Raw genomic sequence first — 56,111 nt, forward strand, 5'->3', positions numbered from 1 at the left:
TGCTGAATAACGGAAAGCGCCAGCTCGTCGTTTTCAATCAGGCAGCTTTCAGTCAGCTCGACATCAATAGGGCAATACTCAAATTTAAGTTCCTGGAGTACCTGTTTCAGGTCAGTGAAAATAGTTTGATCAGCGAGTTGGCGTGCTGAGACATTGACTGCCACCCGAAGATTGATGCCTTTATCTCGCCATTTTGCCACCTGGCGAACGACGTCAAGAATAACCCAACGACCCAGAGGCACAATCAGACCGGACTCTTCCGCATAGGAAATAAAGTCCAGTGGGGGAATTAGTCCGCGTTCGGGCGACTGCCAGCGCACCAGAGCTTCCAGACTGCGCACTTCACCGCGCCAGGTGATTTTCGGTTGATAGTGAATAACTAACTGATCGTTTTCCAGTGCTTTACGCAGGTTGGTATCCAACCACAGATATTCAAATACCCGTTGATTCATTTCCGGTGAAAAAACGCAAAATTGCCCTCGACCGCCTTCTTTGGCACTGTACATTGCCGTATCGGCGTGGCGAATAATTGCCGCACTGTCTGGGCCATGTTGCGGTGAAAGTGAAATACCGATCGAACAGCCAGTATAAACTTCGATTAAACCAATGCGAAAAGGCTGACGCAGGCGGGTCAAAATCCGCGATGCCATTGCTTCCAGGGCACTTTGTGAGGTGTTTGGTGCGAGTACCAGAAATTCATCGCCGCCAGAGCGCGCCAGTACCTGATCCGGCTCAAGACAGCTTAAAATGGCCAGTGAAACCTCGCGTAACAACTGGTCGCCAAACAAATGCCCGTAGGCATCGTTCACTTTTTTAAAATTGTCTAAATCGAGATAAACCACGCCGACTTTACTTTCATCCACCTGATTAATGGCGTGATCGATTAATTCCTGCATAGCGTTACGATTCGGCAGCCCTGTAATGCTGTCGGTGTTAGCCAGAATTCGCAAGCGCTCCTGGGCGTGGCGTTCTTCGGTGATATCGGTGCCGGAGCAGATTAAATAGATCTCATTTTTGCCGCTGCCGCTATGCACGAATTTGTTGCGAAACAGAAACAGCCGCTGGCCTTTACGCGTGGGTATCCAGATTTCTACCTCATATGCATTGCCGTTTCGAAAAAATCCACGGTTATTGCGCATGGATGCCGCAGCTTCACGACGACTCATAAACAGTTTAAACACACTTTGCCCGATGACATCGTGTTCTTTCAGCCCCGTGTACTCTTCACATAACCGGTTAAAACGCTGGATATTTCCCCGACTGTCCAGAATCACTATTGCAGAGTGGGCTTCAGAAACCACTTGTTCTGCAAAGGACAGTCCGTGTGATAAATCACGAGCTACCGCCGGTGTGTCATGCCATGCTGACGCGTTTCCACCCCATTCACGCTTATTGATTTTTCGTCCCACCAGATGAACAGAAAGATCACTCTCATCGACTGTCAGGCTCATCATCAGGCTGGAGGTGATAACCGTCATTTCCCGGATACGAGCAGCCTGTTCGGCAGATAACTGCAGAGTACGTTCAGGTTCCGTTGTTTCGGTGGCGGAAAAACGCAAAACATCACTGTTTTCCGACAACCGCCAGTATGGGTTGTGCGATCCGAGAAAGTTGTACAACGTTGTGGACTCCCTAATGGTTTTCATGATGCATACCCTCCGGTTAACAGCGGAGTCCCGCAGTTAAATGAACGGTTCATATGGCTTACATGAAATTAATGGCGGTTAAACGTATTGTTTTTTTTATATATTTATTTGTAATCCAGTTTTGGGAAAACGCCAGTTTTCAAACGGATGTCATTAAAAAAAATCTGCTGAGATAAACGAATGTGGGGGAAGGGAAAGGCAAACGGCCCATCCGTAATGAATGGGCCGTAAAAAGAGATTACGCGACAGGGCGCGCAATAATGCTGCGGGTTTCCATGCGTACTTCGGCAATGGTGACGTCGATAACGTCGGTTACTTTGTAAACTGTTTCACCTTTAATTTGTACGGTGCCGTTTTCCTGACTGCAAACCAGCTCATCGCGCACGGCGTGTAAGAACGGTGCAGGGATAAAGGCGATAGCGCCGTTATCGACCAGACGCACACGCATACCGCCCCGGCTGATATCGACGATTTCTGCCGCAAAACGGGTGTCAGTGCCCGCTTTGTCTTTCAGGAAACGCGCGTACAACCAGTCCCCGACATCACGTTCTGCCATCCGGTTGAGACGACGACGCTCTGCCATTTGGGTGGTGATCTCATCCTGCGGACGCGTCGCCGTTTCGCCTTTGATGATCGCTTTCAGCAAACGATGGTTGATCATGTCGCCATACTTGCGAATTGGTGAAGTCCAGGTGGCATACGCTTCCAGACCGAGGCCAAAGTGAGGACCCGGTTCGGTGCTGATTTCCGCAAAAGACTGAAAACGGCGAATGCGGCTGTCGAGGAAGCCAGTCGGTTGCGCATCCAGCTCACGACGCAGTTTGCAGAAACCGTCCAGTGTGAGCACTTCTTCGGCATCAACATGCAGGCCATGCGTTTTCAGCAATGCTGCCAGCGCCTCGGCATTTGCCGGATCAAAGCCCATATGCACGTTATAGATACCGAAACCGAGCTTATCGCGCAGCACGCGGGCCGCACAAATGTTAGCGGCGATCATCGCTTCTTCGACAATACGGTTAGCAATACGGCGTGGTTCAGCGACGATATCCAATACTTCACCTTTTTCACCGAGAATAAAACGGTAATCCGGGCGATCTTTAAACACCAACGCATGGTTATTACGCCATTCGCCGCGACGCTGGCAAATTTGCGCTAACAGGCGGATTTGTCCGGCAATCGCATCACTTTCTGGCTGCCAGTCGCCGGTGTTTTCCAGCCAGTCGGAAACCTGGTCATAAACCAGTTTGGCTTTGGATTCGATGGTAGCGGCAAAAAATTCGATGTTGTCTTCAATGGTGCCATCAGCAGACAACGTCATCCGACATGCCAGTACCGGGCGCACTTCATTGGCACGCAGTGAGCAGAGATCGTCAGAAAGCTCGCGCGGCAGCATCGGGATGTTGAAGCCCGGCAGATAGTTGGTGAATGCGCGAATTTTCGCTGCTTTGTCCAGCTTGCTGCCTTCGGCAATCCACGCGGTTGGATCGGCAATTGCGACAATTAACTGCAGTTTGTCATCCGGTAACGCCTTCGCGAAGAGGGCATCATCCATATCTTCCGTGCTGGCACTGTCGATGGTGACAAAGTCCAGCGCGGTGAGATCTTCACGAACCAAACCCTCATCGAGCATTTCGGTGGCGACGCCATCTGGTGCTTCTTTTTCCAGGTTATGGCGCGCCAGGGTTACCCACCAGGGCACGAAGTGGTCATCACCAAAAGTGATGTATTGAGTCAGGTCAGCATAGAAAGAACGATCGCCTTTCAGCGGATGGCGGCGCATTTCGGCAACCGCCCAGTCGCCTTCTTTAAACTCATGATTCAGCCCGCGGGCAGCGCGGCAAGGAATAGCGTCTTTTAAGAGTGGATGATCAGGCACGATGGCCAGACGGTCATTCTTGCCCTGAACTTTACCCACGAAACGAGTCAGAAACGGTTCAACCAGTTCTTCTGGCTCTGCGGATTCACGATCTTTTTCACTGTGGATTACCGCGATAATTCGGTCGCCATGCATGACTTTTTTCATCTGCGGCGGCGGAATGAAATAACTTTTCTGTGCGTCGACTTCCAGGAAGCCAAAGCCTTTTTCAGTGGCTTTTACCACCCCTTCAGCGCGGGGCGTCTGGGAGTGCAGTTGCTGTTTAAGCTGCGCTAGCAGCGGGTTGTCCTGAAACATAATTGTCTATTTTGGTGGCCATTAGAGCGGCTGACAGTTTTACGCGATTCTGCCTGACGCAGCAAGGTTAATGTGTCTCACCCAACGCGATTTTTAAGCGATTTATCCAACCACAAAACCCGCTCCATACCAGCAGATTGATAACCTGCGCTGATGATGTTTCATGTTCGAGTAACGGGCTAAACTGGGCGGCGCTAAAGCGATCGGGTGCTCGTGTCAGCCATTGTATCGCCTGAACCGTAGCACGCTCAACAAAATGGCAGTCAGCCCACTGGTTTATTTCGTTTTCGCCCTGACGCAGAATGGATATTGCTTCTTTATATTCAAATGTTGAATGTATGAGAGAGGTGAAACAGGCAGCACTGCCGTTAATTCGTGCGCTGAGTAAAGCAGCAAGTTGATGGCTGGATTTTGTTGTTACCAACGGGCTGGATAACAACGCCACAAAGAGTGAAAACGAGGCAGGATGCAGATTCAGGATTGCTGCCAGTTGGCGAAGTTCAGAGCCTGGCAACAGGAGAGCATTCGTCTCTTGCTCTCCAGAGAATTTTTCCCCTTCGTAGCAGGCACGCCAGCCGGTTGATACTTCAGCAAAAAGTGAGCTGTCAGCGTAGCTTTGCACGTCCAGACCGGGTAACCAGCGTACAGGTTGTCCAAGATAAGCCTGAAAAGTCGCAATTGCTCGCGCCTGAAAACCAACAAAACCAATAATTTGATTGATAATCACACAGTCCCGGGCGGTAAGCCCGACATCGTGAAGATGCTGGCGCGATCGGTTGTCGATAATCGATGGAGAGCCGGCCAGTTGACGGGCATATTGCGTGATTTGTGCCAGACGATGATTACTTTCCCTGGAGGAGTCTGGTCCGGGAAGCGGTGTCAGACGCGCGGAATAGTAGTTGCATAAACGCTGGACGCCGCAGACCTGAGCAACGGTCAGAGCGGTCGACAGGCGTTCATAGGCGGTGAATGTCTGTAAACGGGTCACCGCAAGCTGATTGGGAAATAGCTCTACAGCAAGAGTACGCGCCGGGATCAGCCACGAATGAAAGGGATCAAGTGTTTCTTCGTCAAGGATCACGTCGAGCAGAAAAGGATCGGTAACCTGTGCAGCTTCCGGAACCAGAGGCAGAACGTCATGTTCTGCAGTGCTGGATTGCGTTTCGTGATACCAGTGGCTTTTGCCTGAACTGTGGCGTTGTTCCATGGGCGTTCCTTGGTCATAACGGAAATCGTTATCCTGACGCAAGGCAGAGAGGGGAGAAAGACGGATCGGTGATAACAAATATCAGAAAGGTATAACAGAGAAATGGGCGGCGCAACGCCGCCCATCATTACCCACAGAACGATTATTTCAGTTCCAGCTCGTTCATTGCAGCGATGCTGAAACCGCCGTCAACGTGAACCACTTCACCGGAGATACCGGCAGAGAGATCGGAACACAGGAACGCTGCGGAGTTACCCACATCCTCAATGGTAACCGTACGACGAATCGGAGTAACCGCTTCGCAGTGTGCCAGCATTTTACGGAAGTCTTTGATGCCAGAAGCGGCCAGAGTGCGGATCGGGCCAGCAGAGATGGCGTTAACACGCACACCTTCCGGACCCATCGCGTTAGCCATATAGCGCACGTTCGCTTCCAGAGACGCTTTCGCCAGACCCATAACGTTGTAGTTCGGGATAGCGCGCTCAGCGCCCAGATAGGAAAGAGTCAGCAGGGCAGAACCCGGATTCAGCATAGAACGGCAAGCTTTTGCCATTGCAACGAAGCTGTAAGAGCTGATGTCGTGGGCAATTTTGAAGCCTTCACGAGTCACGGCGTTAACATAGTCGCCATCCAGCTGATCGCCAGGTGCAAAACCAATAGAGTGTACGAAACCGTCAAATTTCGGCCAGACTTTACCCAGTTCTGCGAACATGGTGTCGATGCTGGCATCTTCGGCAACATCGCACTGCAGAACGATGCTGGAACCTAATTGAGCGGCAAATTCTTCTACGCGGCCTTTCAGTTTATCGTTCTGGTAGGTGAATGCCAGTTCAGCTCCTTCGCGGTGCATCGCCTGAGCGATACCGTAGGCGATGGACAGTTTACTGGCAACACCGGTTACCAGAATGCGCTTACCGGAAAGAAAACCCATAGCTTTAATCCTTATTGTTGATGCTTGTTGTGCCTGAAAATCAGGCGATTCGTCGTTTTAGTAAACAGTACGAACAGATAAACGGTTATTATAATCAACCTGGCTGTGGGTGGCTATAGTTGCGCTTTCTGTACGGGGGAGAAGCTACAGTACAGAACATTTTGTTCTATCTGATCCTGACATCTTCAGGGGCAGGTTATGGGAATATCTCATAGAATCTGGCGACAACACGTCGCTGCCTTTCTCTGATGAACTGACATCAACGTAATATTTCAACCATCTTCACAGAATCTCCACAATCTCTTCATTATCAGAATATGCATCATGAATAAGATAAAAATACTTTCCATTACTTTGGAGAAACGTATAATTAGCCAAAATGAGAATGATCATTCTCACTAAGTGGAAGGCCAGGAGACAGAAATGACGAGCAAGCTGGAGATACGTCACAAACAGCGCCAGGATGAAATCATCAACGCCGCCCGTCGGTGTTTTCATCGCTGCGGTTTTCATGCCGCCAGTATGTCGCAAATTGCCAGCGAAGCTCAGCTTAGCGTCGGGCAGATCTACCGTTACTTCGCCAATAAAGACGCCATTATTGAAGAGATGGTTCGCCGTATCATCGACTTTCGTATTGCTCAGATGGACATTGACGCGCGTACCGATCGCTTCCCGGAAGTCCTTGCCTTGCGGAAATCCTTAAATGAAGACGACGACGCGTTGATGCTGGAAGTGGCCGCAGAAGCAACACGCAACCCGCGGGTGATGGCAATGCTCGAGGAAGCTGACGCCAGAATGTTCGCTAACGGTTGTGCGCATATGAAAAGAATGCATCCCCATCTTAGCGATGAGCACATTCGTTGTTGCGTTGAGGTGCTCGCCACTATGATGGAAGGTACGGTTTATCGTCGTTTAACACCGCAAAAAAGCGATCCACAACGTCTGCAGGAAATATATCAGGATATTATTAGTATGTTGATAAATAAATAAGAACAGAATTAACCGATAGCGGGGGATATTAATCCCCCTTATTTCATTGCGAAATTTATTTCGCGATGCGGGTTCGTTATATCTGAATATCCCTGACATATCCTCATTAATTTTAATGAGGAGGGTATTGTTCACCCTGGAGAAAATAATGAAGTATATAGCAACGTCTGTAGTGGCAATGCTGCTCTTATCTGGTTGTGATAATACGCAAAATAACAATTCATCCCCGTCGGAAACAGAAGTGGGCGTTGTTACGCTCAAATCTCAACCGGTTTCTGTAGTCAGTGAATTAACCGGGCGCACCAGTGCGGCACTCAGTGCTGAAGTACGTCCGCAGGTTGGGGGAATTATCCAGAAACGCTTGTTTAAGGAAGGTGATCTGGTTAAGGCCGGACAGCTGCTCTACCAGATTGATTCGGCCAGTTATCGGGCGGCATGGAATGAAGCCCGTGCTGCGTTGCAACAGGCGCAGGCACTGGTAAAAGCCGATTGCCAGAAAGCGCAGCGTTATGCCCGACTGGTGAAAGATAGCGGCGTGTCACAACAGGATGCTGATGATGCTCAGTCTACCTGTGCACAAGATAAAGCCAGTGTAGAAGCGAAAAAAGCTGCGCTGGAAACCGCGCGAATTAATCTTGACTGGACCACGGTCACCGCGCCGATTTCCGGGCGCATAGGCATTTCGTCGGTGACGCCTGGCGCACTGGTAACCGCGTCGCAGGATACGGCGTTAACGACTATTCGTGGTCTGGAAACGATGTACGTTGATCTCACTCGCTCCAGTGTCGATTTACTGCGTCTGCGCAAACAGTCGCTGGCAACCAACAGCGATACCATGAGCGTCTCACTTATCCTGGAAGATGGTACAACGTATAGCGAAAAAGGTCGGCTGGAACTCACCGAAGTGGCCGTTGATGAATCTACCGGTTCGGTGACATTACGGGCGATTTTCCCTAATCCACAGCAGCAGTTGTTACCGGGTATGTTTGTTCGCGCTCGTGTCGATGAAGGCGTGATGGAAAACGCTATTCTCGCGCCGCAACAAGGTGTTACGCGTGATGCTAAAGGTAATGCTACCGCGCTGGTGGTGAATAAAGACAATAAAGTAGAGCAGCGCACGCTCGAAACGGGAGAAACCTACGGTGATAAATGGCTGGTGTTGAACGGCCTGCACAACGGTGACCGACTGATTGTCGAAGGTTCCGCCAAAGTAACTTCAGGGCAGACCGTCAAGGCCGTTGAGGTTCAGGCTAATGGAGGCAATGCCTGATGTTTTCGCGTTTTTTTGTTCGCAGACCCGTCTTTGCCTGGGTTATCGCCATTTTGATTATGTTGGCGGGGATTCTGGCCATTCGCACATTACCCGTCGCGCAATATCCTGATGTTGCGCCGCCGACCATCAGAATTTCAGCTACTTATACCGGTGCTTCTGCCGAAACGCTGGAAAACAGCGTAACTCAGGTTATCGAACAACAACTTACCGGGCTGGATAATTTGCTCTACTTCAGCTCCACCAGTAGTTCGGATGGCTCAGTCAGTATTAACGTGACGTTTGAACAAGGCACTGACCCTGATACCGCGCAGGTGCAGGTACAAAATAAAATACAGCAGGCGGAGTCACGTTTACCGAGCGAAGTACAGCAAACCGGTGTCACGGTGGAGAAATCACAAAGCAACTTTTTGCTGATTGCTGCCGTATATGACACTACCGACAAAGCGACCAGTTCCGATATTGCTGACTGGCTGGTGAGTAATCTTCAGGACCCGCTGGCGCGTGTTGAAGGCGTAGGGAGTCTGCAAGTTTTTGGGGCTGAATATGCGATGCGCATCTGGCTTGATCCAGCCAAACTGGCCTCATACTCGCTGATGCCATCCGATGTACAAAGTGCAATTGAAGCGCAAAACGTGCAAGTTACTGCCGGGAAAATCGGTGCTTTACCGTCATCGAACACGCAACAATTGACGGCAACAGTTCGTGCTCAGTCACGCTTGCAAACCGTTGAGCAATTTAAAAATATCATTGTTAAAAGCCAGTCAGACGGCGCGGTTGTTCGCATCAAGGATGTGGCTCGCGTTGAGATGGGTAGCGAAGATTATAACGCCATCAGTAAGTTGAACGGTCATCCGGCCGCAGGGGTAGCCGTGATGCTCTCACCGGGAGCGAATGCGTTAAATACGGCGACGCTGGTAAAGGATAAAATCGCAGAATTTCAGCGCAACATGCCACAGGGATACGACATCGCTTACCCAAAAGACAGCACTGAATTTATTAAAATCTCCGTAGAGGACGTAATTCAGACGCTGTTTGAAGCCATCGTACTGGTGGTTTGTGTGATGTATTTATTCCTGCAAAACCTGCGCGCTACGCTGATCCCGGCGTTAGCCGTGCCGGTCGTTTTGCTGGGGACGTTTGGCGTTCTTGCGTTGTTTGGCTATTCGATTAATACCCTGACGTTATTTGCAATGGTACTGGCGATCGGCCTGTTGGTGGACGATGCCATTGTGGTGGTGGAGAACGTCGAACGTATTATGCGTGACGAAGGACTGCCTGCGCGTGAAGCAACGGAAAAATCAATGGGCGAAATTTCTGGCGCTCTGGTTGCTATTGCTCTGGTACTGTCTGCCGTATTTCTGCCAATGGCGTTCTTTGGGGGATCTACGGGGGTAATTTATCGTCAGTTTTCGATAACCATTATTTCCGCCATGCTGCTTTCCGTGGTGGTCGCATTAACGCTGACTCCTGCGCTTTGTGGTTCTGTCCTCCATCATGTTCCACCGCATAAAAAAGGTTTTTTCGGCGCATTCAACCGCTTTTACCGTCGTACTGAAGAAAAGTACCAGCATGGCGTCCTTTATGTTTTGCGTCGTGCGGTGCGGGCTATGGGTGTCTATGTCGTGCTGGGCGGTGGAATGGCTCTGATGATGTGGAAACTGCCGGGCAGTTTCTTACCCACTGAAGACCAGGGCGAAATCATGGTGCAGTACACGCTGCCAGCCGGAGCGACCGCAGCTCGTACAGCAGAAGTAAACCGCCAGATTGTTGACTGGTTCCTGGTAAACGAAAAAGCAAACACTGATGTCATTTTTACCGTTGATGGTTTTAGTTTTAGTGGTAGCGGGCAGAACACCGGGATGGCGTTTGTCTCGTTGAAAAACTGGTCACAACGTAAGGGTGCAGAAAATACCGCCCAGGCCATTGCTTTACGGGCAACCAAAGAGTTGGGGGCAATTCGTGATGCTACGGTATTTGCCATGACTCCACCTGCGGTTGATGGTCTGGGGCATAGCAATGGCTTTACGTTTGAATTAATGGCAAGTGGTGCTACTGACCGTGAAACCTTACTTCAAATGCGTAACAAGTTGATTGAACAGGCTAATCAAAGCCCTGAGCTGATTTCTGTACGTGCCAATGACCTGCCGCAAATGCCGCAATTGCAGGTAGATATTGATAACAATAAAGCTGTATCGCTGGGTTTGAGTTTAAGTGATGTCACCGATACGCTGGCCAGCGCGTGGGGCGGTACTTATGTGAATGACTTTATTGACCGTGGCCGTGTGAAAAAAGTCTACATTCAGGGCGACAGTGAGTTTCGTTCTGCGCCGTCAGACTTAGGGAAATGGTTTGTGCGCGGTAGCGATAACGCCATGACGCCATTCTCTGCTTTTGCTACTACGCGCTGGATCTATGGCCCGGAAAAACTGGTGCGTTACAACGGCTCCGCGGCTTATGAAATTCAGGGGGAAAACGCGAGTGGTTTTAGTTCTGGCGACGCGATGGCAAAAATGGAAGCTCTGGCAAACAACCTTCCGGCAGGGACAACCTGGGCCTGGAGTGGCTTGTCATTGCAGGAGAAACTGGCCAGCGGTCAGGCACTGAGTCTGTATGCGGTCTCTATTCTGGTGGTTTTCCTCTGCCTTGCAGCACTATACGAAAGTTGGTCAGTTCCGTTCTCGGTCATTCTGGTGATCCCGCTGGGGCTGCTCGGTGCGGCGCTGGCGGCCTGGATGCGTGATTTAAACAACGACGTTTACTTCCAGGTGGCGCTATTAACCACTATCGGTTTGTCGTCGAAAAACGCCATTCTGATTGTGGAATTTGCCGAAGCGGCGGTTGCTGAGGGCTATTCCCTGAGTCGTGCGGCATTACGCGCGGCGCAGACCCGTTTACGTCCAATCATCATGACCTCGCTGGCGTTTATTGCGGGGGTTATGCCGCTGGCGATGGCGACCGGTGCAGGTGCGAACAGCCGCATCGCCATTGGTACGGGCATTATTGGCGGTACGCTGGCCGCTACATTACTGGCCATCTTCTTCGTTCCTCTGTTTTTTGTGCTGGTTAAACGTCTGTTTGCCGGTAAACCGCGCCGTCAGGAGTAAGTTATGTTGCGTCGTTCTCTAATTTTTCTGGTGCTGTTGAGTGCGGGATGTGTCTCGCTCGATCCCCACTACAGCACGCCCGAATCCCCAATCCCGGCGAGCTTGCCGGGAGCACAGGGGCAGGGGAAGGCAATCAGCCATGACTGGCAACAGGTGATCCACGATCCCCGATTGCAGCAAGTGGTGACCATTGCACTGAACAGTAACCGCGATGTGCAAAAAGCGATTGCTGATATTGACTCAGCGCGGGCGCTCTATGGGCAAACTAATGCGTCGTTATTCCCGACGGTGAATGCAACCTTAAGTTCGACCCGCAGTCGTTCGCTGGCGAATGGCACGGGGACCACTGCTGAGGCTGACGGTACGGTGTCCAGTTTTACGTTAGATCTGTTTGGTCGTAATCAGAGTTTGTCACGGGCAGCGCGAGAAACCTGGCTTGCCAGTGAATTTACAGCCCAGAACACCCGTTTAACGCTGATTGCCGAAATCAGCACCGCCTGGCTGACCCTGGCGGCCGATAACAGCAACCTGGCTCTGGCAAAAGAAACGATGGCCAGCGCAGAGAACTCATTGAAAATTATCCAGCGCCAGCAGCAGGTTGGCACGGCGGCAGCGACAGATGTCAGCGAGGCGATGAGTATCTATCAGCAGGCGCGCGCCAGCGTTGCCAGCTATCAGACGCAAGTGATGCAGGATAAAAATGCCCTGAACTTACTGGCGGGTACAACACTTACGGAAAATCTGCTACCGGGAACACTGGAAAGCCTGCCGGAGCAGATGATAAGCCTGGTTCCTGCGGGAGTGTCATCTGACGTTTTGCTGCGTCGCCCGGATATCCAGGAAGCGGAACATAATCTGAAGAGCGCCAATGCTGATATTGGTGCCGCGCGGGCTAACTTTTTCCCGACGATTTCGCTGACTGCAAGTGCTGGCGTCGGCAGCGACGCATTATCGTCGCTGTTCAGCCACGGAATGCAGGTCTGGTCATTTGCGCCCTCGGTAACATTACCGCTGTTCACCGGCGGTAGTAATCTGGCGCAGCTTCGTTACGCAGAAGCACAAAAGCGCGGGCTTATTGCCACCTATGAGAAAACCGTTCAGAGCGCTTTCAAAGATGTTGCTGACGCGCTGGCTCGTAGAGCAACAGTTGAAGAACAACTGGATGCACAGCGTCAGTATGTTAAAGCTGAACAACAAACGGTCGATATTGGCCTGCGCCGCTATCAGGCCGGTGTCGGTGATTACCTGACCGTGTTGACGGCACAACGCACTTTGTGGAGCGCACAGCAGGCGTTACTGGCATTGCAACTAGCTGATTTCACAAACCGGGTAACACTCTGGCAGTCGCTGGGCGGCGGCATGTCATCACTTAAGTAAGGAATAGTATGGCTAGAGTCTCTCTTTCATGGGCATTGATTCTTGGTCTTTTAGCCGGTATCGGCCCGATGTGTACTGACCTTTATTTGCCCGCATTACCTGAGATGTCGGAGCAACTGGCGACAACCACGACCATAACGCAATTGACGTTGACCGCGTCACTAATCGGTCTTGGCGTAGGGCAACTGTTATTTGGCCCTCTGAGCGACAAAATAGGACGTAAACGCCCGTTAATCTTGTCGTTACTATTGTTTATTGTCTCCTCCATTTTGTGCGCGACAACTAACAATATTTACTGGCTGGTGGTCTGGCGTTTTATTCAGGGGATCGCGGGGGCAGGTGGTTCGGTGCTCTCTCGTTCTATTGCTCGTGACAAATATCAGGGGGTAACGCTGACCCAGTTCTTTGCACTGTTAATGACGGTGAACGGCCTGGCTCCGGTATTGTCGCCAGTGCTGGGAGGTTACATTGTCAGCACCTTTGACTGGCGCACTTTATTCTGGGTAATGGCTGAAATTAGCACCGTACTGTTGCTGGGCTGTCTGTTATTTATCCATGAGACATTGCCAGAAAATAAAAGGGGCTCATCATTACTATTAACCGGACGAAGTGTGGTGCAGAACCGCCGTTTCATGCGTTTTTGCCTGATTCAAAGTTTTATGCTGGCTGGCTTGTTTGCGTACATCGGTTCTTCGTCTTTCGTATTACAGAAAGAATTTGGCTTTAGCCCAATGCAATTCAGCCTGGTGTTTGGCCTTAACGGCATCGGGCTTATCATCGCTTCATGGATCTTCTCACGACTGGCCCGACGACTTAACCCGATGAAATTGTTGAGAGTCGGCCTGGTAGCGGCGATTCTGTGTGCATTGCTCACTGTCTTATGTGCATGGTTGCAGTTACCCATTCCGGCACTGGTGGCATTATTTTTCACCATCGCATTTTGTAGCGGCATAGGCACTGTTGGTGGGGCTGAGGCAATGAGTGCTGTAGGGACGCAAGAATCAGGAACGGCATCTGCGCTGATGGGGATGAGTATGTTTGTCTTTGGCGGTATAGCTGCGCCGTTATCGGGAGTAGGTGGGGAAACTCTGTTAAAAATGAGCCTGGCGATTACGGTGTGTTACACGCTGGCATTGCTGGTTGCTCTCACCAGAATCGACAGTCAGAAGTAATGGATTAATGAATGCCTCATTCTGACGGGGATTTCCCCCTGTCAGAATGAGGCGCCGAAGATTAACGATCTTTGCGCCACGCATCTGCCGTCAACGCTTCGCCAAAGTGCCCGGAAATGAGCCGCTTGGTGAGTTCATGTAGCGGCGATGCCAGCACGTCAGCCGTACTGCCGCGCTCGACCACTTCGCCCTGATGCATGACCAGAACCTGGTCGCTGATATGCTTCATCATCCCGATGTGTTGGGTAACATAAATATAAGAAATGCCCTGTTTCTCTTGTAACTCCAGCATCAGGTTAATCAACTGCGAACGCATCGACATATCCAGCGAGGCGAGAGCTTCATCCGCGATAATGACTTTAGGGCGCAATATTAGTGCGCGAGCCAGACCCAGACGCTGTTTTTGCCCTGGTGCCAACATATGCGGATAGTAACTGACGTGATCCGGCAGCAGTCCGACCATACGCATCGTTTCAATAATCTGTTTGCGCCGCTGCTCAGGCTCGAGGTCAGTGTTCAGGCGCAGCGGAAAATCCAGGATCTGCGAGATACGCTGACGTGGATTCAACGAGGTCGACGGGTCCTGAAAGATCATGCGAATCCGCTGGCTGCGGAAAGAGTAATCGCCAAAATGCAGCGGATGATCGTCAATCAATAACTCACCGCTGGTTGGCTCAATCATTCCCGCCAGCATTTTCGCCAGCGTCGATTTTCCGGAACCGTTCTCGCCAATAATCGCCAGCGTCTGGCGTTCACGCAGCGTAAAGCTCAAGGGTTTTACGGCTTCTACGGTCTGACGACGAAACCAGCCGGTTCGGTAGCGGAACGTTTTGCTTAAATTACGCACTTCGAGCAGGGTTTCTATCATCTCACTCTTTCTCCATGTTCAGCGGGAAATGACAGGCATAGAGATGATTTTTCGCCCCCGTCAAACGCGGCGTCACAATACATTCTCGTTGTGCATACGGGCAACGTGGTCCCAGACGACAGCCAATCGGTAATTGTTCCAGCAGAGGGATGGCACCGGGCAGCGTATTGAGGCGACTTTTATGCGGCATCGCGCTGCCGAAGTCCGGTATCGCGCGGATCAACGCCTGGGTATAAGGATGATGCGGCATCGTCACCAGCTCCTTACTTGGCGCGGATTCCACCGTTTGGCCACAGTAAAGCACGTTAATTTTATCCGCCCATTGGCTAAGCATTTGTAAGTCATGGCTGATAAGCAAAATGGTGGTGTTACTGTTCTGATTCAGACGCGTCAGCAGGCGAAAAATTTGCGCCTGGGTGGTTGGCTCCATCGAGTTTGTCGGTTCGTCAGCTATCAGCAGACGTGGTTGATTTGCCAGCGCGATGGCAATCATCACTTTCTGGCATTCACCTTCGGTTAACTCATACGGAAAGCTGCGCATCGCATCTTTGTGATCTTTAATCCCCACACGGTGCAGCAGCTCAATGGCACGGCGTTTGCGCCAGCCAAAACGCTGCCACCAACGCCCTTTGTAGGTCCAGGCCGGGATGTTTTGCATCAACTGACGACCCACACGTTCAGAAGGGTCGAGACACGATTGCGGTTCCTGAAAGATCATCGATACATTGTGCCCAACCAGCTTGCGCCGTTCGCGCGCGGAGAGACGCAACAGATCGATATCATCAAAACGCATACGGTCAGCGGTAACACGCCAGTTATCTTTATTAACGCCACAAATCGCTTTCGCAATCAAACTTTTGCCGGAGCCAGACTCGCCAACAAGGCCACGGATTTCACCTTCGGTTAAGGTCATACTCACGCGGTCAACGGCTTTAACCCACTCATCACCGGTTTTAAATTCAATGGTCAGGTTACGAATATCCAGTAACGGCATTATTCCACCCCCGCAATAATCGCACGACGTACACCATCGCCAAGGAGGTTAACCAACAACACGCTGATCATAATTGCCGCTCCCGGCAGCATCACGGTCCACGGGGCGACATAAATCAGCTCCAGTGCATCGCCAAGCATCGCTCCCCATTCAGGCGAGGGGAGTTGCGCGCCGAGATCGAGAAAGCCCAGCGCGGCGATATCAAGAATTGCCATCGACAGTGCGCGGGTGATCTCTGTGACCAGTCCGGCGGTAATGTTCGGCAACACGGCAAACCAGAGAATATTCAGCGTCGTTGCGCCATCCAGACGGGCAGCAATAACGTACTCTTTTTCCAGCTCATCATGCACCATGCTGTAGACCGAACGCACCATACGCGGCAGTAACGCCAGCCAGACGGCAAACATTGCGTGCGACAAACTCGGCCCGGCAAACGCGACGACGATAATCGCCAGCAGCAGGGACGGGATCGCCAGTAAAGTATCCAGAATATGGTTAAGCACCGCTGACCGTAAACCATGCGTAGCACCGGCGAAGGTGCCGAGCACAAGACCACAGATTGTCGCGGCAAGTGTCACCACAAATGCGCCGCCGACGGTAGGCGCAGCACCGCTCAGTAAACGGCTTAAAACATCGCGACCAAGGTCATCGGTGCCGAGGAAAAAAGAGACTTCTCCGTAGCGCGACCATGACGGCGGCAACAATTGATAACCGAGAAATTGCTGGTCGATGTCGTAAGGCGCAAACCAGCCGCCAAAAATACACAACACAGCCAGCCCCGCGCAGCCGTACAGGCCGACCATTGCAGCGGCATCACCATAGAATTTGCGCCAGGCGGTACGCAGCGTGCCGGGCGGGCGCTTCTCGCTGTATACGCTATCGTAAGGCATACCATTCCTTATGTTTCAGAGGGTTAGCCATGGCACCCAAAATATCAGAAATCACGTTAACAATAATGACCAGTGAACCGCAGACCATCACTCCGGCGGAAATGGCTGCGTAATCCTGCTGGCGGATGGCGTTAATTAACCAGCGGCCAAGTCCAGGCCAGCTAAAGACCATTTCGGTGATCATCGCCAGTGTCAGCATGGTGGAGAACTGTAATCCCAGGCGAGGGATGACAGGAGGTAACGCGTTATGTAACACGTGGCGACGCAAAATAGTAAAGCGCGACAAACCGCGGGTTGCCGCTGCTTTCACATAGTTCTGGTCATACACTTCGATGGTGCTGATACGCATCAGACGGATCACTTCGGTAGTCGGTGCAACCGACAGGGTGATGACTGGCAATACCATATGACGCATTGCGCTCATGATCATTTCATCCCGCCACGGTGAGTCCGAAAGCCAGGCATCAATCAACGCAAAACCGGTAATCGGTTTCACTTCGTAGAGCAGATCGAAACGCCCTGAAACGGGCAGCCAGCCTAATGTAAGCGAACAAAACAGCGTCAACAGAAGTGCCAGCCAGAAAACAGGGATTGAAAAGCCCAATAACGCGATGGCGTTGATCAAATTATCCTGCCACTTATGGCGTGTAATTCCGGCAATCATCCCCACGGGGATCCCAACAATCAGCGCAAAACCGAAGGCGAGAATGCACAGCTCCATCGTCGCCGGGAAGACCTCTTTTAACTGCTCGGCAATCGGCTGACCGTTAATGCTGGAAACGCCAAAATCCCAGTGGATCAGGCCGTTAAACCAGAACACCCATGCATTCCACAGCGACGCGCCTTGTAACGGCGCATGTGGCGTGAAATAGCTCAAACTGAAGCCAACAAAGGTCAGCAGGAACAAGGTCACGATCAATAACAAAATGCGGCGTAAGGTGAAGATAATCATGGTTTTTTCACCTCATTTTGCTTTTCGCGGTACACCCCTGCGAAGGAGGCGTTACCAAACGGGCTAAGAACCAGCCCTTTGATATCGTAACGGTAGGCCTGCAAGCGCAGTGACGAGGCCAGCGGCAGAATGGGCAACTCCTGCGCCAGAATACTTTGCGCTTCGTCATAGGCTTCAATACGCGCAGCCAGTTGCTGCGAGGAGAGCGCCTTACGCAATACGCTGTCAAATTTCGGATCGCACCAGTGGGCAAGGTTGGTCTGGGAGTGAATGGCCGCACAGCTCAGTAACGGACGGAAGAAACTGTCCGGATCATTACTGTCCGTCGCCCAACCGGATAACGTCAGATCATGGCTCATATCCATCAATCGCGCCTCCTGAAAACGACCTTCTACCGGTACAATCACCACTTTCACGCCGACCTGCGCCATATCCGCCTGAATGAGTTCGGCGGTCTTCAGCGGGCTGGGGTTCCACGCCTGTGAGCGCGTCGGCACCCACAGTTTCAGCGTTAAGTTTTCCAGCCCCAACGCCTTCAACTGTTCGCGTGATTTCGCTGGATTGTATTCGGTAATTTTAGCCTCGTTGTCATAAGCCCACGAGGCGCGCGGTAAAATTGAGGCCGCAGTTTCAGCCGTACCGTAATAGATAGATTGCATCAGGCGCTGGTTATTGATCGACAACGCCAGCGCGTGGCGGACTGCTGGATTATTTAGCGGCGGTTTGGCGGTGTTAAACGCCAGATAGGCAACGTTCATCCCCGGACGCAGCGTTAAACGCAAACGCGGGTCATCGCGCAAAATAGATAGCTGACTGGCAGCGGGCCAGGCCAGAACGTCACATTCACCGGTCAAGAGTTTCGACAGCCGTCCGGTGCCGCCAGAGCCTAAATCCACCACCACCTGCGGCATCAACGGCTTGCCTCGCCAGAATTCATCATGACGTTGTAAGCGAATATATTGCCCCGTGCGATTTTCCGACAGTTTATACGGTCCGGTGCCGACGGGCTGGCGGTCGAGTTGCTCCTGGCGATCTTCTTGCTCTAACTTCTGGGCGTATTCGGCAGACATTACCGACGCATAGTGGGTTGCCAGGTGCCATAAAAAGGAGGCGTCAGGCTGGGACAGACGGAACTCAACGGTGTGATTATCCAGCTTGCGGACGCTTTTAACGTTGTCGGCAAATTGCAGACTGTCGAAATAGGGGAAGTTGCTACCGTTGACGTTATGCCACGGGTTGCTGCGGTCAAAAATTCGCTGGAAGGTAAACACCACATCATCGGCATTCATTTTGCGTGTGGGAGTAAACCAGGCCGTTTTTTGAAACGGGACATCGCGGCGCAGGTGGAAGCGATAGGTCGCGCCGTTGTCGAGCACTTCCCAGCTTTCGGCAAGTTCCGGCATCAGACGATAGGTATAAGGATCGACATCCAGCAGTCGATCATAAAACTGGGCGGCAAGGGTATCGACAATTAACCCACTGCTCGCTTTGGATGGGTTAAAGGTGTTGACTTGTCCGCTGACGCAATAGACAAAACCGCTGTCGCGGATATCAGCGTGCGGGGCGGGTTCAGGCGCGGCTATTGCCTGACCACTCACAAGTCCAGCAATCACCAAAAGAGACGATAATACCTGGCGCATAATATTAAGGGATTTTATGTAAAGAGGCTATCTTACTAATATTTAATGACATTTGCCATTACCGTTTGTGTTCAGGGGTCGTAATGAGGGCCGTGTGGTTGGTCGTTGAACAGGTGGCGTCGCCATCTGTTCAACATTCGTACCCGTGATTTCTTTATAACTATAACTCACAGAACAACTTAGCGAGGTGCAGACAGGCGCGATCGTGAGACTGACTGCAGATTGCTGACAAGGTGTGTCTCATTTTTAGCCGGATGCGGTACGGCCTACAATCCTGGCCGGGCGTCCACTATTAAATGATTACTCATTACCCCATTGATTCAAGAACTCTGCGATCTCATCAATGTGCGCGGGATTAATCCCTGCTTCAGCGGCCATTTCATGCTGGGCTTCTTCGCTGATCTCTTCATTGTTCATCAAACGGGTGAGCAGTAACTGGAAGTAGTGGGCCAGCGCCGTGCGCTCAGATTCTGCGACAGATTTTGCGCATTCGCTCGCGTATTCATCGGCAATATCGAAATATTTCAGTGGGATATCGTGGTTCATGGTTTACCCTGGGGTTAATGCGTTAAGCATAGGGGCGGATGATAGCACTCGTGATCCGGGTCATACATCTTTTTATAGATAACGGCGCTGCGCACCGCCAGTGCGCCAGGCTGCGTCTGGCGAAACCCGTATCATGCACTAGCTGACAGTATATTGAATTTAAACGGTTTTGTTGGTCGAACAGGACGTTTACGCCGCATCCGGCAAGTGACATTGCCTAACCCCGCTAAATCTGGTGCTTTTTCAACAATGCGCGGAACTGATGATAGGTTAATCCCAGTAATTCAGCCGCGCGTTTCTGGTTATATTTCCCCTGTTGCAAACTGAGCTGAAGTAACTCTTTTTCCTGCAGCATCTGAAATTCGCGCAAATCCACCGGCAACGCCGGAAGTGATGTCGTTTCTGAAACGGCGATAGCTTCTTCCGGTGGACGCTGTTTAAAGGGATCAATAATGATGTCATCAAGCGGATAATCGCTGGTGCCGTGGCGATACACCGAACGTTCCACCACGTTTTTCAATTCACGAATATTTCCCGGCCAGCGATAATTTAGCAGCGTTTCTCTGGCGCGTTCCGTAAAACCCGGGAATAGAGGCAGTTTGATTTCCCGACACATTTGGATGGCAAAGTGTTCCGCCATCAGCATAATATCGCCTTCACGCTCACGCAGCGGCGGCAGTTGCACCACGTCGAAAGCCAGACGGTCGAGCAGGTCGGCGCGAAAAGTGCCTTCATTGACCATCGCCGGAAGGTCGGCGTTCGTGGCACATACCAGCCGCACATTGACCTGTAATGGCTGACTACCGCCGACGCGTTCCAGTTCACCATACTCGATCACGCGCAACAATTTTTCCTGCACCATCATCGGTGCCGTAGCGAGTTCATCAAGAAACAACGTGCCGCCGTCTGCGCGTTCAAATCGTCCCGGATGACGTTTTTGCGCGCCGGTAAACGCGCCAGCTTCATGGCCAAACAGTTCGGAATCCAGCAGATTTTCATTTAACGCCGCGCAGTTAAGAGAAATAAACGGCCCTTGCCAACGCGAAGAAAGGTAGTGCAGGCGGCTGGCGATCAACTCTTTACCGGTGCCGCGCTCGCCAATAATCAACACTGGTTTGTCCAGCGGCGCGAGATGCGAAACCTGTTCCAGCACTTCGAGAAAGCTGTTCGCTTCACCGAGTAAGTTATCTTTGTATTCAGCCATGATGAAATTCGCCACTTGTTAGTGTAATTCGCTAATTCATCCTGGCATGTTGCTGTTGAATCTTCAATCAGATCTTTATAAATCAAAAAGATAAAAATTGGCACGCAAATTGTATTAACAGTTCAGCAGGACAATCCTGAACAAAGAAATCAAGAGGACAACATTATGGGTATTTTTTCTCGCTTTGCCGACATCGTGAATGCCAACATCAACGCCCTTTTAGAGAAGGCGGAAGACCCGCAGAAACTGGTGCGTCTGATGATCCAGGAGATGGAAGACACTTTGGTTGAAGTGCGTTCTACTTCGGCGCGTGCGCTGGCGGAAAAGAAACAACTGACTCGCCGGATTGAACAAGCGTCGGCTCGTGAAGTTGAGTGGCAGGAAAAAGCCGAACTGGCACTGCTGAAAGAGAGAGAAGATCTGGCGCGTGCAGCGTTAATTGAAAAACAGAAACTGACCGATCTGATTAAGTCCCTGGAACATGAAGTGACGTTGGTGGACGATACGCTGGCGCGCATGAAGAAAGAGATAGGCGAACTGGAAAACAAGTTGAGCGAAACCCGCGCTCGCCAGCAGGCATTAATGCTGCGTCATCAGGCGGCGAATTCGTCGCGCGATGTGCGCCGTCAGTTGGATAGCGGAAAACTTGATGAAGCGATGGCGCGTTTCGAATCTTTCGAACGTCGTATCGACCAGATGGAAGCAGAAGCAGAAAGCCACAGCTTTGGTAAACAACGATCGCTGGATGAGCAATTTGCTGAACTGAAAGCCGATGACGCAATCAGCGAGCAACTGGCGCAATTAAAAGCCAAAATGAAGCAAGATAATCAATAATAACACCCCAGGCGGCGTCTGAACGCGCCGCCGCTCATCGTCTAAGGAGTACTTATGAGCGCGCTATTTCTGGCTATTCCGTTAACCATTTTTGTGCTGTTTGTTTTGCCTATCTGGTTATGGCTGCATTACAGCAACCGCTCCAGCCGCGGTGAATTGTCGCAAAGTGAACAGCAGCGATTAGCGCAACTGGCAGATGAGGCAAAACGGATGCGTGAGCGTATTCAGGCGCTGGAGTCCATTCTTGATGCTGAACATCCGAACTGGAGGGATCGCTAATGGCGGGTATTAATCTCAATAAAAAATTATGGCGCATCCCACAACAGGGCATGGTGCGTGGTGTCTGCGCAGGGATTGCCAATTATTTTGATGTGCCCGTAAAACTGGTGCGTATTCTCGTGGTGCTGTCGATATTCTTCGGCCTGGCGCTGTTTACCCTGGTCGCTTACATCATCTTGTCATTTGCCCTTGACCCGATGCCGGACAATCTGGCGTTTGGTGAACAGCAACCTTCCAGTAGCGAACTGCTGGATGAAGTCGACCGTGAACTGGCGGCCAGCGAAACGCGTTTACGCGAGATGGAACGTTATGTCACTTCCGACACTTTCTCGCTACGTAGTCGTTTCCGTCAACTGTGAGGAAAGTTATGAATATTCGCTGGCAACAGGCCGGGCAAAAGGTGAAGCCAGGTTTCAAATTAGCAGGCAAGCTGGTACTTCTTACCGCACTGCGCTATGGCCCGGCGGGCGTTGCTGGCTGGGCGATAAAATCTGTTGCTCGTCGGCCGCTGAAAATGTTGCTGGCTGTGGCGCTGGAACCGCTGTTAAGTCGGGCCGCTAATAAACTGGCACAGCGCTATAAAAGGTGAGGGGAGTTTCGCAAAAATTGTTAAATCTCAGGCGTATAATGGATAGCAATTTTCATCCATAGAAGGACGCTTACATGTTTAAAAAAGGGTTACTAGCGCTGACGCTGGCGTTTTCACTGCCTGTTTTTGCCGCTGAACACTGGATTGATGTTCGCATTCCAGAACAGTATCAGCAAGAGCACGTTCAGGGAGCCATCAATATTCCCCTGAAGGAAGTGAAAGAGCGTATTGCCACCGCCGTTCCGGATAAAAACGACACCGTTAAAGTGTATTGCAACGCAGGGCGTCAGTCCGGACAGGCAAAAGAAATCCTCAGCGAAATGGGGTACACCCACGTTGAAAACGCCGGTGGTCTTAAAGATATTGAGATGCCGAAGGTCAAAGGTTAAAAGAATTACTCATTGAGCGGTGTAAATAACACCGCTTATTTATTTGATAAATCAAAATTAACCCACATTATTACCTCCAGCATCTCATCCTTTCTACAGCTTTCTGGCACAGGACAGCAATGAAGCGACTCAAAAATGAACTTAATGCGCTGGTGAATCGGGGTGTCGACAGACATCTGCGCCTCGCTGTAACCGGACTTAGCCGCAGTGGGAAAACAGCGTTTATCACCGCGATGGTTAATCAGTTGCTCAATATTCATGCCGGAGCACGTTTGCCGCTATTAAGTGCGGTGCGTGAAGATCGTCTGCTGGGCGTAAAACGCATTCCTCAGCGTGACTTTGGCATTCCGCGCTTCACCTATGATGAAGGTCTGGCGCAATTATATGGCGATCCTCCGGCCTGGCCGACGCCAACGCGCGGCGTCAGCGAAATCCGCCTGGCATTGCGTTATAAATCGAATGATTCGCTGCTGCGTCATTTCAAGGACACCTCCACGTTGTATCTGGAGATTGTTGATTATCCCGGCGAGTGGCTACTCGATTTGCCAATGCTGGCACAGGATTATTTAAGCTGGTCGCGGCAGATGACGGGCTTGCTTAATGGTCAGCGTGGCGAGTGGTCGGCAAAATGGCGGATGATGTGCGAAGGGCTGGACCCGTTAGCTCCTGCCGACGAAAATCGTCTTGCGGACATTGCCGCCGCGTGGACCGATTATCTCCACCATTGCAAGCAGCAGGGGCTGCACTTTATCCAGCCTGGTCGCTTTGTCTTGCCTGGCGATATGGCGGGAGCGCCTGCGTTGCAGTTCTTCCCGTGGCCGGATGTTGACGCCTGGGGTGAGTCCAAACTGGCACAGGCTGATAAACACACCAACGCCGGGATGCTGCGTGAGCGGTATAACTATTACTGCGAGAAAGTGGTGAAAGGTTTCTATAAGAATCACTTTCTGCGCTTCGACCGCCAGATTGTACTGGTGGATTGCCTGCAACCGCTCAACAGTGGTCCGCAGGCTTTTAACGATATGCGCCTGGCGCTGACGCAACTGATGCAGAGTTTTCATTATGGGCAGCGCACGCTGTTCCGGCGCTTGTTCTCGCCGGTTATCGACAAATTACTGTTTGCTGCGACGAAAGCGGACCATGTGACCATCGATCAGCACGCCAATATGGTTTCATTACTGCAACAACTGATTCAGGACGCCTGGCAAAATGCGGCGTTTGAAGGGATCAGCATGGATTGTCTGGGGCTGGCCTCAGTTCAGGCGACTACCAGCGGCATTATCGACGTTAACGGTGAGAAAATTCCGGCGCTGCGCGGCAATCGATTGAGCGATGGCGCACCGCTCACTGTTTATCCTGGCGAAGTTCCCGCACGTTTGCCCGGTCAGGCGTTCTGGGATAAGCAAGGTTTCCAGTTTGAGGCGTTTCGTCCGCAGGTAATGGATGTCGACAAACCGCTGCCGCATATTCGTCTTGATGCCGCGCTGGAATTTTTAATAGGAGATAAATTGCGATGACCGAACCGTTAAAACCACGTATTGATTTCGACGGTCCGCTGGAGGTCGATCAGAACCCTAAATTCAGGGCGCAGCAGACCTTTGACGAAAGTCAGGCGCAAAATTTTGCACCGGCGACGCTCGACGCAGCACAGGAAGAAGAAGGGCAAGTTGAAGCGGTGATGGATGCCGCATTACGCCCGAAACGCAGTCTGTGGCGCAAAATGGTGATGGGCGGGCTGACGCTGTTTGGCGTGAGCGTTGTTGGTCAGGGGGTGCAGTGGACGATGAATGCCTGGCAAACCCAGGACTGGGTGGCGCTGGGCGGTTGTGCCGCTGGGGCATTGATCATCGGCGCTGGCGTTGGCTCTGTGGTGACGGAGTGGCGGCGGTTATGGCGCTTGCGCCAGCGTGCTCATGAGCGTGATGAAGCGCGAGATTTGCTGCATAGCCACGGTACTGGAAAAGGGCGAGTTTTTTGTGAAAAGCTGGCGCAGCAGGCGGGGATCGATCAGTCGCATCCGGCGCTGCAACGCTGGTATGCCTCGATCCATGAAACGCAGAACGATCGCGAAGTCGTCAGTTTGTATGCCCATCTGGTTCAGCCGGTGCTGGATGCGCAGGCGCGCCGCGAAATCAGCCGTTCAGCGGCAGAATCTACGCTGATGATTGCCGTCAGTCCGCTGGCGCTGGTGGATATGGCGTTTATTGCCTGGCGCAATCTGCGGTTGATTAATCGCATCGCCACGCTGTATGGCATTGAACTGGGTTATTACAGCCGTTTGCGTCTGTTTAAACTGGTGCTGCTGAATATCGCTTTCGCCGGGGCCAGTGAACTGGTGCGCGAAGTGGGGATGGACTGGATGTCGCAGGATCTCGCCGCACGCTTGTCGACGCGCGCTGCCCAGGGGATTGGTGCCGGGCTACTGACTGCGCGTCTGGGAATTAAAGCTATGGAACTTTGCCGTCCGTTGCCGTGGATTGACGATGACAAACCCCGTCTGGGTGATTTCCGTCGTCAGCTTATCGGTCAGGTAAAAGAGACGCTGCAAAAGGGCAAAACGCCCAGCGAAAAATAACGCAATATCGGGTACTGATCGGATATCTTTACGCCGAAGTGCCCGTTTATTCGTCTTTGTGTCAATGTTTGTTGACAGAAACCTTCCTGCCACTCGAATAGTGTCATATCATCATATTAATTGTTCTTTTTTCAGGTGAAGGTTCCCATGCGTCTGGAAGTCTTTTGTGAAGACCGACTCGGTCTGACCCGCGAATTACTCGATCTACTAGTACTAAGAGGCATCGATTTACGCGGTATTGAGATTGACCCAATCGGGCGGATTTACCTTAATTTTGCCGAGCTGGATTTTGACAGTTTCAGCAGCCTGATGGCGGAAATTCGCCGTATAGCAGGTGTTACCGATGTACGCACGGTGTCGTGGATGCCTTCCGAGCGTGAACATCTGGCGCTGAGCGCATTGCTTGAGGCATTGCCTGAACCCGTGCTTTCTGTCGATATGAAAAGCAAAGTGGACATGGCGAATCCGGCGAGTTGTCAGCTATTTGGTCAGAAACTTGAGCGTTTACGCAATCATACCGCTGCGCAATTGATTAACGGATTTAATTTTTTACGTTGGCTGGAGAGTGACCCGCAGGATTCGCATAACGAACATGTGGTGATCAACGGGCAGAATTTCTTGATGGAGATAACGCCGGTCTATCTTCAGGATGAAAATGACCAGCACGTTTTGACTGGTGCGGTGGTGATGCTGCGTTCGACGATTCGTATGGGGCGTCAGTTGCAAAATGTGGCTGCGCAGGACGTCAGCGCCTTTAGCCAGATTGTCGCCGTTAGCTCGAAAATGAAACACGTTGTCGAGCAGGCGCAAAAACTGGCGATGTTAAGCGCGCCGCTACTGATCACGGGTGACACGGGTACAGGTAAAGATCTCTTTGCTTATGCCTGTCATCAAGCCAGCCCTCGTGCCGGTAAACCTTATCTGGCGCTGAACTGTGCATCTATTCCGGAAGATGCCGTTGAGAGCGAACTGTTTGGGCATGCCCCGGAAGGGAAGAAAGGGTTCTTTGAGCAAGCGAACGGCGGTTCGGTGCTGCTGGATGAGATTGGTGAGATGTCGCCACGGATGCAGGCTAAACTGCTGCGTTTCCTCAATGATGGCACCTTCCGTCGGGTTGGCGAAGATCATGAAGTGCATGTTGATGTGCGGGTGATTTGCGCGACGCAGAAGAATTTGGTTGAGCTGGTGCAAAAAGGCGTATTTCGGGAAGATCTCTATTATCGCCTGAACGTGTTGACGCTGAATCTGCCGCCGTTGCGTGACTGCCCGCAGGATATCATGCCGTTAACCGAATTGTTCGTCGCGCGCTTTGCCGACGAGCAGGGAGTGCCGCGTCCGAAATTGGCTGCCGATCTGAATACCGTGCTGACACGTTATGGTTGGCCGGGTAACGTGAGGCAATTGAAAAATGCGATTTACCGTGCACTAACGCAACTGGATGGCTACGAACTGCGCCCACAAGATATTTTGCTGCCAGATTATGACGCTGCTACCGTCCCTGTGGGGGAAGATGCGATGGAAGGTTCGCTGGATGAGATCACCAGCCGATTTGAACGATCGGTATTAACCCAGCTTTATCGCAATTACCCCAGCACGCGCAAACTGGCAAAACGTCTGGGTGTTTCCCATACCGCGATTGCCAACAAATTGCGTGAATACGGCCTGAGTCAGAAGAAGAGCGAAGAGTAAACACGTAAAATGCCTGATGGCGCAATACCATCAGGCATAATAACTTACGCTTTCAGTACAGCCAGAGCTGCGTCGTAATCCGGCTCGGTGGTGATTTCATTCACCAGTTGGCTGAAAATCACATTGTCATTTTCATCAATTACGACAACTGCGCGCGCTGCCAGGCCTTTCAAGGGGCCTTCAGCGATCTCAACACCGTAAGCTTGCAGGAATTCGCTATTACGGAAAGTGGAAAGGGTGATTACATTGTTCAGACCTTCCGCACCGCAGAAACGAGACTGGGCGAATGGCAGATCGGCAGAAATACACAGTACAACGGTGTTATCGATTTCTGTCGCCAGTTGGTTAAACTTACGTACTGATGCGGCGCAAACACCGGTATCAATACTCGGGAAAATGTTCAGCACTTTGCGTTTACCCACAAACTGACCGAGGGTGACGTCAGACAGATCTTTTGCCACGAGAGTAAAAGTCTGCGCTTTGCTACCCACTTGCGGGATGGAATTGGCGACTGTAACCGGGTTGCCCTGGAAATGAACGATTTGTGACATGATTATCTTTCCTGTTTACATATAGTTAACGTCACATCTAGTTTATGCTAACTGTCAATAACACAGCAAACGCTATTTGCGCTTAATCCGCAAACCACCGCGGCAACAAGGAGTAAAGATGAGAACCGTAAAGGTATTTGAGGAAGCCTGGCCGTTACATTCCCCGTTTGTGATTGCGCGAGGTAGCCGTAGTGAAGCGCGTGTGGTGGTGGTTGAACTGGAAGAGGATGGTGTTAAAGGCGTAGGGGAATGTACTCCCTATCCGCGCTACGGTGAAAGCGATGCTTCGGTAATGGCGCAAATTATGAGTGTTGTGCCGCAACTGGAAAAAGGACTGACACGAGAAGAGTTGCAAAAAATTTTGCCCGCTGGTGCGGCACGCAATGCGCTGGATTGTGCGTTGTGGGATCTCTGTGCGCGTAAACAGCAGCAGACGTTAGCTGAATTTATCGGCATAACGCTTCCCGACACTATTACCACGGCGCAGACAGTGGTTATTGGTACGCCGGATCAGATGGCCAGCAGTGCATCAGCACTCTGGCAGGCGGGGGCGAAATTGCTGAAAGTGAAGCTGGATAACCATCTTATTAGCGAGCGGATGGTGGCGATCCGCGCAGCGGTTCCGGATGCGACGTTGATTGTTGATGCTAATGAATCCTGGCGCGCGGAAGGGTTGGCGGCGCGATGTCAGTTGTTGGCTGATTTAGGCGTCGCTATGCTGGAACAGCCGCTCCCGGCACAGGACGATGCGGCGCTGGAGAATTTTATTCATCCGTTACCCATTTGTGCTGATGAAAGCTGCCATACCCGCAGTAACCTGAAGGCGCTGCAAGGGCGCTATGAGATGGTTAACATCAAACTCGATAAAACCGGCGGGCTAACAGAAGCGCTGGCGTTGGCGACCGAAGCGCGTGCACAAGGTTTTAGCCTGATGTTGGGCTGCATGCTATGTACTTCACGCGCCATTAGCGCCGTTTTACCGCTGGTGCCGCAGGTCAGTTTTGCTGATCTTGATGGCCCGACCTGGTTGGCGGTGGATGTGGAGCCGCCGCTACAGTTTACGACCGGCGAATTGCATCTTTAGGATGCCAACGCAGTAAATTCGCCATTGCAAAGAGATACTTTTCGCTGGCTTCATCTGAGGAGACAGGCGGAAACTCGGCGGTAATACAGTGCAAGTTCAGATCAGCACACCAACTGCCGAAGGAGCCGGGCGTTTCATAGCCGACGCTGGTCACCAGCGGTAATTCAAACGCCTGAGCCAGCCATTCACCTAATTCACTGTGCCTGGGATCTTCAATACAAGCCAGCGGATCGTGAAAAGAGACTATCCAGGCGGGTTGGATACGATGAATGAGCTGGCACAACGCCTGGGTTTCAGGTTCTGAGCCTGGTTTATCTCCGGTCAGCAAGACCACGTCGCGCTTTTCGGCGGCGCTGTTCCAGCGGTACACCGTTTCACCTTCTTTCCAGTTTGCTGCAGGAAAGTTTCTGTTCAAATCCACACCATTAGCATTGGCTCGTAAACCAAGCTGGCAACCGTCAGGATTCACACAGAGCACGACATGATGGCGGCGCAGAGAAGGGGTTAATGTGCGTAATGCGCAGGAGAGGGTGACGACGGAAGAATTTTCGTCGCCGTGGGTGCCAGCCAGAATCAACCCACTTTCGCTGCTGGCTGCAGACGCCGGAAACCAGATCAATGGCGCACCTAATAATGAACGTCCGTAATGTTCGGTTCCTGGCGGAAAAGCGCCCCGTTCGGCGCGCGGGCGGGTCACGGTCATAATCGTCTCGAATATAAGAAGTATTACAGGCAGTGTTGTGCAAATTTTGCGGATTATCAAATCCTTTTCGACAACGATATGTTATCGATCCTTTATCACTTTTTTACCGGAAGTTATTTGCATTTCTTCAAGGAGAAACAAATAATTACGCATCAATCTTAACATCGTTTTGAGGGTATCTTATGAAGCACTCTGTTTCAGTCACTTGTTGTGCGCTGTTAGTCAGCAGCATTTCCCTGTCGTATGCTGCAGATGTTCCGGGCGGCACAGTACTGGCAGAGAAACAGGAGTTGGTGCGCCACATTAAAGATGAGCCTGCATCATTAGATCCCGCGAAAGCCGTGGGTTTGCCAGAGATTCAGGTCATTCGCGATTTGTTTGAAGGGTTGGTGAATCAGAACGAGAAAGGCGAGATTGTGCCTGGCGTTGCTACCCAGTGGAAAAGTAATGACAACCGCATCTGGACTTTTACCCTGCGCGATAACGCCAAATGGGCCGATGGTACACCGGTAACGGCACAGGATTTTGTCTATAGCTGGCAGCGTCTGGTGGATCCGAAAACGTTGTCTCCGTTTGCCTGGTTTGCCGCACTGGCTGGAATCAACAACGCCCAGGCAATTATTGATGGTAAGGCTACGCCAGCTCAACTTGGCGTCACCGCTGTTGATGCCCATACTCTGAAAATTCAGCTTGATAAACCGTTGCCCTGGTTTGTGAATTTAACCGCTAACTTTGCTTTTTTCCCGGTGCAAAAAGCCAACGTTGAAAGTGGTAAAGAGTGGACGAAGCCCGGGAATCTGATCGGCAATGGTGCTTATGTACTTAAAGAGCGCGTAGTAAATGAAAAGCTGGTCGTGGTGCCGAATACCCATTATTGGGATAACGCTAAAACGGTGCTGCAGAAAGTGACTTTCCTGCCAATTAACCAGGAGTCCGCCGCGACCAAGCGCTATCTTGCAGGTGATATTGATATCACTGAATCCTTCCCAAAAAATATGTATCAGAAACTACTGAAGGATATTCCAGGGCAGGTTTATACGCCGCCGCAGTTGGGGACGTATTATTATGCATTTAACACGCAAAAAGGGCCAACGGCAGATCAACGTGTCCGTCTGGCATTAAGCATGACGATTGATCGTCGTCTGATGGCAGAAAAAGTATTAGGTACAGGTGAAAAGCCGGCATGGCATTTTACGCCAGATGTTACCGCCGGATTTACGCCAGAACCTTCGCCGTTTGAGCAAATGAGTCAGGAAGAACTGAATGCCCAGGCGAAAACATTGTTGAGCGCTGCCGGATATGGTCCACAGAAACCGTTGAAACTTACACTGCTGTATAACACTTCGGAAAATCACCAGAAAATTGCTATTGCCGTCGCGTCGATGTGGAAAAAGAATCTTGGTGTAGATGTCAAATTACAAAATCAGGAATGGAAAACCTATATCGATAGTCGTAACACCGGTAACTTTGATGTTATTCGCGCCTCGTGGGTCGGGGATTATAATGAACCATCGACTTTCTTGACGCTGTTAACATCAACGCACTCAGGGAATATTTCACGTTTTAACAATCCGGCATACGACAAGGTACTGGCTCAGGCATCGACTGAAAATACCGTTAAAGCGCGCAACGCCGATTACAACGCGGCAGAGAAAATCCTGATAGAACAAGCACCGATTGCGCCGATTTATCAATATACTAATGGTCGGTTAATCAAACCGTGGTTGAAAGGTTATCCAATTAATAACCCGGAAGATGTGGCGTATAGTCGGACTATGTATATAGTGAAGCATTAATATGATGTCATCTGGCGCGGTTAAGCGCGCCAGATTTAACAATCCCGATAAAATCCCTTCTTTTTTTAAATCCTCCCTATAAAAAATCATTCCAACGATGGAATTTTGAAATTTTCTGGCAATATCGAACATAAATAATAATCAAATGTTTTATTTGTCAGGTGTATTACATACGCTGAATATAAGCTGTGCTTTACTTTTCTTTACAACGTAAAGTGAATTGCATTCCTGGTGAAATATCTTCATTAGAAAACAGACATACAGCTAAAAAATGGGGTGGTAAAATGAAAAAACTTTCAGCTATTCCGTTAGTTATCTCGTTATTATTCATTAATTATTCCTCTTTAACGCTGGCCGCAGAATCACTGCCCGATGCCTCATCGCTGGGACTGGAAAACTTAACGAATGATCTCTCCCGGCAAGAATTGTTTGTGAAAATTCTGGAATCGGATCCTTCGCGTGATAAAGAGTTTGATTCCTTTGCTGTAAAAAAATATTTTAAATTTCCGGCTGATGTTGCTTACGATTCAGTATTGAATCAACCACGACCCAGTTCTTTATTTGGTGTGGATATCAGCCATCATAACGGCAGGAACTTCCCGATCGAACTGTTGGCAAAAAATAAGTCTGTGTTCTTGTATATGAAGTCCAGTCAAGGAACACGTTATGTTGATCCTGAATTCGCCGGCTTTTGGCAGCGGGCCGGCGATACTGAACGAGGGATAAAACTTCACCGTGGAGCCTACCACTTTCTTTCCAGCGGTACACCGGCAGACGACGCAGAATTGTGGGGACGCAAGCAGGCAATGACGTTTGTCAAAGTTATCAAAGCTAACGGTGGGCTAAGGGCGACAGACATGCCACCGGCAGTGGATGTTGAGTGGGATGTGGATTCATTAACGGGTAAGGACCGCTGGCAGAAGCGCAAACCTGCGGAAATTATAACAATGATCAAGGCTTTTACCGCGCAGGTAGAAGCCGATTTAGGGCGTAAACCGGTTATCTACACTGCACGTGCGTGGTGGAAAGATGCCGTTGGTGGGGAAAATAGTTTCGCCCAGGTCGCAGAACATAAACTGTGGCTGGCTGATTACTCTAATCAGGCACAGGCCAGTGAAACCCCGCGTTCAATTAACCAGACAAAATGGGCAATCTGGCAGTTTACCGATGCTGCACAGCTTAATTTGGGATCGAGTAAGAAATTCGATGCCAGTATTTATAAAGGACCGACTGCTGAGTTTTATTCCACTCTTGGTGTTCAGGAGTTTTAAATTATGAACAAACGATGGCTAATTTTATGTAAATCGGCCCTTGGGCTGTTCATTGCAGGAATATCACTGGGAATGACTGACGTCCTGGCAGATGATATTTGCAAAAATGGCGCAATGGTCCCTGATGAATATTGTCATTTTTTTATCCATTATGGCTCTGAGAACCCTGGGAGACTGGATATCCGAATCAGTGACGCATTAAAAATACCTGATCAGGATGCAGCAAAAACTCGCTCCATCGGGTTGATTATTGCAATTTCAAAATATCCACTTTTGCATGAGGATATTCCTGCCGCAGCGGTAGATGGCCAAAGAATGGCTGATTTCCTTATCAACGGACAGAAGTTTGATGAGGTTATTTTATTAAAAGATCAGGATGCATCGCTGGATAATATTAATTATTTTTTGAAAGAATATCTACCTGCCAGAGGGACGATGTTTGATAAGAAAGCCCGTTTGTTAATTGCTTATTCAGGACATGGGCGTTTTGGTACTCAAAATGGTAATTCTGATAAAGCACCGGCATTTGTTTTGAGTAATGCTACAGATATCGATGGTTCAAAAGGGATGTATGAAATGCCAGCGCTGAATGCACAGCTTAATATTCTGGCAAAGCGTTATTTCCATGTTCTGACTTTAGTCAATGCTTGCTTTGGTTCTGGCTTGTATGGCATGACCATCGGAGCGGGTAACTCTAACTCGTACAGTAATCCGGGTGCGTATGCAATAGCTGCCGGTGACGATAAAACAGAGGTTTACTCGCTGGATGCAAAGCGCGGAAGTGTCTTTTTTGATACAATTATCAAAGGGGTAACGAATGGTGTTGCCGACGAACGTTTTGGTAAGTCATATATGGTAAAGGTAGATGGTAAGAAAGAATACTATGCCGGAATAACCAGAACGTTGAGTTTATTTATCTATGTTAACGATCAATATTCAGATATTAATGAAAAGCTGGATGAACAAGGGAAGGGATTACATTTAAGTGATGCCTGGATTGGTGCAACAGAAATGCCCGCAGGCCCTGGGGGATTCTTCTTCATCAATGAGCCTGCGGCAAGTCGCCTGGATAATAAGACTCAACTGGCTGCGGGAAAAGCAGGAGAGTTTACTAATATCGATGTGGCATCATTCTCTATTGATAAGCCAGATTCTTCCCCCGCAGATAATCAAGAAAAAGATAATAAATCAATTGAGATTCCTTATGGTCCCGTAAGTGCAATTCCCAATCGTCCTGATATTCGTATTTTTAAAACGCCGGAGATTTATCCGATCCATGGACATGATATTTCATCTAATGATGGTGAGATCGACTGGAAATTGTTTCATGAAAAATCGTCTGCGCGTTTTGTATATACGAGAGTAGTTGGCTGGAGAGGTCCAGATTCATCATTTAAGTCTCACTGGAAACAATTAGCTGATTCCAAATTTGACCGTGGAGGTTATTTCAAATTTGATTTTTGTCGCACTCCTGAAGCACAACTGGAAACGGCAAAAAGCCTCCTGCCTGCTGATCCAAATATGTTACCGCCCGGTATTTTATTGGTAAACCCTGAAGGTGAAGATACAACTCAACTAGCCTGTTTTAAAAAATCGGGAATGGCGAAAGCACGTAATGATATTTTGCACTTTGCTGGTCTGGTCTATCAAAATTATCATAAGACCCCCATATTTTATGGCAATCATAATAATCTGTCCCACTTCATGGATAGTCGATTCGAGCAGTATATGGTGTGGATGGGGTATTGGGGACAAGCTGGCGTGAAGCTTGAGGGGCGCAATCCCTGGACGCTTTGGCAATATTCAGGGAATGAAACTGTACCGGGGATCGGCCACAGCACTGAGTCGGAAGTTTTCTTTGGTACTGAAGAACAGTATGTTCAGTTTAAAGCGGGTGAGAATAATGTAGCACTGGCTGCTGTTAATTGAAAAAATAAATAAGACTGGATGGCAAATATGTATATCGCCATCCAGTTTCTGCGGGTTGTTACTTCATCTGATCCGGCGGTGTAATATTATCCATATACAACGTCTGGCTTGGGAAGGCAAAATCTGCGCCATGCGACTGTACAATATCGATAATCTTCAAATAAACATCCTGTTGGACTGCCAGCCATTCGGCCCATACCGTGGTTTTGGTAAAGCAATAAACCATGATATTTAATGACGAGTCAGCAAACTGGTTGAAATAGACCAGTAAGGTTTGTCGCTGATCGATGTCGGGGTGATTTTTCAGCATTTCGCGTACTGCTTCGACAACGGCACCCACTTTTGCCGCATCTTCATAACGTAAACCGATGGTCGTAGTAATACGACGGTTGGTCATGCGTCCCGGGTTTTCTACGCTGATAGACGAAAACAGCGAGTTTGGCACGTACAGAGGACGGTGATCAAAGGTGTTTATTTTAGTGATACGCCAGCCAATTTCTGCCACCGTACCTTCGATATTTCTGTCCGGTGAACGGATCCAGTCGCCAATGCTAAAGGGGCGATCGAAATAGAGCATAATCCCGGAAAAGAAGTTACTCAAAATATCTTTACCGGCCATACCGACAGCAAGACCACCAATACCACCGAAGGTCAGCAACCCGGAAAGGCTCATACCAAAATGTTCACCGTAAAGCAGAACAATCACCACAATTATGCAGATTTTGATGATACGTGACATAATCCGCGCACTGGTGATATCACGGCCTTTTTTTATCTGTTGTTTTTCAAACTGGTTAATCAGAAGGAATAACTTAACCGTCAGAATAAGCGCAATCAGTGACGTACAAATAAAATCGACGGCGTCTGGTGTGATAAATTTGAGTTTGTAATTTTCAATGACATAATTAATGATGCTGCCAACAGCACTAATAATTATGGTGTAGATCAAAAATTGAACCGCATGGAATAAGAATCCTTTCTTGTTACGATTCCCACGACGAAACAAAAAGCTCATCAGAATCAATGCTGCGCAGCTACCGAAAATAATGACCAGATTAAGCGCATTATTTGTAAACAGTTCAGCGATCATTGTTTTATCAGGCTCCTCCAGATTGGTTGAAGTCATGCCGGAAACCCCTGGCGGGGCTATTTTACCGCGACAAATGATTCATATCATCAATAGTAAGGGAAGGAAGTAGCAACATCAGCGAATTGATCAATAGATTGATGATATAAACGTCAACAATCTGACGCCTTCAGAGCAGACAACGACAAAATGTCATGGTATTGTTACGCATAAGTAACAGAGAGTTTGTTTGCACAAGGATTACATTATGATCATGATGAAATTAAAGTCAGCGAGGGGAAGAAAGTTTCTCTTAGGCTTGTTGGCGGTTTTTATTATTGCGGCGTCGGTGGTGACTCGCGCAACCATTGGTGGTGTTATTGAACAATATAATATTCCGCTGTCTGACTGGACGACATCAATGTATGTGATTCAATCTTCGATGATTTTCGTGTACAGCCTGGTTTTTACCGTGTTGCTGGCAATCCCGCTGGGAATTTATTTCCTCGGCGGCGATGAGAAATAAGCAAGAAGAAAAGGCCCGAAGTATCGGGCCTCGTGAGTAATTAAAGAACGATTAATCGTCGTCGTCTTCTTCTTCGTCATCCAGTTCAACTGGCGTCTGGTATTGATCGGGTTTGATTACCAGCAGGTCGCAACGGAGATGATCAATCACCTGTTCCGCCGTATTGCCAAGGAATGCCGCGGAAATTCCGGTTCGTCCTACGGTGCCAAGAACGACAATTCCTGCCTGCAAATGTTCCGCCAGATCAGGAATCACTTCTTCCGGCAGACCTTTTTCGACGTGCGTCATGTTTTCATTAATACCGAATTTCTGCCGCAGGGCTTTCATCGCCAGCAAATGTTGTCCGCGGATAGCGTCGTTATAAACGCTTGGATCAAATTCCGGCAGCTCAATAGCAATATTAATAGGAGTAACGGGATACGCGCCAACCAGATGGACTTCGGTGTGATTCACCTGTGCAGCCAGTTCAATCGTCTCTTTCACCAGTTTTTCATTGAGCGCATTATGATACGGCTCTTCGCTGGCGAGATTTACTGCCACCAACGCCTTACCGCCTTCCGGCCACGGTTGATCTTTCACCATCCACACCGGACTTGGGCATTTACGCAACAGATGCCAGTCGGTAGGGGTAAAGATAACCGCTTCCAGACGATCATGTTGGTGTGCCATTTTCAGGACTAAATCGTGCCCACCGCTGACCACTTCCTGAATGATGGCTTCGAAAGGACGGTTATGCCAGACCACTTTGATTTCAATGGGGACGCCAGCGTTAAGATAATATTTCGCCTGCTCGTGTATCCACGCAGTTCGCTGACTGATAACACCCTGACGCATGGCGGTGCGCTCGTCCGGGGAGAGCAGGGTAGTCATTTCGTATGAGAAATCATAAATCGGCAAAAAAGCTTTAATTTTGCCACCAATCCGTTGATGTAAATAAACAGCTCGCCGTAATGCTGGTTGATCGTCCTGGTTAGGATCGATAACAACGAGCATGTTCTGATACATAGCCATACAGGGTCTCCTTACAACAACTGTCAATGCAGTTTGTAATTAAAAGATTAACCCATATCTGGTGAATGAAACAGTGATGAACCTTCTGCCAGATCAATAAATCAGAAAAATTTAATGATATGACAGAAGGATAGTCGATTATGCGGAAAAATCAGGCGACGTTGCGCGTATGACCAGCAAGCAGGGCCAGCGCATCGTTATTTTCGATGGTGATGTATTTACCTTTGACTGCCAGCATGCCGCTTTTTTGGAAGCGTCCCAGCAGACGGCTGATGGTTTCTACCGTCAGGCCCAGGTAGTTGCCGATATCGCCACGAGTCATCGTCAGGCGGAATTCACGAGGGGAGAAGCCGCGTTGGGCAAAACGACGGGACAGGTTGTAGATAAAAGCAGCCAGACGTTCTTCTGCATTTTTCTTCGACAGCAGCAGAATCATGTCCTGATCGCCTTTAATTTCACCGCTCATCAGACGCATCATCTGCTGACGCAGATTCGGCATTTTACCAGACAGATCGTCCAGTGTTTCGAACGGGATTTCACATACCATTGACGTTTCCAGCGCCTGGGCGAAGCTAGGGTGATGACCGCTGCCAATAGCGTCAAAACCTACCAGATCGCCTGCTAAATGGAAGCCAGTGATTTGCTCGTCGCCTTGCTCTGTGATGGTATAACTTTTAATCGTACCGGAGCGGATGGCATAAAGCGATTTAAGTTCATCACCAGCCTTAAACAGCGTCTGGCCTTTCTGAATAGGCTTCTTTCGCTCAATGATATTATCAAGCTGATCAAGCTCATGTTCGTTTAGTGTGAACGGGATGCAAAGCTGACTGATGCTGCAATCCTGGCAATGGATAGCACAACCGCCAGACTGAATGCGCCGTATAATTCGCTTTTCCGGGATCATAGGTCTGCTCAAGCCGTAATTGATATTTGTCAATTTTAACATCTTTTTAGGGAGCAAGTAAGTCTAAGCAAACCTTAACAGCGGAGAATTCCGATAATAGATGTAAATATATATCTATCTACTTGAAAATTCTTAAATTATTAAGGATGGCTTTACATAAAACTGTGAGCAAACCGGCACAAATTGTTTAAGGTCTACAGCAGCAGATAGCCTTCATGGCGCAATAACCACTCTTTTCGCTGCACTCCGCCTGCATATCCGGTCATCGTGCCGTTTCGTCCAATAACCCGGTGGCAAGGTACGACAATACTGATCGGATTTGAACCGTTCGCCGCGCCAACGGCGCGCGCTGCGCCCGGACGACCCAGATGTTCTGCCAGTTGACCGTAATGCATTACCTGGCCACAAGGAATAGTGCGCAATGTTTTCCACACTTCCCGCTGAAATGGAGTACCACCAGTAGCGGTAGGAAGGGTATCAATAATGCTAAGATTACCGGCAAAATAGTCGCGAAGTTTGTCGCTAAGACCGCCGGGATTGGTTGCGGAAATTCGCTCATAACCTTCTTTGCGATAATGGATGTCCAGCAATTGCACCATGCGATCACTGTACTCTTCCCATTCAACCGCCCGCAGACGGAATTGTTCATCGCAAATCACCCATAGTGGACCCAATGGGGTGGCAATTTTTTCTTCAAGTAATCTCAGCATCCGTTCTCTCTCAAGACAAACGTGGGTAAAACCCGGACTAATCAGTAGACCGACAAGATACCATGCCAGCAATATCAGCAGCCATACCACCAAGAATATAAGAGGAGACAGTAAGGCTAACAAATTGTAGGTATCCAGTTTGGCGACTGGCTTATATCGTTGCAGGAGTCAGAGAAACAGAGATATTAGTGCTGATGGTTATATAGAGGTGCAAACAATGCAAAAAAGGGGGCAGGCAGCCACTGCTGATCGCGTTTTTAGTCTGCGAATGTGATTATCTTCTGCGCACGCATAAAAAAATAGAGCCTGTCGACATCCGCCAGACTCTACAGTACACACAGCAGTGCATCCGCGTCTTTATTCCGGCCTGGGTTCCTGTCTGCCGGTGACAGTGTTATAACGGTTTTACCACTCTGTTGCCAATTTTCTTCAGTGACCGGTTTCACGAAAATATAAGTTAAATCAGCCGCTATACAACTGAGTCATCATGCATTAATGCTTCGCCGTAATATATGTTGTTCCTAATCTGCATACGGGAAATTGCGCCAGACCGTTGTCGGCCTGATGGGGCACAGTTATTATATCGCGCTCTGTATTGCGTGAGGATGCTACATGAACCCTGACGACAAATCGCTGTTTCTTGACGCCATGGAAGATGTCCAGCCACTGAAATGCGCTACTGATGTCTACTGGCATCCAACGCGTAACCAACGTGCGCCGCAGCGTATAGATACGCTGCAACTTGATAATTTTCTCACCACCGGATTTCTTGACATTATTCCACTAAACCAGCCGCTGGAATTTCGTCGGGAAGGGTTGCAACATGGGGTGATTGATAAGCTACGCAGCGGCAAATATCCGCAGCAGGCCAGCCTGAATTTACTGCGCCAGCCGGTGGAGGAGTGCCGTAAAATGGTATTCAGTTTTATTCATCAGGCGCTGGCGGACGGCTTGCGAAATGTGCTTATTATTCATGGCAAAGGGCGGGAAGATAAATCACACGCGAATATTATTCGTAGCTATGTGGCGCGTTGGCTGACGGAGTTCGAAGACGTACAGGCCTATTGCACCGCACTACCGCATCATGGCGGTAGCGGGGCATGTTACGTCGCGCTGCGTAAAACGGTGCAGGCGAAGCTGGAAAACTGGGAACGCCACGCTAAACGTAGTCGATAATTAAATGACGCTTCCGCGTTTTTGAATATATCAGGCGGCTAACACGCGGTTGCGTCCGTCATTTTTTGCCCGATACAAGGCATCATCAACACGCTTAAACAGTTCATCGATGTTTTCATTTCCTTCGTGATGCGCCACGCCAATACTGACTGTGAAGCGCGGTAAGCCCGAAATACTCACTTTTGCCACGCTCAAGCGGATAGTTTCAGCCAACGAAAGTGCAGTATCCAACGGGGTTCTCGGCAACAATAAGACGAACTCTTCCCCCCCCCAACGAAACACCAAATCGCCTTTGCGGGCGCAACTTTCAAGAGTATGGGCAAGCGAGCATAACACTTCATCTCCTTTCTGATGACCGTATAAGTCATTGATATGCTTAAAACGATCGGTGTCGATGAGCAACAAACTATAATCCTGAGCTATTGCCAGGTGCTGCATCTGTCCGGGGTCGGTTATGTGATAAAACTGCCGACGGTTGAGTAATCCCGTTAGTGCATCATGGTGGGCTGCATGTTCCAGTTGTTCCTCCAGCCGTTTTTGCTCTGTAATATCATGTACGATGCATAACATTAACCTGTCGCCGTAAATCTCAATTGGCCCGGCATAAGTTTGCACATGCCGAATGGAGCCATCTGCCAGTTTATGGACAAAATTGAGAGGCTTATGGCCGCCGGGCAACCGTGAAATTTCATGCATGACTGGCATGATGCGACGCCCAAGCATATTTATTTCCCAGGTGTGCTTCTGACACATTGTTTCATGGTTGTAGCCGTAGAAATTGAGCGCGGCCAGATTAGCATCGACGATTTGGCCATCACGTGAGGGATCAATTAACAGCATCGGTGCAGAGTTGGTCAGAAAAAAACGAGCATAAAACCCTTGTTTTTTACGCTGATAATTCGCTGAACGACTGGCTTTTAACCCCAGTGTTGCTGGAGTTTCCATTCCTTCGAAGATAATTACTTTTCCCGTCTCACTCATCTCTTTGAGGGTCAATCGGCAGCTTAATGCCGCCTCTTCACCATTACGCTGGACAGTGAGAATTTCTACAATATCGAGCTGGTTATGCAAGTCTGTGAGGTATTTAGGAAGCTCGTTTTGCGAGGAGATGGAATAGAGGCCGGTACGTAGCTGACTAAAGGTGAGTTCTTGCATCAAAAGTCGCGCTGCACTATTGGCATAAATTAATTGTTCTTCAAAGGGGGAAACGATCCAGACAGGACTGGTTAATAAGTCCAGAGTATTGAAGTTGTGCGTAGTCATTGAAATCCCGTTATTTTTATCAATCTTTTGTTACTACCTGATCGCAAAAATGCCACGACAAATGATCAGATAATTCTGATAATGATAGACGCTATTTAACGCTTTACACGTTTTCAAATCAGGAAAAGTATTTTGCTTTCTGTATTTAATTTTGACAGGATTTTATTAATCATTTCAGGGTAATGGGGTGATGAGATGTTGCGTAAGATGACCAGAAGACTAGACTACAAAATAATGCGTTGACAATGGAGGCACTGTGGAAGTGATTAAGGGAGCGGACGTAAATGTCCCGGATGCAGTATTTGCCTGGATGTTGGATGGTAAAGGCGGAGTTAAACCGCTGGAAAATACAGATGATATAGATGAAGCGCATCCTTGCTGGCTCCACCTCAATTATGTGCACCATGACAGTGCCCAATGGCTGGCGACAACACCCTTGTTGCCAAATAACGTGCGCGATGCGCTGGCGGGGGAAAGCACGCGGCCCAGGGTCAGCCGTCTTGGGGAAGGGACGTTGATTACTTTACGCTGCATTAATGGCAGCACTGATGAACGTCCCGATCAACTGGTCGCCATGCGTGTTTATATGGATGGACGGTTAATTGTCTCGACCCGACAACGTAAAGTGTTGGCGCTGGATGATGTGGTTAGCGATCTGGAAGAGGGAACCGGCCCGACCGATTGCGGTGGCTGGCTGGTGGATGTGTGTGATGCGTTAACCGATCATTCCAGTGAGTTTATAGAACAACTGCACGATAAAATTATCGACCTGGAAGATAATCTGCTCGATCAACAAATACCGCCGCGCGGTTTCCTGGCGTTGCTGCGTAAACAATTAATTGTGATGCGTCGCTATATGGCACCGCAGCGTGATGTTTATGCTCGCCTTGCCAGTGAGCGTCTGCCGTGGATGAATGACGACCAACGCCGCCGAATGCAGGACATTGCCGATCGTCTCGGACGCGGTCTGGATGAGATTGACGCCTGTATTGCCCGAACCGGCGTGATGGCAGATGAAATCGCTCAGGTCATGCAGGAAAATTTAGCGCGTCGTACTTATACGATGTCGTTGATGGCAATGGTCTTTTTACCCAGTACGTTTTTAACTGGGTTATTTGGTGTCAACCTCGGTGGTATTCCTGGCGGGGGATGGCAATTCGGCTTTTCGCTTTTTTGTATTCTGTTAGTTGTTCTTATTGGTGGTGTTGCTTTATGGTTGCATCGTAGTAAATGGTTGTAACAAAAGAAAATTTGTCTACTTCCTGTATATAAAAACGCCGTAAAGTTTGAGCGAAGTCAATAAACTCTCTACCCATTCAGGGCAATATCTCCCTCGCAGGTGAATGCAACGTCAAGCGATGGGCGTTGCGCTCCATATTGTCTTACTTCCTTTTTTGAATTACTGCATAGCACAATTGATTCGTACGACGCCGACTTAGATGAGTCGGCTTTTTTTTGCCTGTAATTTTTCAGCGTCTACCCTTTAAGAGTCCACCCCATGACCGGAGGGAAATATGACGACACTCATTTATTTGCAAATTCCTGTCCCTGAACCCATTCCTGGCGATCCCGTACCAGTGCCAGATCCCATCCCTCGTCCGCAACCCATGCCAGACCCGCCGCCAGATGAAGAACCGATTAAATTGTCGCATCGTGAGCGTAGATCTGCGAGGATACGCGCCTGCTAATTTTGCGTCGATGACCACGAGAATAGATTGTGACCGCTTTTTCTACCCTGAACGTTTTGCCTCCCGCCCAGCTCACTAACCTTAATGAGTTGGGCTATTTAACCATGACGCCGGTGCAGGCCGCCGCGCTTCCGGCGATCCTTGCCGGAAAAGATGTTCGCGTGCAGGCGAAAACTGGCAGCGGCAAAACGGCGGCATTTGGCCTTGGCTTGTTACAGCAAATTGATGCGTCGCTGTTTCAGACCCAGGCTTTAGTGCTGTGCCCGACCCGTGAACTGGCGGATCAGGTTGCCGGAGAGTTGCGCCGGCTGGCGCGTTTTCTGCCGAATACCAAAATCTTGACCTTATGCGGCGGCCAGCCGTTCAGCATTCAGCGCGATTCGCTGCAACATGCGCCGCATATCATCGTGGCAACGCCGGGTCGTTTGCTCGATCACCTGCAAAAAGGCACTGTATCGCTGGATACCCTGAATACGCTGGTAATGGATGAAGCCGACCGTATGTTGGATATGGGATTTAGCGACGCAATTGATGACGTCATCCGTTTTGCGCCTGCTTCTCGCCAGACGCTTCTGTTTTCTGCAACCTGGCCGGACGCAATTGCCGCGATTAGCGGTCGTGTACAACGCGATCCTTTAGCGATTGAGATTGATACGTCAGATGCTTTACCGCCTATTGAACAACAATTTTATGAGACATCCAACAAAGGCAAAATTTCGTTGTTGCAGCGGTTATTAAGCTTGCATCAGCCATCATCTTGTGTGGTGTTCTGTAATACAAAAAAAGATTGCCAGGCTGTGTGTGATGCTCTGAATGAAGTAGGGCAAAGTGCATTGTCGTTACATGGCGATCTGGAACAACGCGACCGCGATCAGACGTTGGTTCGTTTTGCCAATGGTAGCGCACGTGTGCTGGTGGCGACCGATGTCGCTGCACGTGGTCTGGATATCAAATCTCTTGCGCTGGTGGTGAACTTTGAGCTGGCGTGGGACCCTGAAGTTCATGTACATCGCATCGGGCGTACTGCGCGAGCGGGGAATAGCGGTCTGGCGATCAGTTTCTGTGCTCCGGAAGAGGCGCAGCGGGCGAATATCATTTCTGACATGTTGCAGATAAAACTTAACTGGCAAACGCCGCCAGCCAGCAGCGCCATTGTGCCGCTGGAAGCAGAAATGGTGACGTTATGCATTGATGGTGGGAAAAAAGCGAAAATGCGTCCAGGCGATGTGCTGGGGGCGCTGACGGGGGATATTGGTCTGGATAGCACAGATATTGGCAAAATTGCCGTTCATCCAGCACATGTCTACGTCGCAGTGCGTCAGTCTGTTGCCCATAAGGCATGGAAACAGTTACAGGGCGGAAAGATTAAAGGGAAAACGTGCCGGGTGCGGTTATTAAAATAACGAAATGTTGAATTGCCGGATGCGACGCTGGTTGCGTCTTATCCGGCCAGCACAAGAATAGCCCGATAAGCTTGCGTATCGGGCGCTATCCTGGTTATTTCACTTCAACCACATTCAGGCGTAACTCATCCAACTGATTTTCATCTTCTTCAGGCTGCCAGCCCGCGGGTTGTAGTGGTAGCTCTTCGCGATCAAACGCCAGATCACCGCCGTTAACCACTTCAGAACCGTGGGTAATGCCTTTGAAATCGAACAGATTGGTATCGCACAGATGTGACGGCACCACATTCTGCATCGCGCTGAACATTGTCTCAATACGCCCTGGATAACGCTTATCCCAATCACGCAACATATCGGCAATCACCTGACGTTGCAGGTTAGGCTGTGAACCGCACAGGTTGCACGGAATAATCGGGAACGCTTTCGCATCGGCAAAACGCTGAATGTCCTTTTCACGGCAATAAGCCAGCGGACGAATTACGATATGTTTGCCGTCATCGCTCATCAGTTTTGGTGGCATACCTTTCATCTTGCCGCCGTAGAACATGTTTAAGAACAGCGTTTGCAGGATATCGTCACGATGGTGACCCAGTGCGATTTTCGTCGCGCCCAGTTCTGTTGCCGTGCGGTAAAGAATACCGCGACGCAGACGAGAGCAGAGTGAGCAGGTGGTTTTGCCTTCCGGGATCTTTTCTTTCACGATCCCATAAGTATTCTCTTCAACAATTTTGTACTCAACGCCCAGCTTTTCAAGATACTCCGGCAGGACGTGCTCCGGGAAACCGGGCTGCTTCTGGTCGAGGTTAACGGCAACCAGCGAAAAACTGATTGGCGCGCTTTGCTGCAAATTCCGCAGGATCTCCAGCATGGTATAGCTGTCTTTCCCCCCGGAAAGGCAAACCATAATGCGGTCGCCATCTTCAATCATATTGAAGTCAGCAATGGCTTCGCCCACATTGCGGCGCAGGCGTTTTTGTAATTTGTTCAGGTTGTATATCTCTTTCTTCGTATTCTTTTGATTTTCTTGCATTATTTCAGTTCTCTGGTACTAAATGGGGCAAATTGGGGGCAAACTTTGCAACTACGATAACCGCGCATTCAACATAGCTACCTGTTCGTCGTTCATGTCATCAATCCACATACCGTAAATTTCATACACCATCTGCGCAGTTTCATGCCCCATCTGGCTGGCTATAAATGCCGGGTTCGCTCCTGCCGTCAACAGCCAGCAGGCAAAAGTATGTCGCGTATGGTACGGATTACGGCGGCGAATACCAGCACGTTTTACTGCTGCATTCCATCTCGCACCCAAACTGCTTACCGAGTAATAAGGTTTCTGTTTTCCGTTACACATCCTGGGCATGAAAACAAAATGCAGTTTTTGCTTTTCGGTTCTGCCGTACTCCCGATGATAAAAAGTGATTTCGCTTTTGCGATGATGCCCGGTCAGTTTGTATTGCTCCTTCAGTGCTTCAAGAGCTGGCTGTAGTAGTGTTACCGTCCGGATCCCCGCATTTGTTTTTGGGGGACCGAACATATCAAGTATCGTCAGGTTTCTTCTGACATTCACAATTCCCTTCTCGAAATCCACATCCTCCCACGCCAGAGCTGCCAGTTCCCCGTGACGAAGCCCGGAGTAAACGGCAAATTTCCACAAGTTCTGGCTCTGTCCTTTTTCACTTTCCATTAATGCATTGAATTCTGTTTTAGATAACGGATCAGGCTTTATTCTGTTTCGCTGTAATTTTTTTACTCCTTCAAATGGTTTGGTTGATATAAATCCCGACTGATACGCAAAACGTAACAACGAACAGAGCAGGGCGATATAGTTATCAACTGTGCGCACGGTTCTTCCTTTTTTGTTGGATCTTGGATTATCTAGGTAAAGTGTTTCTCCATGCAGCAGTTCATTCCGGTAGTTTAAGATATCGCTATAACGAATATGTGATATTGGGGTACTCTCACAAATTATTATCCTGAGTGTTTTTAATTGTGATTTCGTTTTCTTCATTGTGTTTGTTGTTAACTCTGTCTCTTTAATTTTTGTCCAGATATCACAAAGCTCCCCGAACGTTTTTATGACCCTCGTTGTCACCATTTTTGCCCCAGTGCTGGACTGGGGAAAACGTCTTAAATACTCAAATTCACCGGAGTTGATTTCATGAACTATCAACGCTCTTAAATTCCCGGCCTTTTTAATGTTACTGTTAGTAACCTCCCAGCCTTTCAATGTTTCCCGACATCGTTTTCCTCGAAACATGAACCAGATGCGAATGTATTTACCTCGAATCTCGACACCTGTTGGTAATTTAGACATATCATGAGTCTTTGATAAACTGATTTATCTTTGGATAGTTGTACCAGATAATCCCTCGCTTACTGTCTGGTTTCCCTAAAGGAGATACTCGTTTGAAGTGGAAGCCTTCCACCCAACAGTTCTGGCGGTATGCTTCAATTTGTCTGGCCCCCAGACCAGTGCGAAGCATCAGGCCGTATTCAACCATCCACTCTTCATTAAAGATTACTTGTGCCATCGCATCACCTCTGGCAGGCGCCAATGTTAGACTGAAATTGACGCCCGATGTTGATTATTAATAATCAGCTATGAAGTTTTAATTTGAATACAATGCAATTCACGACGACTGAAGTTTCTCGCAATTAAAATTTATCAGTTTTACTTTCTGCTCTCTGGAAACGCCTGCTTCTTTTTTACCTGAGAGCATTTTTTCGCATTCTGATTTGGTTAATTTTGTTTTTGAGTACCTTGTCCAGTTAGTAGGAGTGCCACCTTCCTTTTCAATAGTGGCGGTAATTTTATACATGAACACCTCCATTATTATTTCCAGTGGTTCGTTTATTCCATCGTTCGAGTGCTTCTTTTTCACTTCCACCATAGCCGGTTCGGGATTCGCATCCGTTACACTTCGCGCGGTAATATCCTGAAATGGCTTTCACCGTTACTGATGGACAACCACAAAAAGGGCATGGTTTGACTTTTTCATACCGCATTGTCTTTTCTCTCATAAAATAAAATTTTGTGATGGCGGTGAGGCTACACCGCCAAAGTCAATATCAGGAGCCGATATATTCTGGTTTCATATCTGTCAGTGTCGTTTTATACGCCTCATATAATTCACCCAGATGTGGCCGGGCAGCATTCAGCGTATTTTCCAGAGCAGTAAATTTTTGTTCTGCTTCTGGATCACCTGATGAAGGAAGGTCATTTATCATCTTCTCGATACTGGCAATAGCATTGAGACGGTGATGACGCCGAACCACTTTTCCTTTAAGCTCGGCAAAGAATTCGCCGATCTGGTTTTTCTGATCCTCTATCTCTTGGCGTAATGCAGTGGTTTCCTCAGTCGTGGCCGCGCTTTCGACACGCTGCCGGAATTCATCAATCCACGCTTCGTCAATACGCTGTTCGATGGTTTCTGTTCGCTGCTCGCTTACCTCGCTATAATTCTGTACCGGCACAGGATTGATGATTTTTTCCTGTGGCTCTTCCAGTTCGTCCGGAGTATACACGCCCAGGATGACGTCAGGACAATAAAGGCGAGCCCAGTATTTCAACGCCAGATAGGCGAGCTGTTGTTTCGGGTTTGAGGTCCATAAAGGAGAATTACGCGTAATCACGCTGGAAAGAAACACCGGTTCTCCCCAGGTAATCTCACTTTCACCGCGAAGAACTGCACCAACTCGAACTGATAGACCATACTCATCTTCACTGGTCCAACATGGGATCGTTTCTTTTTTCTCATAGATTCCGCCTCCTTTGGCCGTTTTCTTAACGGTCTCCACTCGGGTGCGAGAGCATTTCTCCCAGTCTCCCTCGTACTTGTAATGGAAGCGGCCTACAATTGCACTTGAGCTAGAGATCACAGCGTTAACCAGTTGTGCTTCATAACCCAGAACTCCGTTTACCAGGTGTGTTTTCTGAGCCACAGCGTAGGGGTTCATGCCCCATTGCATGGCTTGCATGATGATTGCCATGCAGTCGGCAGGATTTCCGCGAAGGTGATCGGGAACTGTGACGGTGGCCTGTGACATCAACCTGGCTACTGCCTGAAGTTGCGTCAACGCCTGAACGTTAAAAATAGTGTTACTGGCAGAAATGGTATTTGGTGTCTGCTCTGTCGTGATGATATTGGTATTTTGCATGGTCAGGTTCTCCATTAAGCCAGATGCAGTGCTTCAAGACGACGAAGATCAAAGTCGTTTAATTCGTCGGTATAACTTTCGGTAATCGGTGCTGGCCAGTTGTTTGTCTCCAGGGCTTCGTTTATCTGGCGTAGCGTCCGGCGATATTCCTGTCGACCAAGTTCCAGGAGTTCCTGCGAGGCTTCCACGACAGCCACCCAGTGATAGCCAGCATCTTTGTTGACGAAGATCCAGAAAAATTTTTCCAGGTTTGCCACATCGCAATACATTGCGGCGCTGAGGTGATAATCACGCTCAATAATTTCACGGTGCAGGCGATCTTTAAGTCGTTCCTGCCGCACATAACCGAGGCTGACTGACTTCACGTCGGCGCAAATGCTTTCGTATGGCAGCCGGATTTCGATATCAGGACGGACCCTGATTTCCAGCCCGGTTTCTTCATCAAACCCGAAATAGCTGATTTCAGATTTGCGATCCGGGTGGTTGAGTAGCCTTGCCGCATCAGTATTGTTTTGCAGTGCCGCGTGAATATTTTTTGCCTGTTCATACATATCCGGACTGATAAACGTTTTCCCGGCGTTTTCTTCTTGCTGGCGTTTTTGCCAGTCCTCCAGTGTCACCAGTTCCGGGCGAATTTTCCGTGCGATTTCGGTTAATTGCTCTTTCGTGCCACTGATGTTGTAAGGCAAAGATTTAGCACGTTCTTTTTTTGCCAGTTCTGGGTCTACAGTTTCAATTTGATCCAGAAGTTGCTCCCGTGCTCCACTGGTTTTCAACAGAGGAGGGAGGCTTGCGTTGTATTCTTTAATACAGGCTTTCATTGCTGATGCTGTGTGTTTTTCCCCCTCAGGGATACGCCGAAATTCCACCGGAAGCGAACCGTAAAGGATGCCTGTTTCTTCGGCCCCAGCACTTACAGACAGTGGCTGTATAAGAGTGCTGTTGTAGCTTTCGATCCACTCTTTCATCTGCTCTGGTGTCATCAGTGCTGGCAGACTGGCATTGTGTTTTTTAATGATGGCGATCAGTTCGTTAGAAGTAGTAACCACATATTCAGGAACCGGTACCGGAATGGCATATTCATCAGCGAATTTATCCGTTTCCAGAACATAGCTGTGAATGATCCTCCCACGCAGCAGTGCATCACTTTCCTCATTCGGAATAGTTCCGGCAATGTGCCGCCCGTGGTAATACATCAGGCTGATACGGGCATCCTTCAGCATCGTGCTGCTTATTCCGTTGGCGGAGTGATAAACCTCGTTCGGGAGGTTTTCATAGCGGCCTGGCTCGAAATATGACGGCCACATGATTTCAGTTGCTACAGGAGCTGACGCTTCACCAGTTTGATCACTGCAATCACGATGCGGATCGCTGCCAGCATTCTCATTGTGCGGATGTTCAGCGCCTTCCATTTCCACCGGATCTTTTTCCTTAGCTTCAACCTGATTCTCTTCATCGAATGTTTCCTGGTATGTTGCGTCGCCCATCACCGCGCCACAGTCAGGGCAGTTACTGCCGCCGGTCTGACCGCAGGCGGCGCAGACTTTTTCCGGTTCCTGTTGCGCTTCTGGTTCATTTTGTCGCGAATTTTGGCCGTTTTGTTCCGATTTTCGGTCGTTCTGTTCCGTTTTTGGCTGATGCTGGTACACAGAATCGCGGGTCTGGATCCCCTTAACCCATTTCGGATCATTCGGGTCGCTAATCCCTTCAACAAATTCTCCGCGATAGGCAGCCAGTAATTTGTCTGCATTAACAGAATTTACCTGTGACTGAGCATCCAGCGGCTGCGTGTCCTGATGATGTTCAGTTGCATCCGGTTCCACTGTTTCAGCCGTTGCCTGTTCATCTGCCATTGCGCCAGATGGTTGCGGTTTTTCTTCATCATTCTGTTTTCCCTCCTCTGTTACACGCTGCGGCATCGGGGCAGAGGAGCGACCGCAGGCAATATCCACGATTTCCGGATCAGGGTTGGCATGATCGGTTTCAGTCAGTACTTTGTTCAGATATTCTGTGACGTGCGCGGGGATGACCTCGATCCCAATTGGTGCTTCTTTCACGGACGCAACCACGATGGCGCGAGAATAATCCAGCCCGCCAGGCATGGTGATGAATTTGTCGCGGAAAACAGAAAAGGGCGGTTTATTTTCAGCGATAATTTCCTCAATGCGTTTAGCGTGTGCCGGATGAAGGTTATAGATGTCCACGTCCATTGAACGGGCCAGTACGCCAGTGGCTACGTCGCGCGCCAGTGACGTAAGATCGTGGACGAAACCTTCGCCGCGATCGGTGAGGTTCCCGCCGCCAGCATTAGCACCGGAAGCCGTGCGAGTGATGCGTGAAACACGATTACCCTTCATCCACTCTTTTGTCAGCAGTCCTCGATCGGTGTAGTCAGCGTTCAGGTATACTTCGAAAAAAGCAGTTAACAGTCCCAAGTCTGAATTACCAGGATTAGGGAAAACTTTGTCAGTGTCACGAACCAGTTTGTGGAGATCGCGAATTTCCAGCGGGTCGAGCAGGCTGGTTTTGTGGGAAACAGCCAGGGCAGTAACAGCCGGTAGTTCTTCAGCCCGTGCAATGTGTAATGCCTGGAGTTCGCCGCGTGAAACGTGCGTTACCGGTTTTTCGCTGCCGTGTTGAGCAAGCCAACGAATGGGCAGTTCCTGGCCAGAAATTGGGAGTAGCATATTCTCCTCAATCTCAGTCATGTCTTCGCCGTTGACGTTGGTATTGCCTTGATAGTGAGCGTTGTCTGGTGCTGCTCCCGGTTTTAGTTCCCATGTCATGGAGTCTTTGCTGAGTTGATAGCGTTCACTCCAGGTAAAATCGATCTCACCTTCAGCGGGCAGGTCATTAACGACAGGAAAATTCGTGGCAACAGCTTTAAAATAGCTGCTCAGTTTTTTACCTGACTTAACGATCTGGTAGTCCAGAGTGGCACAGGTCGATTCAAAATCGTCACTTGCCCACAGGACGACGTCAGGTTCACCGGATGATTTTTTCGCTTTCCGTAACAGGAAGAGTGGTTTTGTGCTCATTGTTTTTTAACCTCAACTCAGATTAAAATTCGTTTTGTTCAGTGAATGATCTTGCCGGATACACACTGTTCATAGCCTGCGCCATACGCAGGCTATTTCTTTCAGATTTCACCTTTTAATTTCATTGCAATCAGAGTTGCCAGAAATCCGGCTTTTTTTTCTGCGGGCAGATTCTTTCCGATATGCACTAGGCTCATTTTTTTGACACCTTCGTGAAGTGTTTTAACGTTGCCTGATGGACCGTCGATATCAACTACAGTGAATGGGGTTTCTTTATTTTCTGTTTTAATCACGTAGCCAATACGCTTTCCTTCCAGATTAACTTCGTGAACAATGTCATCAGTAGTTACAACAGTGGCTTCATAACTGGTAATCATGTTTTTCTCCTTAATTAAGGTTGAGCGAATCCCTGCCATTGCTGGCATAAATTCAGTTTCGCATAGTCAGTTAATTAAAGTTCGTGTGCCATCTGGTCTTTTTCGGCACATATTTCGCTACAATATTTTTTCATTTCCGTCGTTGGGATAACTCCACGCATGAAATGAAGTGGTCTTTTAATGCTTTTGCTTTCTTTAACTTCTTTATCGCAAAGGTGGTAAGCACATTTTATTTTCTTAGTCATCACCATGACTCCGCCTTTACAGGTAAACCATCACGACCGAGGAAGACTTTAATCATGCAGTCAGTAATGCATGTTTTTGTGGTCAGGTTACGAATATAAAGCTTTCGCTTTTTAATATTGTTTGCCGAGGCAATATATGTCCGGCCGTTATGAAGAACATAATCACCAGGAGTCACACACTGACGAGGTATTTCATCAGTTCCGAAGTGATGAGCAATCATAATTATCTCCATTTTCACAAATGAACTTTGTTGATGCGGTGCCTGGTGCCTCCAGGTGACGTTAACCAGTTAACAATTAACGCCGGATAATCCACCCATAACACTGATGCTTTTAACTGTTCCGCGTGCGCTTAGCCGCATTCACCGCATCACAAAATTCACTTTAAAAAGGGCGGACATCAGCCGAACTTCAAGAAAAAACTGATGCCGCCAAGACTACACACAGCAATGTCGTTATTTACAACCGGAGGCGCACTCCCACCATTTAAATTTAACAGACAAGACCGACTCTTTATGGATATCGGAAATGCGCCTTCGTGTTGCGCCCAGTTTTATTTCACCACCTCCGGGCTTCGGTGGTCTCGGCTATACCCCTACAGCGAGAGCTTGTGTTAACATTTCAATACCCTTACAGTTGAGAGTTATTGATATGTTGGATGTATTTACTCCATTGTTGAAACTTTTTGCTAACGAGCCACTCGAAAGACTTATGTATACGATTATCATTTTTGGTCTCACTCTCTGGCTGATACCGAAAGAGTTTACTGTCGCATTCAATGCTTATACTGAAATACCTTGGCTCTTTCAGATTATCGTTTTTGCCTTTTCTTTCGTGGTCGCCATTTCCTTCTCAAGATTGCGAGCACATATTCAAAAGCATTTTTCATTACTACCAGAGCAACGAGTATTGCTTCGTTTATCTGAGAAAGAAATCGCTGTATTTAAAGATTTCCTTAAAACAGGAAATCTTATTATCACTTCTCCTTGCCGTAACCCGGTTATGAAAAAATTAGAACGGAAGGGCATCATTCAACATCAGAGTGATAGCGCAAACTGTTCTTATTATCTCGTCACCGAAAAATACTCCCATTTTATGAAGTTATTCTGGAACAGCAGGAGTAGACGTTTTAATCGTTAGCTTACTGTGTGCTTCTCCAACCATCGGCGCGCACCAGTTTCGGTTTTAAATGTTTTGCTTTTTGTATACGTCATCGCGGTGAACGTACCGTCCTGGTTGGGAAACACGCCACACACTATGGATTCGTTGTTGCCGAGGTCGATTTTTTGCATTTTGGGAACCCTCACATCTTGTTGTTGCGGATAGAGGCTTCTGCCTGCCAGAGATCCCAGTCGTTGCTGCGTAGAGCCTGTACAGCCTGGCTGTAAGTGATGCCGCAACAATCCATCAAATACTGAACTACTTCGTAATGCACCATCTTATCTCTCCCCTTAACGCCGGGTGGCGGAACTAACTGCTGCACTGCAAAATTTGAATCCCGCCGTCATGTTCATACGCCTCGGGCTGGCTACTTAACCCCTGACCACTGCCTGGTAACTCGAAGTATTGCCCTGCGTTCTGTGGGGCGGGGTGGGTTGGTAGGTATACGATGTACTTTGTGTTCATTGTTGTAAAGTACTTTAAGTACATTTTGTGTGTAAAAAAATGAGATGGGATAAAGTGAAGCACAAACCCGGAGGGGGACGCTACCGGATTTATGCTGGTTTAAGAGGCTTTTTGTTTTTTCTTTCGTGCTAACTCTTCGTAAATTGCATTGTACTTCTGTTTTTTCTCCTCAAGAGTTTTTAAAAGTTCATCTGTCTCACTGTCAGGGAGCTCGTCCAGAAGGTCAATGATGATTTTTTGTCTTGGATTTAACTCCTGATAGAAACGTACCTGTCCACTTTCTTCTGTATCCTCTCCCAAAAGATAGGTTGGTGTTGTTCCAATGAGTGTTGCTAATTCCCTTAATTTCTCTCGGCGAGGAATTGTTTCGCCATTAAACCATTTGCTAACCGCTTTTGGTGTTAATTTCATTCGACGGGCAATTTCTGCCTGCCTTCCATGTTGTTCATAACCAGCGTTTTCACAGGCTAGCGCAAGCCTACTGGCGAACTCTTTACGCGCTTTATCTTCATGAACCATAAGTTCAATGATATTCGCTCTTGAATGTACTGTCAGTTCTGTTATAGCATGTACTCAAAGTTCACATTGTGAGGGTGATATGAACCAGAAAACACTTGAAGATGTAATCAAAACTGTTCGCGTTTCTGTTGTGGCCGACGTTTGTGGTGTCAGCCAAAGAGCAATCTACAAATGGATGGATAACGGAAAATTGCCTCGCACAGAATATACCGGCGAAACAAATTACGCTGAAAAAATCGCTCATGCATCAAACGGATTATTTTCTGCCGATGCAATTTTAACTATTGGCAGAAATAAAACTACTACGAAAAAGCTGATGGGAGTTGATTCATGAAAATCAAGCATGAGCACATCGAATCAGTGTTGTTAGCCCTGGCTGCTGAAAAAGGGCAGGCATGGGTAGCCAATGCCATTACTGAAGAATATCTGCGCCAGGGGGGCGGCGAATTGCCTCTGGTTCCAGGCAAGGACTGGAACAATCAGCAGAATATCTATCACCGTTGGTTGAAAGGTGAAACGAAAACGCAAAGAGAAAAAATTCAGAAGCTGATCCCAGCAATTCTGGCAATCCTTCCGCGCGAGCTGCGTCACCGACTCTGCATCTTCGATACCTTGGAACGCCGTGCATTACTGGCGGCGCAGGAAGCGTTAAGTACGGCAATTGATGCGCATGATGATGCTGTCCAGGCCGTTTACCGGAAAGCGCATTTCAGCGGTGGCGGGTCTTCCGACGATTCTGTCATTGTTCATTAAGCAAAAGTTTTCATGCTGTTTGTGCTTATTCTAAGCAACCGGACAGCATCATACGGGGCAATTATGGCCGCATTACCATACATGCAACTGTACATAGCTGATTACTTGGCTGACACCATGCATTTGTCAGCAGAGGAGCACGGTGCGTATTTGTTGCTGATGTTCAATTACTGGCAAACAGGAAAGCCAATACCCAAAAACAGGCTGGCAAAAATTGCCCGTCTGACTAACGAGCGATGGGCTGATGTTGAACCATCCTTGCGGGAGTTTTTTTGCGATAACGGCGAGGAATGGGTGCATCTTCGGATTGAGGAAGATCTGGCATCAGTCAGGGAAAAATTAACCAAAAAATCAGCCGCAGGAAAAGCATCTGTTCAGGCCAGAAGAAGCAGAAAGGAAGCAGATGTTCAAACAAAACAAGAGAGAAATTTAACAGGTGTTCAAACAGATGTTGAAGTGGTGTTTGAACATGATGCCAACACAAAGGCAACTAATAAAGATACAGATAAAGATCTAAAAACAGATCCCCCCCTAAATCCCCCCCGGGGGAATCGAGGTGTCAAAAAGTTTGACCCTCTGGATATTGCTTTGCCGAACTGGATTTCTGTCTCGCTTTGGCGTGAGTGGGTTGAATTTCGCCAGGCATTGCGTAAACCGATTCGAACGGAGCAGGGCGCTAACGGGGCGATACGGGAGCTGGAAAAATTCCGCCAGCAGGGTTTTTCACCTGAGCAGGTGATTCGACACAGCATCGCCAATGAATACCAAGGCTTGTTCGCGCCAAAAGGTGTTCTACCTGAGACGTTACTCCGACAGGTTAACACCGTCTCGTTACCGGATAGTGCGATCCCGCCAGGCTTCAGGGGGTAACTGACCATGAAAAATATTGCGGCAGGCGGCATTCTTGAACGTATCCGCAGACTGGCCCCGCCACATGTAACCGCCCCATTCAAAACGGTAGCGGAGTGGCGCGAGTGGCAACTTTCCGA

At 49.1% G+C, this 56,111-nt stretch carries 60 protein-coding genes and 1 pseudogene (2 of these 61 running past the window's edge); 29 read left to right on the forward strand and 32 right to left on the reverse strand.

The genetic code is table 11. The features are described 5' to 3' along the window. Window positions 1-1,646: the 5' portion of a cyclic di-GMP phosphodiesterase gene (gene pdeR, locus BEA93_RS05830; RefSeq protein ID WP_000849463.1), read on the reverse strand. It extends 340 nt beyond the left edge of the window; only the first 1,646 of its 1,986 coding nucleotides appear in the window; the start codon lies at window positions 1,644-1,646; its stop codon lies beyond the left edge, outside the window. Between the two features lie 53 nt (window positions 1,647-1,699). Between pdeR and BEA93_RS05835 the strand changes: the two genes are divergently transcribed. Beyond that, the gene (locus tag BEA93_RS05835; RefSeq protein WP_000323866.1) at window positions 1,700-1,822 is read left to right on the forward strand and encodes a hypothetical protein; all 123 of its coding nucleotides are present in this window, start codon (window positions 1,700-1,702) and stop codon (window positions 1,820-1,822) included. Window positions 1,823-1,884: 62 nt separating this feature from the next. On the opposite strand, the gene BEA93_RS05840 is transcribed toward BEA93_RS05835, so the two are convergent. The 3 genes from BEA93_RS05840 to fabI form a co-directional block, all read right to left on the reverse strand. Then, window positions 1,885-3,819: an exoribonuclease II gene (locus tag BEA93_RS05840; RefSeq protein WP_000484960.1), complete on the reverse strand. Its 1,935-nt coding sequence runs from the start codon at window positions 3,817-3,819 to the stop codon at window positions 1,885-1,887. A 67-nt stretch (window positions 3,820-3,886) separates the two neighbouring features. Then, a complete protein-coding gene (locus tag BEA93_RS05845) occupies window positions 3,887-5,026 on the reverse strand; it encodes a CMD domain-containing protein (protein WP_105224588.1) in 1,140 nt (379 codons plus the stop codon). A gap of 142 nt (window positions 5,027-5,168) precedes the next feature. Further along, window positions 5,169-5,957: an enoyl-ACP reductase FabI gene (gene fabI, locus BEA93_RS05850; RefSeq protein WP_000506507.1), complete on the reverse strand. Its 789-nt coding sequence runs from the start codon at window positions 5,955-5,957 to the stop codon at window positions 5,169-5,171. 423 nt (window positions 5,958-6,380) lie between these two features. On the opposite strand from fabI, the gene BEA93_RS05855 reads away from it, so the two are divergent. The 5 genes from BEA93_RS05855 (at window position 6,381) to BEA93_RS05875 (ending at window position 13,873) form a co-directional block, all read left to right on the forward strand. Continuing rightward, window positions 6,381-6,947, forward strand: a complete 567-nt coding sequence (locus BEA93_RS05855) for a TetR/AcrR family transcriptional regulator (RefSeq protein WP_000202112.1) — start codon at window positions 6,381-6,383, stop codon at window positions 6,945-6,947. Window positions 6,948-7,095: 148 nt separating this feature from the next. Further along, window positions 7,096-8,217: an efflux RND transporter periplasmic adaptor subunit gene (locus BEA93_RS05860; protein WP_105224587.1), complete on the forward strand. Its 1,122-nt coding sequence runs from the start codon at window positions 7,096-7,098 to the stop codon at window positions 8,215-8,217. Beyond that, window positions 8,217-11,324: an efflux RND transporter permease subunit gene (locus tag BEA93_RS05865; protein ID WP_172954569.1), complete on the forward strand. Its 3,108-nt coding sequence runs from the start codon at window positions 8,217-8,219 to the stop codon at window positions 11,322-11,324. The genes BEA93_RS05860 and BEA93_RS05865 overlap by 1 nt, the downstream gene beginning before the upstream one ends. 3 nt (window positions 11,325-11,327) lie before the next feature. Beyond that, entirely contained in the window at window positions 11,328-12,701 is a 1,374-nt protein-coding gene (locus tag BEA93_RS05870) for an efflux transporter outer membrane subunit (RefSeq protein ID WP_105224586.1), read from the forward strand. A gap of 8 nt (window positions 12,702-12,709) precedes the next feature. Next, window positions 12,710-13,873 (forward strand): multidrug effflux MFS transporter, encoded by a 1,164-nt coding sequence (locus BEA93_RS05875; RefSeq protein WP_016248748.1) that lies wholly within the window; start codon window positions 12,710-12,712, stop codon window positions 13,871-13,873. A 61-nt stretch (window positions 13,874-13,934) separates the two neighbouring features. Here the strand turns inward: BEA93_RS05875 and sapF are convergent, their stop codons facing one another. The 7 genes from sapF to pspF all read right to left on the reverse strand — a co-directional run bounded on the left by sapF (window position 13,935) and on the right by pspF (window position 20,967). Then, window positions 13,935-14,741, reverse strand: coding sequence for a peptide ABC transporter ATP-binding protein SapF (gene sapF / locus BEA93_RS05880; RefSeq protein WP_000573415.1), 807 nt, complete (start codon window positions 14,739-14,741; stop codon window positions 13,935-13,937). A 1-nt stretch (window position 14,742) separates the two neighbouring features. After that, window positions 14,743-15,735, reverse strand: a complete 993-nt coding sequence (gene sapD / locus BEA93_RS05885) for a peptide ABC transporter ATP-binding protein SapD (RefSeq protein WP_001128856.1) — start codon at window positions 15,733-15,735, stop codon at window positions 14,743-14,745. Continuing rightward, entirely contained in the window at window positions 15,735-16,625 is an 891-nt protein-coding gene (gene sapC / locus BEA93_RS05890) for a peptide ABC transporter permease SapC (protein WP_001146144.1), read from the reverse strand. Before sapC ends, sapD begins: the two co-directional genes overlap by 1 nt. Further along, entirely contained in the window at window positions 16,612-17,577 is a 966-nt protein-coding gene (gene sapB / locus BEA93_RS05895; RefSeq protein ID WP_000583280.1) for a putrescine export ABC transporter permease SapB, read from the reverse strand. Before sapB ends, sapC begins: the two co-directional genes overlap by 14 nt. Continuing rightward, window positions 17,574-19,217: an ABC transporter substrate-binding protein SapA gene (gene sapA, locus BEA93_RS05900; protein ID WP_001250188.1), complete on the reverse strand. Its 1,644-nt coding sequence runs from the start codon at window positions 19,215-19,217 to the stop codon at window positions 17,574-17,576. The genes sapB and sapA overlap by 4 nt, the downstream gene beginning before the upstream one ends. A 300-nt stretch (window positions 19,218-19,517) precedes the next feature. After that, window positions 19,518-19,763 (reverse strand): YmjA family protein, encoded by a 246-nt coding sequence (locus BEA93_RS05910; RefSeq protein ID WP_001015094.1) that lies wholly within the window; start codon window positions 19,761-19,763, stop codon window positions 19,518-19,520. Between the two features lie 226 nt (window positions 19,764-19,989). Further along, complete coding sequence (gene pspF, locus BEA93_RS05915; protein ID WP_001516479.1) at window positions 19,990-20,967, reverse strand: phage shock protein operon transcriptional activator; 978 nt, start codon at window positions 20,965-20,967, stop codon at window positions 19,990-19,992. Window positions 20,968-21,132: 165 nt separating this feature from the next. Here pspF and pspA point away from each other — a divergent pair, with 165 nt between their 5' ends. From pspA to tyrR, 8 genes are all read left to right on the forward strand, one after another. After that, window positions 21,133-21,801, forward strand: a complete 669-nt coding sequence (pspA, locus tag BEA93_RS05920; protein WP_000511027.1) for a phage shock protein PspA — start codon at window positions 21,133-21,135, stop codon at window positions 21,799-21,801. A gap of 54 nt (window positions 21,802-21,855) precedes the next feature. After that, a complete protein-coding gene (gene pspB / locus BEA93_RS05925) occupies window positions 21,856-22,080 on the forward strand; it encodes an envelope stress response membrane protein PspB (RefSeq protein WP_001274965.1) in 225 nt (74 codons plus the stop codon). Then, window positions 22,080-22,439, forward strand: a complete 360-nt coding sequence (pspC, locus tag BEA93_RS05930) for an envelope stress response membrane protein PspC (RefSeq protein WP_085448981.1) — start codon at window positions 22,080-22,082, stop codon at window positions 22,437-22,439. Before pspB ends, pspC begins: the two co-directional genes overlap by 1 nt. Window positions 22,440-22,447: 8 nt before the next feature. Beyond that, window positions 22,448-22,669 carry a phage shock protein PspD gene (gene pspD, locus BEA93_RS05935; RefSeq protein WP_001469239.1) on the forward strand — a complete coding sequence of 74 codons (222 nt, stop codon included), beginning with the start codon at window positions 22,448-22,450 and terminating at the stop codon, window positions 22,667-22,669. 74 nt (window positions 22,670-22,743) lie between these two features. Then, window positions 22,744-23,058: a thiosulfate sulfurtransferase PspE gene (pspE, locus tag BEA93_RS05940; RefSeq protein ID WP_000473116.1), complete on the forward strand. Its 315-nt coding sequence runs from the start codon at window positions 22,744-22,746 to the stop codon at window positions 23,056-23,058. 119 nt (window positions 23,059-23,177) lie between these two features. After that, on the forward strand, window positions 23,178-24,575 hold the full coding sequence (locus tag BEA93_RS05945; protein ID WP_016248745.1) for a YcjX family protein: 1,398 nt from the start codon (window positions 23,178-23,180) through the stop codon (window positions 24,573-24,575). Further along, window positions 24,572-25,633, forward strand: a complete 1,062-nt coding sequence (locus BEA93_RS05950; protein ID WP_000138736.1) for a YcjF family protein — start codon at window positions 24,572-24,574, stop codon at window positions 25,631-25,633. Before BEA93_RS05945 ends, BEA93_RS05950 begins: the two co-directional genes overlap by 4 nt. Window positions 25,634-25,780: 147 nt before the next feature. Beyond that, window positions 25,781-27,322, forward strand: coding sequence for a transcriptional regulator TyrR (gene tyrR, locus BEA93_RS05955; protein WP_001516475.1), 1,542 nt, complete (start codon window positions 25,781-25,783; stop codon window positions 27,320-27,322). Window positions 27,323-27,366: 44 nt separating this feature from the next. Here tyrR and tpx read toward each other — a convergent pair whose 3' ends face one another. Then, window positions 27,367-27,873, reverse strand: a complete 507-nt coding sequence (gene tpx, locus BEA93_RS05960; protein ID WP_105224585.1) for a thiol peroxidase — start codon at window positions 27,871-27,873, stop codon at window positions 27,367-27,369. A gap of 118 nt (window positions 27,874-27,991) precedes the next feature. Between tpx and ycjG the strand changes: the two genes are divergently transcribed. Next, a complete protein-coding gene (ycjG, locus tag BEA93_RS05965; RefSeq protein ID WP_001516473.1) occupies window positions 27,992-28,957 on the forward strand; it encodes an L-Ala-D/L-Glu epimerase in 966 nt (321 codons plus the stop codon). On the opposite strand, the gene mpaA is transcribed toward ycjG, so the two are convergent. After that, a complete protein-coding gene (mpaA, locus tag BEA93_RS05970; RefSeq protein WP_001516472.1) occupies window positions 28,932-29,660 on the reverse strand; it encodes a murein tripeptide amidase MpaA in 729 nt (242 codons plus the stop codon). The genes ycjG and mpaA overlap by 26 nt on opposite strands. Window positions 29,661-29,842: 182 nt before the next feature. Between mpaA and mppA the strand changes: the two genes are divergently transcribed. The 3 genes from mppA (at window position 29,843) to BEA93_RS05985 (ending at window position 34,656) form a co-directional block, all read left to right on the forward strand. Then, complete coding sequence (gene mppA, locus BEA93_RS05975; protein ID WP_016262045.1) at window positions 29,843-31,456, forward strand: murein tripeptide ABC transporter substrate-binding protein MppA; 1,614 nt, start codon at window positions 29,843-29,845, stop codon at window positions 31,454-31,456. A 188-nt stretch (window positions 31,457-31,644) separates the two neighbouring features. Beyond that, a complete protein-coding gene (locus tag BEA93_RS05980) occupies window positions 31,645-32,727 on the forward strand; it encodes a glycoside hydrolase family 25 protein (RefSeq protein ID WP_233432056.1) in 1,083 nt (360 codons plus the stop codon). Between the two features lie 3 nt (window positions 32,728-32,730). Then, window positions 32,731-34,656, forward strand: a complete 1,926-nt coding sequence (locus BEA93_RS05985) for a GH25 family lysozyme (protein WP_105224584.1) — start codon at window positions 32,731-32,733, stop codon at window positions 34,654-34,656. A gap of 58 nt (window positions 34,657-34,714) precedes the next feature. Here BEA93_RS05985 and ynaI read toward each other — a convergent pair whose 3' ends face one another. After that, window positions 34,715-35,746 carry a low conductance mechanosensitive channel YnaI gene (gene ynaI, locus BEA93_RS05990; protein WP_001516470.1) on the reverse strand — a complete coding sequence of 344 codons (1,032 nt, stop codon included), beginning with the start codon at window positions 35,744-35,746 and terminating at the stop codon, window positions 34,715-34,717. Window positions 35,747-35,990: 244 nt separating this feature from the next. On the opposite strand from ynaI, the gene BEA93_RS05995 reads away from it, so the two are divergent. Continuing rightward, window positions 35,991-36,248, forward strand: a complete 258-nt coding sequence (locus tag BEA93_RS05995; RefSeq protein WP_000605648.1) for a DUF2534 family protein — start codon at window positions 35,991-35,993, stop codon at window positions 36,246-36,248. Window positions 36,249-36,299: 51 nt separating this feature from the next. Here BEA93_RS05995 and uspE read toward each other — a convergent pair whose 3' ends face one another. The 4 genes and pseudogenes from uspE to BEA93_RS26315 all read right to left on the reverse strand — a co-directional run. After that, window positions 36,300-37,259, reverse strand: coding sequence for a universal stress protein UspE (gene uspE / locus BEA93_RS06000; protein WP_001516469.1), 960 nt, complete (start codon window positions 37,257-37,259; stop codon window positions 36,300-36,302). A 151-nt stretch (window positions 37,260-37,410) separates the two neighbouring features. Further along, window positions 37,411-38,163, reverse strand: coding sequence for a fumarate/nitrate reduction transcriptional regulator Fnr (fnr, locus tag BEA93_RS06005; protein ID WP_000611910.1), 753 nt, complete (start codon window positions 38,161-38,163; stop codon window positions 37,411-37,413). A 194-nt stretch (window positions 38,164-38,357) separates the two neighbouring features. Then, entirely contained in the window at window positions 38,358-38,873 is a 516-nt protein-coding gene (gene ogt, locus BEA93_RS06010) for a methylated-DNA--[protein]-cysteine S-methyltransferase (RefSeq protein ID WP_001516468.1), read from the reverse strand. A gap of 10 nt (window positions 38,874-38,883) precedes the next feature. Beyond that, window positions 38,884-39,038 (reverse strand): annotated as a pseudogene (locus tag BEA93_RS26315) (p-aminobenzoyl-glutamate transporter); the annotation flags it as partial. A gap of 447 nt (window positions 39,039-39,485) precedes the next feature. Here BEA93_RS26315 and smrA point away from each other — a divergent pair. Continuing rightward, window positions 39,486-40,049 (forward strand): DNA endonuclease SmrA, encoded by a 564-nt coding sequence (gene smrA / locus BEA93_RS06015; RefSeq protein WP_001516467.1) that lies wholly within the window; start codon window positions 39,486-39,488, stop codon window positions 40,047-40,049. Between the two features lie 30 nt (window positions 40,050-40,079). Here smrA and BEA93_RS06020 read toward each other — a convergent pair whose 3' ends face one another. Beyond that, a complete protein-coding gene (locus BEA93_RS06020) occupies window positions 40,080-41,312 on the reverse strand; it encodes a sensor domain-containing diguanylate cyclase (RefSeq protein WP_000207190.1) in 1,233 nt (410 codons plus the stop codon). Window positions 41,313-41,507: 195 nt separating this feature from the next. Between BEA93_RS06020 and BEA93_RS25595 the strand changes: the two genes are divergently transcribed. The 4 genes from BEA93_RS25595 to dbpA all read left to right on the forward strand — a co-directional run bounded on the left by BEA93_RS25595 (window position 41,508) and on the right by dbpA (window position 44,403). Further along, window positions 41,508-41,555: a hypothetical protein gene (locus BEA93_RS25595; RefSeq protein WP_214678597.1), complete on the forward strand. Its 48-nt coding sequence runs from the start codon at window positions 41,508-41,510 to the stop codon at window positions 41,553-41,555. A gap of 13 nt (window positions 41,556-41,568) precedes the next feature. After that, entirely contained in the window at window positions 41,569-42,552 is a 984-nt protein-coding gene (gene zntB, locus BEA93_RS06025) for a zinc transporter ZntB (RefSeq protein ID WP_000452014.1), read from the forward strand. Window positions 42,553-42,826: 274 nt separating this feature from the next. Continuing rightward, window positions 42,827-43,000 (forward strand): proline-rich small protein YnaL, encoded by a 174-nt coding sequence (ynaL, locus tag BEA93_RS25215; RefSeq protein ID WP_001296046.1) that lies wholly within the window; start codon window positions 42,827-42,829, stop codon window positions 42,998-43,000. Window positions 43,001-43,029: 29 nt separating this feature from the next. Further along, window positions 43,030-44,403 carry an ATP-dependent RNA helicase DbpA gene (gene dbpA, locus BEA93_RS06035; RefSeq protein WP_105224583.1) on the forward strand — a complete coding sequence of 458 codons (1,374 nt, stop codon included), beginning with the start codon at window positions 43,030-43,032 and terminating at the stop codon, window positions 44,401-44,403. A gap of 94 nt (window positions 44,404-44,497) precedes the next feature. On the opposite strand, the gene ttcA is transcribed toward dbpA, so the two are convergent. From ttcA to kilR, 10 genes are all read right to left on the reverse strand, one after another. Beyond that, window positions 44,498-45,433 (reverse strand): tRNA 2-thiocytidine(32) synthetase TtcA, encoded by a 936-nt coding sequence (gene ttcA, locus BEA93_RS06040; protein ID WP_001516466.1) that lies wholly within the window; start codon window positions 45,431-45,433, stop codon window positions 44,498-44,500. Window positions 45,434-45,484: 51 nt separating this feature from the next. After that, entirely contained in the window at window positions 45,485-46,720 is a 1,236-nt protein-coding gene (locus BEA93_RS06045; RefSeq protein WP_001516465.1) for a tyrosine-type recombinase/integrase, read from the reverse strand. 1 nt (window position 46,721) lies between these two features. After that, complete coding sequence (xisR, locus tag BEA93_RS06050) at window positions 46,722-46,937, reverse strand: excisionase XisR (RefSeq protein WP_000079604.1); 216 nt, start codon at window positions 46,935-46,937, stop codon at window positions 46,722-46,724. A 99-nt stretch (window positions 46,938-47,036) separates the two neighbouring features. Then, the gene (locus BEA93_RS06055) at window positions 47,037-47,225 is read right to left on the reverse strand and encodes a DUF1187 family protein (protein WP_001383994.1); all 189 of its coding nucleotides are present in this window, start codon (window positions 47,223-47,225) and stop codon (window positions 47,037-47,039) included. Further along, the gene (gene ralR / locus BEA93_RS06060) at window positions 47,218-47,412 is read right to left on the reverse strand and encodes a type I toxin-antitoxin system endodeoxyribonuclease toxin RalR (RefSeq protein ID WP_021500490.1); all 195 of its coding nucleotides are present in this window, start codon (window positions 47,410-47,412) and stop codon (window positions 47,218-47,220) included. The genes BEA93_RS06055 and ralR overlap by 8 nt, the downstream gene beginning before the upstream one ends. Window positions 47,413-47,475: 63 nt before the next feature. Beyond that, entirely contained in the window at window positions 47,476-48,564 is a 1,089-nt protein-coding gene (locus BEA93_RS06065; protein WP_001516464.1) for a RecT family recombinase, read from the reverse strand. Window positions 48,565-48,578: 14 nt separating this feature from the next. Further along, window positions 48,579-51,602: a RecE family exodeoxyribonuclease gene (locus tag BEA93_RS06070; RefSeq protein ID WP_105224582.1), complete on the reverse strand. Its 3,024-nt coding sequence runs from the start codon at window positions 51,600-51,602 to the stop codon at window positions 48,579-48,581. A gap of 101 nt (window positions 51,603-51,703) precedes the next feature. After that, window positions 51,704-51,979, reverse strand: a complete 276-nt coding sequence (locus BEA93_RS06075; protein WP_001516463.1) for a phage protein — start codon at window positions 51,977-51,979, stop codon at window positions 51,704-51,706. 74 nt (window positions 51,980-52,053) lie between these two features. After that, complete coding sequence (locus tag BEA93_RS06080; protein ID WP_001516462.1) at window positions 52,054-52,224, reverse strand: YdaE family protein; 171 nt, start codon at window positions 52,222-52,224, stop codon at window positions 52,054-52,056. After that, window positions 52,224-52,445 carry a killing protein KilR gene (gene kilR / locus BEA93_RS06085; RefSeq protein WP_000560230.1) on the reverse strand — a complete coding sequence of 74 codons (222 nt, stop codon included), beginning with the start codon at window positions 52,443-52,445 and terminating at the stop codon, window positions 52,224-52,226. The genes BEA93_RS06080 and kilR overlap by 1 nt, the downstream gene beginning before the upstream one ends. A gap of 430 nt (window positions 52,446-52,875) precedes the next feature. On the opposite strand from kilR, the gene BEA93_RS06095 reads away from it, so the two are divergent. Continuing rightward, complete coding sequence (locus tag BEA93_RS06095; RefSeq protein ID WP_014639167.1) at window positions 52,876-53,364, forward strand: superinfection exclusion B family protein; 489 nt, start codon at window positions 52,876-52,878, stop codon at window positions 53,362-53,364. On the opposite strand, the gene BEA93_RS06100 is transcribed toward BEA93_RS06095, so the two are convergent. From BEA93_RS06100 to BEA93_RS06115, 3 genes are all read right to left on the reverse strand, one after another. Next, the gene (locus BEA93_RS06100) at window positions 53,361-53,516 is read right to left on the reverse strand and encodes a YdaF family protein (protein ID WP_001169146.1); all 156 of its coding nucleotides are present in this window, start codon (window positions 53,514-53,516) and stop codon (window positions 53,361-53,363) included. The genes BEA93_RS06095 and BEA93_RS06100 overlap by 4 nt on opposite strands. 11 nt (window positions 53,517-53,527) lie before the next feature. Then, a complete protein-coding gene (locus tag BEA93_RS26060; protein ID WP_000233813.1) occupies window positions 53,528-53,662 on the reverse strand; it encodes a hypothetical protein in 135 nt (44 codons plus the stop codon). 287 nt (window positions 53,663-53,949) lie between these two features. Then, a complete protein-coding gene (locus BEA93_RS06115) occupies window positions 53,950-54,369 on the reverse strand; it encodes a helix-turn-helix domain-containing protein (protein ID WP_000233320.1) in 420 nt (139 codons plus the stop codon). Window positions 54,370-54,448: 79 nt separating this feature from the next. Here BEA93_RS06115 and BEA93_RS06120 point away from each other — a divergent pair, with 79 nt between their 5' ends. The 4 genes in view from BEA93_RS06120 to BEA93_RS06135 are tightly spaced (at most 12 nt apart) and all read left to right on the forward strand, a layout consistent with a single transcriptional unit that may run on beyond the window. After that, window positions 54,449-54,703: a helix-turn-helix transcriptional regulator gene (locus BEA93_RS06120; protein WP_001072342.1), complete on the forward strand. Its 255-nt coding sequence runs from the start codon at window positions 54,449-54,451 to the stop codon at window positions 54,701-54,703. Beyond that, complete coding sequence (locus BEA93_RS06125; protein ID WP_000693802.1) at window positions 54,700-55,122, forward strand: toxin YdaT family protein; 423 nt, start codon at window positions 54,700-54,702, stop codon at window positions 55,120-55,122. Before BEA93_RS06120 ends, BEA93_RS06125 begins: the two co-directional genes overlap by 4 nt. A 12-nt stretch (window positions 55,123-55,134) precedes the next feature. Further along, window positions 55,135-55,992, forward strand: a complete 858-nt coding sequence (locus BEA93_RS06130; protein ID WP_000899759.1) for a YdaU family protein — start codon at window positions 55,135-55,137, stop codon at window positions 55,990-55,992. Window positions 55,993-55,998: 6 nt separating this feature from the next. After that, window positions 55,999-56,111, forward strand: the 5' portion of a protein-coding gene (locus BEA93_RS06135) for an ATP-binding protein (RefSeq protein WP_000788766.1). It continues 634 nt past the right edge of the window; only the first 113 of its 747 coding nucleotides appear in the window; it begins with the start codon at window positions 55,999-56,001; its stop codon lies beyond the right edge, outside the window.

The organism is Escherichia sp. MOD1-EC5950, from assembly GCF_002965345.1.
Lineage (GTDB): Bacteria > Pseudomonadota > Gammaproteobacteria > Enterobacterales > Enterobacteriaceae > Escherichia > Escherichia marmotae.

What these genes read in the sequence shown, in the direction of transcription:
- BEA93_RS06095 (WP_014639167.1), top strand. Translation starts at nt 52,876, where the DNA reads ATGTTGGATGTATTTACTCCATTGTTGAAACTTTTTGCTAACGAGCCA.
- uspE (WP_001516469.1), bottom strand. Translation starts at nt 37,259, where the DNA reads ATGGCTATGTATCAGAACATGCTCGTTGTTATCGATCCTAACCAGGAC.
- ogt (WP_001516468.1), bottom strand. Translation starts at nt 38,873, where the DNA reads ATGCTGAGATTACTTGAAGAAAAAATTGCCACCCCATTGGGTCCACTA.
- fabI (WP_000506507.1), bottom strand. Translation starts at nt 5,957, where the DNA reads ATGGGTTTTCTTTCCGGTAAGCGCATTCTGGTAACCGGTGTTGCCAGT.
- BEA93_RS06100 (WP_001169146.1), bottom strand. Translation starts at nt 53,516, where the DNA reads ATGCAAAAAATCGACCTCGGCAACAACGAATCCATAGTGTGTGGCGTG.
- smrA (WP_001516467.1), top strand. Translation starts at nt 39,486, where the DNA reads ATGAACCCTGACGACAAATCGCTGTTTCTTGACGCCATGGAAGATGTC.
- sapB (WP_000583280.1), bottom strand. Translation starts at nt 17,577, where the DNA reads ATGATTATCTTCACCTTACGCCGCATTTTGTTATTGATCGTGACCTTG.
- tpx (WP_105224585.1), bottom strand. Translation starts at nt 27,873, where the DNA reads ATGTCACAAATCGTTCATTTCCAGGGCAACCCGGTTACAGTCGCCAAT.
- mppA (WP_016262045.1), top strand. Translation starts at nt 29,843, where the DNA reads ATGAAGCACTCTGTTTCAGTCACTTGTTGTGCGCTGTTAGTCAGCAGC.
- kilR (WP_000560230.1), bottom strand. Translation starts at nt 52,445, where the DNA reads ATGATTGCTCATCACTTCGGAACTGATGAAATACCTCGTCAGTGTGTG.
- pspB (WP_001274965.1), top strand. Translation starts at nt 21,856, where the DNA reads ATGAGCGCGCTATTTCTGGCTATTCCGTTAACCATTTTTGTGCTGTTT.
- sapC (WP_001146144.1), bottom strand. Translation starts at nt 16,625, where the DNA reads ATGCCTTACGATAGCGTATACAGCGAGAAGCGCCCGCCCGGCACGCTG.
- BEA93_RS05835 (WP_000323866.1), top strand. Translation starts at nt 1,700, where the DNA reads ATGGCTTACATGAAATTAATGGCGGTTAAACGTATTGTTTTTTTTATA.
- BEA93_RS05840 (WP_000484960.1), bottom strand. Translation starts at nt 3,819, where the DNA reads ATGTTTCAGGACAACCCGCTGCTAGCGCAGCTTAAACAGCAACTGCAC.
- pspA (WP_000511027.1), top strand. Translation starts at nt 21,133, where the DNA reads ATGGGTATTTTTTCTCGCTTTGCCGACATCGTGAATGCCAACATCAAC.
- mpaA (WP_001516472.1), bottom strand. Translation starts at nt 29,660, where the DNA reads ATGACCGTGACCCGCCCGCGCGCCGAACGGGGCGCTTTTCCGCCAGGA.
- sapA (WP_001250188.1), bottom strand. Translation starts at nt 19,217, where the DNA reads ATGCGCCAGGTATTATCGTCTCTTTTGGTGATTGCTGGACTTGTGAGT.
- xisR (WP_000079604.1), bottom strand. Translation starts at nt 46,937, where the DNA reads ATGGCACAAGTAATCTTTAATGAAGAGTGGATGGTTGAATACGGCCTG.
- BEA93_RS05985 (WP_105224584.1), top strand. Translation starts at nt 32,731, where the DNA reads ATGAACAAACGATGGCTAATTTTATGTAAATCGGCCCTTGGGCTGTTC.
- BEA93_RS06065 (WP_001516464.1), bottom strand. Translation starts at nt 48,564, where the DNA reads ATGCAAAATACCAATATCATCACGACAGAGCAGACACCAAATACCATT.
- BEA93_RS05860 (WP_105224587.1), top strand. Translation starts at nt 7,096, where the DNA reads ATGAAGTATATAGCAACGTCTGTAGTGGCAATGCTGCTCTTATCTGGT.
- ttcA (WP_001516466.1), bottom strand. Translation starts at nt 45,433, where the DNA reads ATGCAAGAAAATCAAAAGAATACGAAGAAAGAGATATACAACCTGAAC.
- sapD (WP_001128856.1), bottom strand. Translation starts at nt 15,735, where the DNA reads ATGCCGTTACTGGATATTCGTAACCTGACCATTGAATTTAAAACCGGT.
- fnr (WP_000611910.1), bottom strand. Translation starts at nt 38,163, where the DNA reads ATGATCCCGGAAAAGCGAATTATACGGCGCATTCAGTCTGGCGGTTGT.
- BEA93_RS05875 (WP_016248748.1), top strand. Translation starts at nt 12,710, where the DNA reads ATGGCTAGAGTCTCTCTTTCATGGGCATTGATTCTTGGTCTTTTAGCC.
- sapF (WP_000573415.1), bottom strand. Translation starts at nt 14,741, where the DNA reads ATGATAGAAACCCTGCTCGAAGTGCGTAATTTAAGCAAAACGTTCCGC.
- BEA93_RS26060 (WP_000233813.1), bottom strand. Translation starts at nt 53,662, where the DNA reads ATGGTGCATTACGAAGTAGTTCAGTATTTGATGGATTGTTGCGGCATC.
- tyrR (WP_001516475.1), top strand. Translation starts at nt 25,781, where the DNA reads ATGCGTCTGGAAGTCTTTTGTGAAGACCGACTCGGTCTGACCCGCGAA.
- BEA93_RS05995 (WP_000605648.1), top strand. Translation starts at nt 35,991, where the DNA reads ATGATCATGATGAAATTAAAGTCAGCGAGGGGAAGAAAGTTTCTCTTA.
- BEA93_RS06075 (WP_001516463.1), bottom strand. Translation starts at nt 51,979, where the DNA reads ATGATTACCAGTTATGAAGCCACTGTTGTAACTACTGATGACATTGTT.
- BEA93_RS06130 (WP_000899759.1), top strand. Translation starts at nt 55,135, where the DNA reads ATGCTGTTTGTGCTTATTCTAAGCAACCGGACAGCATCATACGGGGCA.
- BEA93_RS05950 (WP_000138736.1), top strand. Translation starts at nt 24,572, where the DNA reads ATGACCGAACCGTTAAAACCACGTATTGATTTCGACGGTCCGCTGGAG.
- pspE (WP_000473116.1), top strand. Translation starts at nt 22,744, where the DNA reads ATGTTTAAAAAAGGGTTACTAGCGCTGACGCTGGCGTTTTCACTGCCT.
- BEA93_RS06125 (WP_000693802.1), top strand. Translation starts at nt 54,700, where the DNA reads ATGAAAATCAAGCATGAGCACATCGAATCAGTGTTGTTAGCCCTGGCT.
- BEA93_RS05865 (WP_172954569.1), top strand. Translation starts at nt 8,217, where the DNA reads ATGTTTTCGCGTTTTTTTGTTCGCAGACCCGTCTTTGCCTGGGTTATC.
- BEA93_RS05845 (WP_105224588.1), bottom strand. Translation starts at nt 5,026, where the DNA reads ATGGAACAACGCCACAGTTCAGGCAAAAGCCACTGGTATCACGAAACG.
- BEA93_RS05870 (WP_105224586.1), top strand. Translation starts at nt 11,328, where the DNA reads ATGTTGCGTCGTTCTCTAATTTTTCTGGTGCTGTTGAGTGCGGGATGT.
- BEA93_RS05855 (WP_000202112.1), top strand. Translation starts at nt 6,381, where the DNA reads ATGACGAGCAAGCTGGAGATACGTCACAAACAGCGCCAGGATGAAATC.
- ycjG (WP_001516473.1), top strand. Translation starts at nt 27,992, where the DNA reads ATGAGAACCGTAAAGGTATTTGAGGAAGCCTGGCCGTTACATTCCCCG.
- ynaI (WP_001516470.1), bottom strand. Translation starts at nt 35,746, where the DNA reads ATGATCGCTGAACTGTTTACAAATAATGCGCTTAATCTGGTCATTATT.
- BEA93_RS06115 (WP_000233320.1), bottom strand. Translation starts at nt 54,369, where the DNA reads ATGGTTCATGAAGATAAAGCGCGTAAAGAGTTCGCCAGTAGGCTTGCG.
- ralR (WP_021500490.1), bottom strand. Translation starts at nt 47,412, where the DNA reads ATGCGGTATGAAAAAGTCAAACCATGCCCTTTTTGTGGTTGTCCATCA.
- ynaL (WP_001296046.1), top strand. Translation starts at nt 42,827, where the DNA reads ATGACGACACTCATTTATTTGCAAATTCCTGTCCCTGAACCCATTCCT.
- BEA93_RS05910 (WP_001015094.1), bottom strand. Translation starts at nt 19,763, where the DNA reads ATGAACCACGATATCCCACTGAAATATTTCGATATTGCCGATGAATAC.
- BEA93_RS06080 (WP_001516462.1), bottom strand. Translation starts at nt 52,224, where the DNA reads ATGACTAAGAAAATAAAATGTGCTTACCACCTTTGCGATAAAGAAGTT.
- pspD (WP_001469239.1), top strand. Translation starts at nt 22,448, where the DNA reads ATGAATATTCGCTGGCAACAGGCCGGGCAAAAGGTGAAGCCAGGTTTC.
- BEA93_RS05945 (WP_016248745.1), top strand. Translation starts at nt 23,178, where the DNA reads ATGAAGCGACTCAAAAATGAACTTAATGCGCTGGTGAATCGGGGTGTC.
- BEA93_RS06020 (WP_000207190.1), bottom strand. Translation starts at nt 41,312, where the DNA reads ATGACTACGCACAACTTCAATACTCTGGACTTATTAACCAGTCCTGTC.
- pspC (WP_085448981.1), top strand. Translation starts at nt 22,080, where the DNA reads ATGGCGGGTATTAATCTCAATAAAAAATTATGGCGCATCCCACAACAG.
- pspF (WP_001516479.1), bottom strand. Translation starts at nt 20,967, where the DNA reads ATGGCTGAATACAAAGATAACTTACTCGGTGAAGCGAACAGCTTTCTC.
- BEA93_RS06055 (WP_001383994.1), bottom strand. Translation starts at nt 47,225, where the DNA reads ATGTATAAAATTACCGCCACTATTGAAAAGGAAGGTGGCACTCCTACT.
- BEA93_RS06120 (WP_001072342.1), top strand. Translation starts at nt 54,449, where the DNA reads ATGAACCAGAAAACACTTGAAGATGTAATCAAAACTGTTCGCGTTTCT.
- BEA93_RS06070 (WP_105224582.1), bottom strand. Translation starts at nt 51,602, where the DNA reads ATGAGCACAAAACCACTCTTCCTGTTACGGAAAGCGAAAAAATCATCC.
- BEA93_RS06045 (WP_001516465.1), bottom strand. Translation starts at nt 46,720, where the DNA reads ATGTCTAAATTACCAACAGGTGTCGAGATTCGAGGTAAATACATTCGC.